General features: G+C 58.1%; 62 protein-coding genes and 3 tRNA genes (1 of these 65 only partly in view). 37 read left to right on the top strand and 28 right to left on the bottom strand.

Annotated elements, in window-relative coordinates; genetic code table 11:
* On the bottom strand, positions 1–149 hold a 149-nt coding region (locus AC1DCP_RS23160), incomplete at its 3' end, for a GTP-binding protein (RefSeq protein ID WP_421387882.1).
* Positions 150–581: 432 nt separating this feature from the next.
* Between AC1DCP_RS23160 and AC1DCP_RS23165 the strand changes: the two genes are divergently transcribed.
* On the top strand, positions 582–1,214 hold the full coding sequence (locus AC1DCP_RS23165) for a TerC family protein (RefSeq protein ID WP_003513029.1): 633 nt from the start codon (positions 582–584) through the stop codon (positions 1,212–1,214).
* Positions 1,215–2,268: 1,054 nt separating this feature from the next.
* Here the strand turns inward: AC1DCP_RS23165 and AC1DCP_RS23170 are convergent.
* A complete protein-coding gene (locus AC1DCP_RS23170) occupies positions 2,269–2,718 on the bottom strand; it encodes a hypothetical protein (RefSeq protein WP_003513030.1) in 450 nt (149 codons plus the stop codon).
* Between the two features lie 324 nt (positions 2,719–3,042).
* On the opposite strand from AC1DCP_RS23170, the gene AC1DCP_RS23175 reads away from it, so the two are divergent.
* Positions 3,043–3,369 (top strand): BA14K family protein, encoded by a 327-nt coding sequence (locus tag AC1DCP_RS23175; RefSeq protein ID WP_065659233.1) that lies wholly within the window; start codon positions 3,043–3,045, stop codon positions 3,367–3,369.
* A 119-nt stretch (positions 3,370–3,488) separates the two neighbouring features.
* A complete protein-coding gene (locus tag AC1DCP_RS23180) occupies positions 3,489–3,683 on the top strand; it encodes a hypothetical protein (RefSeq protein WP_013636443.1) in 195 nt (64 codons plus the stop codon).
* A gap of 70 nt (positions 3,684–3,753) precedes the next feature.
* On the opposite strand, the gene AC1DCP_RS23185 is transcribed toward AC1DCP_RS23180, so the two are convergent.
* Positions 3,754–3,827: transfer RNA gene (locus AC1DCP_RS23185), tRNA-Gly, on the bottom strand.
* 26 nt (positions 3,828–3,853) lie between these two features.
* Positions 3,854–3,938: transfer RNA gene (locus AC1DCP_RS23190), tRNA-Tyr, on the bottom strand.
* A gap of 209 nt (positions 3,939–4,147) precedes the next feature.
* On the opposite strand from AC1DCP_RS23190, the gene rlmB reads away from it, so the two are divergent.
* The 5 genes from rlmB to AC1DCP_RS23215 all read left to right on the top strand — a co-directional run bounded on the left by rlmB (position 4,148) and on the right by AC1DCP_RS23215 (position 8,033).
* Positions 4,148–5,035, top strand: a complete 888-nt coding sequence (rlmB, locus tag AC1DCP_RS23195; protein ID WP_003513033.1) for a 23S rRNA (guanosine(2251)-2'-O)-methyltransferase RlmB — start codon at positions 4,148–4,150, stop codon at positions 5,033–5,035.
* A gap of 76 nt (positions 5,036–5,111) precedes the next feature.
* Positions 5,112–5,504 carry an acyl-CoA thioesterase gene (locus AC1DCP_RS23200; protein WP_003513034.1) on the top strand — a complete coding sequence of 131 codons (393 nt, stop codon included), beginning with the start codon at positions 5,112–5,114 and terminating at the stop codon, positions 5,502–5,504.
* Between the two features lie 6 nt (positions 5,505–5,510).
* Positions 5,511–6,104: a hypothetical protein gene (locus AC1DCP_RS23205; protein WP_025593967.1), complete on the top strand. Its 594-nt coding sequence runs from the start codon at positions 5,511–5,513 to the stop codon at positions 6,102–6,104.
* A gap of 99 nt (positions 6,105–6,203) precedes the next feature.
* Positions 6,204–6,620 carry a DUF2946 family protein gene (locus tag AC1DCP_RS23210; protein WP_065659232.1) on the top strand — a complete coding sequence of 139 codons (417 nt, stop codon included), beginning with the start codon at positions 6,204–6,206 and terminating at the stop codon, positions 6,618–6,620.
* Between the two features lie 48 nt (positions 6,621–6,668).
* The gene (locus AC1DCP_RS23215) at positions 6,669–8,033 is read left to right on the top strand and encodes a PepSY-associated TM helix domain-containing protein (protein ID WP_476774662.1); all 1,365 of its coding nucleotides are present in this window, start codon (positions 6,669–6,671) and stop codon (positions 8,031–8,033) included.
* Positions 8,034–8,209: 176 nt separating this feature from the next.
* On the opposite strand, the gene AC1DCP_RS23220 is transcribed toward AC1DCP_RS23215, so the two are convergent.
* Entirely contained in the window at positions 8,210–8,686 is a 477-nt protein-coding gene (locus AC1DCP_RS23220; protein ID WP_065659230.1) for a nuclear transport factor 2 family protein, read from the bottom strand.
* A 12-nt stretch (positions 8,687–8,698) separates the two neighbouring features.
* Positions 8,699–9,310 carry an NAD(P)-dependent oxidoreductase gene (locus AC1DCP_RS23225; protein ID WP_013636447.1) on the bottom strand — a complete coding sequence of 204 codons (612 nt, stop codon included), beginning with the start codon at positions 9,308–9,310 and terminating at the stop codon, positions 8,699–8,701.
* Positions 9,311–9,464: 154 nt separating this feature from the next.
* On the opposite strand from AC1DCP_RS23225, the gene AC1DCP_RS23230 reads away from it, so the two are divergent.
* Positions 9,465–9,848 (top strand): winged helix-turn-helix transcriptional regulator, encoded by a 384-nt coding sequence (locus tag AC1DCP_RS23230; RefSeq protein WP_003513040.1) that lies wholly within the window; start codon positions 9,465–9,467, stop codon positions 9,846–9,848.
* A 61-nt stretch (positions 9,849–9,909) separates the two neighbouring features.
* Here AC1DCP_RS23230 and AC1DCP_RS23235 read toward each other — a convergent pair whose 3' ends face one another.
* Positions 9,910–10,263, bottom strand: coding sequence for a DMT family protein (locus tag AC1DCP_RS23235; RefSeq protein WP_112153636.1), 354 nt, complete (start codon positions 10,261–10,263; stop codon positions 9,910–9,912).
* A gap of 241 nt (positions 10,264–10,504) precedes the next feature.
* On the opposite strand from AC1DCP_RS23235, the gene uvrB reads away from it, so the two are divergent.
* Positions 10,505–13,486 (top strand): excinuclease ABC subunit UvrB, encoded by a 2,982-nt coding sequence (gene uvrB / locus AC1DCP_RS23240; RefSeq protein WP_065687394.1) that lies wholly within the window; start codon positions 10,505–10,507, stop codon positions 13,484–13,486.
* A gap of 31 nt (positions 13,487–13,517) precedes the next feature.
* Positions 13,518–14,486 carry an alpha/beta hydrolase gene (locus AC1DCP_RS23245; protein ID WP_065687214.1) on the top strand — a complete coding sequence of 323 codons (969 nt, stop codon included), beginning with the start codon at positions 13,518–13,520 and terminating at the stop codon, positions 14,484–14,486.
* 12 nt (positions 14,487–14,498) lie between these two features.
* On the opposite strand, the gene AC1DCP_RS23250 is transcribed toward AC1DCP_RS23245, so the two are convergent.
* Positions 14,499–14,933: a DUF1801 domain-containing protein gene (locus AC1DCP_RS23250; protein WP_065660774.1), complete on the bottom strand. Its 435-nt coding sequence runs from the start codon at positions 14,931–14,933 to the stop codon at positions 14,499–14,501.
* Positions 14,934–15,073: 140 nt separating this feature from the next.
* On the opposite strand from AC1DCP_RS23250, the gene AC1DCP_RS23255 reads away from it, so the two are divergent.
* A complete protein-coding gene (locus AC1DCP_RS23255; protein WP_003513045.1) occupies positions 15,074–15,529 on the top strand; it encodes a PRC-barrel domain-containing protein in 456 nt (151 codons plus the stop codon).
* Between the two features lie 157 nt (positions 15,530–15,686).
* Entirely contained in the window at positions 15,687–16,298 is a 612-nt protein-coding gene (locus AC1DCP_RS23260; protein ID WP_065687213.1) for a DUF922 domain-containing Zn-dependent protease, read from the top strand.
* 19 nt (positions 16,299–16,317) lie between these two features.
* Here the strand turns inward: AC1DCP_RS23260 and AC1DCP_RS23265 are convergent, their stop codons facing one another.
* Positions 16,318–16,920, bottom strand: coding sequence for a J domain-containing protein (locus tag AC1DCP_RS23265; protein WP_003513049.1), 603 nt, complete (start codon positions 16,918–16,920; stop codon positions 16,318–16,320).
* 317 nt (positions 16,921–17,237) lie between these two features.
* On the opposite strand from AC1DCP_RS23265, the gene AC1DCP_RS23270 reads away from it, so the two are divergent.
* From AC1DCP_RS23270 to AC1DCP_RS23290, 5 genes are all read left to right on the top strand, one after another.
* Entirely contained in the window at positions 17,238–17,591 is a 354-nt protein-coding gene (locus tag AC1DCP_RS23270; protein ID WP_476774663.1) for a nuclear transport factor 2 family protein, read from the top strand.
* A 303-nt stretch (positions 17,592–17,894) separates the two neighbouring features.
* Positions 17,895–19,262: a tyrosine-type recombinase/integrase gene (locus AC1DCP_RS23275; protein WP_476774664.1), complete on the top strand. Its 1,368-nt coding sequence runs from the start codon at positions 17,895–17,897 to the stop codon at positions 19,260–19,262.
* 163 nt (positions 19,263–19,425) lie between these two features.
* Complete coding sequence (locus AC1DCP_RS23280) at positions 19,426–19,626, top strand: helix-turn-helix transcriptional regulator (RefSeq protein ID WP_476774665.1); 201 nt, start codon at positions 19,426–19,428, stop codon at positions 19,624–19,626.
* Complete coding sequence (locus AC1DCP_RS23285; RefSeq protein ID WP_476774666.1) at positions 19,623–20,483, top strand: helix-turn-helix domain-containing protein; 861 nt, start codon at positions 19,623–19,625, stop codon at positions 20,481–20,483. The genes AC1DCP_RS23280 and AC1DCP_RS23285 overlap by 4 nt, the downstream gene beginning before the upstream one ends.
* The gene (locus AC1DCP_RS23290) at positions 20,480–20,662 is read left to right on the top strand and encodes a hypothetical protein (RefSeq protein WP_476774667.1); all 183 of its coding nucleotides are present in this window, start codon (positions 20,480–20,482) and stop codon (positions 20,660–20,662) included. Before AC1DCP_RS23285 ends, AC1DCP_RS23290 begins: the two co-directional genes overlap by 4 nt.
* 443 nt (positions 20,663–21,105) lie before the next feature.
* Here AC1DCP_RS23290 and AC1DCP_RS23295 read toward each other — a convergent pair whose 3' ends face one another.
* Positions 21,106–21,591: a hypothetical protein gene (locus tag AC1DCP_RS23295; RefSeq protein WP_476774668.1), complete on the bottom strand. Its 486-nt coding sequence runs from the start codon at positions 21,589–21,591 to the stop codon at positions 21,106–21,108.
* An 80-nt stretch (positions 21,592–21,671) separates the two neighbouring features.
* Between AC1DCP_RS23295 and AC1DCP_RS23300 the strand changes: the two genes are divergently transcribed.
* The 14 genes from AC1DCP_RS23300 (at position 21,672) to AC1DCP_RS23365 (ending at position 32,322) form a co-directional block, all read left to right on the top strand.
* Positions 21,672–22,919 carry a phage portal protein gene (locus AC1DCP_RS23300; RefSeq protein WP_476774669.1) on the top strand — a complete coding sequence of 416 codons (1,248 nt, stop codon included), beginning with the start codon at positions 21,672–21,674 and terminating at the stop codon, positions 22,917–22,919.
* Complete coding sequence (locus tag AC1DCP_RS23305; protein WP_476774670.1) at positions 22,906–23,295, top strand: hypothetical protein; 390 nt, start codon at positions 22,906–22,908, stop codon at positions 23,293–23,295. The genes AC1DCP_RS23300 and AC1DCP_RS23305 overlap by 14 nt, the downstream gene beginning before the upstream one ends.
* A 76-nt stretch (positions 23,296–23,371) precedes the next feature.
* A complete protein-coding gene (locus tag AC1DCP_RS23310; RefSeq protein ID WP_476774671.1) occupies positions 23,372–23,914 on the top strand; it encodes an HK97 family phage prohead protease in 543 nt (180 codons plus the stop codon).
* Between the two features lie 2 nt (positions 23,915–23,916).
* Complete coding sequence (locus tag AC1DCP_RS23315; RefSeq protein WP_476774672.1) at positions 23,917–25,071, top strand: phage major capsid protein; 1,155 nt, start codon at positions 23,917–23,919, stop codon at positions 25,069–25,071.
* Positions 25,072–25,097: 26 nt separating this feature from the next.
* Positions 25,098–25,478: a hypothetical protein gene (locus tag AC1DCP_RS23320; RefSeq protein ID WP_476774673.1), complete on the top strand. Its 381-nt coding sequence runs from the start codon at positions 25,098–25,100 to the stop codon at positions 25,476–25,478.
* A gap of 355 nt (positions 25,479–25,833) precedes the next feature.
* Positions 25,834–26,319, top strand: coding sequence for a hypothetical protein (locus AC1DCP_RS23325; RefSeq protein ID WP_476774674.1), 486 nt, complete (start codon positions 25,834–25,836; stop codon positions 26,317–26,319).
* A 118-nt stretch (positions 26,320–26,437) separates the two neighbouring features.
* Positions 26,438–26,755: a head-tail connector protein gene (locus tag AC1DCP_RS23330; RefSeq protein WP_476774675.1), complete on the top strand. Its 318-nt coding sequence runs from the start codon at positions 26,438–26,440 to the stop codon at positions 26,753–26,755.
* Complete coding sequence (locus AC1DCP_RS23335) at positions 26,748–27,167, top strand: HK97-gp10 family putative phage morphogenesis protein (RefSeq protein WP_476774676.1); 420 nt, start codon at positions 26,748–26,750, stop codon at positions 27,165–27,167. Before AC1DCP_RS23330 ends, AC1DCP_RS23335 begins: the two co-directional genes overlap by 8 nt.
* Entirely contained in the window at positions 27,164–27,577 is a 414-nt protein-coding gene (locus AC1DCP_RS23340) for a DUF3168 domain-containing protein (RefSeq protein WP_476774677.1), read from the top strand. The genes AC1DCP_RS23335 and AC1DCP_RS23340 overlap by 4 nt, the downstream gene beginning before the upstream one ends.
* Positions 27,577–27,894, top strand: a complete 318-nt coding sequence (locus tag AC1DCP_RS23345; protein ID WP_476774678.1) for a phage head closure protein — start codon at positions 27,577–27,579, stop codon at positions 27,892–27,894. The genes AC1DCP_RS23340 and AC1DCP_RS23345 overlap by 1 nt, the downstream gene beginning before the upstream one ends.
* Complete coding sequence (locus AC1DCP_RS23350) at positions 27,891–28,307, top strand: phage terminase small subunit P27 family (protein ID WP_476774679.1); 417 nt, start codon at positions 27,891–27,893, stop codon at positions 28,305–28,307. The genes AC1DCP_RS23345 and AC1DCP_RS23350 overlap by 4 nt, the downstream gene beginning before the upstream one ends.
* On the top strand, positions 28,291–29,919 hold the full coding sequence (locus tag AC1DCP_RS23355) for a terminase large subunit (protein ID WP_476774680.1): 1,629 nt from the start codon (positions 28,291–28,293) through the stop codon (positions 29,917–29,919). Before AC1DCP_RS23350 ends, AC1DCP_RS23355 begins: the two co-directional genes overlap by 17 nt.
* A gap of 10 nt (positions 29,920–29,929) precedes the next feature.
* Positions 29,930–31,960 (top strand): hypothetical protein, encoded by a 2,031-nt coding sequence (locus AC1DCP_RS23360; RefSeq protein WP_476774681.1) that lies wholly within the window; start codon positions 29,930–29,932, stop codon positions 31,958–31,960.
* Positions 31,957–32,322, top strand: a complete 366-nt coding sequence (locus tag AC1DCP_RS23365) for a phage tail assembly chaperone (protein ID WP_476774682.1) — start codon at positions 31,957–31,959, stop codon at positions 32,320–32,322. Before AC1DCP_RS23360 ends, AC1DCP_RS23365 begins: the two co-directional genes overlap by 4 nt.
* Positions 32,323–33,233: 911 nt before the next feature.
* Here the strand turns inward: AC1DCP_RS23365 and AC1DCP_RS23370 are convergent.
* The 7 genes from AC1DCP_RS23370 to AC1DCP_RS23400 all read right to left on the bottom strand — a co-directional run bounded on the left by AC1DCP_RS23370 (position 33,234) and on the right by AC1DCP_RS23400 (position 36,048).
* Positions 33,234–33,980, bottom strand: a complete 747-nt coding sequence (locus tag AC1DCP_RS23370) for a DUF4145 domain-containing protein (protein ID WP_476774683.1) — start codon at positions 33,978–33,980, stop codon at positions 33,234–33,236.
* A gap of 19 nt (positions 33,981–33,999) precedes the next feature.
* The gene (locus AC1DCP_RS23375) at positions 34,000–34,314 is read right to left on the bottom strand and encodes a hypothetical protein (RefSeq protein ID WP_065687941.1); all 315 of its coding nucleotides are present in this window, start codon (positions 34,312–34,314) and stop codon (positions 34,000–34,002) included.
* Positions 34,315–34,316: 2 nt separating this feature from the next.
* Complete coding sequence (locus tag AC1DCP_RS23380; protein ID WP_065687940.1) at positions 34,317–34,577, bottom strand: hypothetical protein; 261 nt, start codon at positions 34,575–34,577, stop codon at positions 34,317–34,319.
* Positions 34,578–34,772: 195 nt separating this feature from the next.
* On the bottom strand, positions 34,773–35,276 hold the full coding sequence (locus AC1DCP_RS23385) for a hypothetical protein (RefSeq protein WP_476774684.1): 504 nt from the start codon (positions 35,274–35,276) through the stop codon (positions 34,773–34,775).
* 18 nt (positions 35,277–35,294) lie between these two features.
* Positions 35,295–35,492, bottom strand: a complete 198-nt coding sequence (locus AC1DCP_RS23390) for a hypothetical protein (protein WP_139104348.1) — start codon at positions 35,490–35,492, stop codon at positions 35,295–35,297.
* A 17-nt stretch (positions 35,493–35,509) separates the two neighbouring features.
* Positions 35,510–35,776, bottom strand: coding sequence for a hypothetical protein (locus AC1DCP_RS23395; RefSeq protein ID WP_476774685.1), 267 nt, complete (start codon positions 35,774–35,776; stop codon positions 35,510–35,512).
* Positions 35,777–35,972: 196 nt separating this feature from the next.
* A tRNA-Thr gene (locus tag AC1DCP_RS23400) sits at positions 35,973–36,048 on the bottom strand.
* 207 nt (positions 36,049–36,255) lie between these two features.
* On the opposite strand from AC1DCP_RS23400, the gene AC1DCP_RS23405 reads away from it, so the two are divergent.
* Positions 36,256–37,995, top strand: coding sequence for a GGDEF domain-containing protein (locus AC1DCP_RS23405; protein WP_065687211.1), 1,740 nt, complete (start codon positions 36,256–36,258; stop codon positions 37,993–37,995).
* Positions 37,996–38,013: 18 nt separating this feature from the next.
* Here AC1DCP_RS23405 and AC1DCP_RS23410 read toward each other — a convergent pair whose 3' ends face one another.
* The 5 genes from AC1DCP_RS23410 to AC1DCP_RS23430 all read right to left on the bottom strand — a co-directional run bounded on the left by AC1DCP_RS23410 (position 38,014) and on the right by AC1DCP_RS23430 (position 44,546).
* Positions 38,014–39,123: an endonuclease/exonuclease/phosphatase family protein gene (locus AC1DCP_RS23410; RefSeq protein WP_013636456.1), complete on the bottom strand. Its 1,110-nt coding sequence runs from the start codon at positions 39,121–39,123 to the stop codon at positions 38,014–38,016.
* Between the two features lie 167 nt (positions 39,124–39,290).
* Positions 39,291–40,319 carry an ABC transporter ATP-binding protein gene (locus AC1DCP_RS23415; RefSeq protein WP_013636457.1) on the bottom strand — a complete coding sequence of 343 codons (1,029 nt, stop codon included), beginning with the start codon at positions 40,317–40,319 and terminating at the stop codon, positions 39,291–39,293.
* Positions 40,307–42,001 (bottom strand): ABC transporter permease, encoded by a 1,695-nt coding sequence (locus AC1DCP_RS23420; protein WP_476774686.1) that lies wholly within the window; start codon positions 41,999–42,001, stop codon positions 40,307–40,309. Before AC1DCP_RS23420 ends, AC1DCP_RS23415 begins: the two co-directional genes overlap by 13 nt.
* 9 nt (positions 42,002–42,010) lie before the next feature.
* Positions 42,011–42,994: an ABC transporter substrate-binding protein gene (locus tag AC1DCP_RS23425; protein WP_013636459.1), complete on the bottom strand. Its 984-nt coding sequence runs from the start codon at positions 42,992–42,994 to the stop codon at positions 42,011–42,013.
* Positions 42,995–43,301: 307 nt separating this feature from the next.
* Positions 43,302–44,546 carry an aminotransferase-like domain-containing protein gene (locus tag AC1DCP_RS23430; RefSeq protein ID WP_013636460.1) on the bottom strand — a complete coding sequence of 415 codons (1,245 nt, stop codon included), beginning with the start codon at positions 44,544–44,546 and terminating at the stop codon, positions 43,302–43,304.
* Positions 44,547–44,811: 265 nt separating this feature from the next.
* Between AC1DCP_RS23430 and AC1DCP_RS23435 the strand changes: the two genes are divergently transcribed.
* Both AC1DCP_RS23435 and AC1DCP_RS23440 read left to right on the top strand, forming a co-directional pair.
* Positions 44,812–45,264: an RbsD/FucU family protein gene (locus AC1DCP_RS23435; protein ID WP_003513061.1), complete on the top strand. Its 453-nt coding sequence runs from the start codon at positions 44,812–44,814 to the stop codon at positions 45,262–45,264.
* 109 nt (positions 45,265–45,373) lie between these two features.
* Complete coding sequence (locus AC1DCP_RS23440) at positions 45,374–46,405, top strand: endonuclease/exonuclease/phosphatase family protein (RefSeq protein WP_019565331.1); 1,032 nt, start codon at positions 45,374–45,376, stop codon at positions 46,403–46,405.
* A gap of 73 nt (positions 46,406–46,478) precedes the next feature.
* Here the strand turns inward: AC1DCP_RS23440 and ilvC are convergent, their stop codons facing one another.
* The 3 genes from ilvC to AC1DCP_RS23455 all read right to left on the bottom strand — a co-directional run bounded on the left by ilvC (position 46,479) and on the right by AC1DCP_RS23455 (position 49,257).
* Positions 46,479–47,498 (bottom strand): ketol-acid reductoisomerase, encoded by a 1,020-nt coding sequence (ilvC, locus tag AC1DCP_RS23445; protein ID WP_003507583.1) that lies wholly within the window; start codon positions 47,496–47,498, stop codon positions 46,479–46,481.
* A gap of 44 nt (positions 47,499–47,542) precedes the next feature.
* A complete protein-coding gene (locus tag AC1DCP_RS23450) occupies positions 47,543–48,196 on the bottom strand; it encodes a TetR/AcrR family transcriptional regulator (protein ID WP_003513063.1) in 654 nt (217 codons plus the stop codon).
* A 152-nt stretch (positions 48,197–48,348) separates the two neighbouring features.
* Positions 48,349–49,257 carry an AraC family transcriptional regulator gene (locus tag AC1DCP_RS23455; RefSeq protein ID WP_019565330.1) on the bottom strand — a complete coding sequence of 303 codons (909 nt, stop codon included), beginning with the start codon at positions 49,255–49,257 and terminating at the stop codon, positions 48,349–48,351.
* Positions 49,258–49,444: 187 nt separating this feature from the next.
* Between AC1DCP_RS23455 and AC1DCP_RS23460 the strand changes: the two genes are divergently transcribed.
* Positions 49,445–50,491 (top strand): NAD(P)-dependent alcohol dehydrogenase, encoded by a 1,047-nt coding sequence (locus AC1DCP_RS23460; protein ID WP_003513067.1) that lies wholly within the window; start codon positions 49,445–49,447, stop codon positions 50,489–50,491.
* A gap of 146 nt (positions 50,492–50,637) precedes the next feature.
* Here the strand turns inward: AC1DCP_RS23460 and AC1DCP_RS23465 are convergent, their stop codons facing one another.
* The gene (locus AC1DCP_RS23465; protein WP_003513069.1) at positions 50,638–51,903 is read right to left on the bottom strand and encodes an NAD(P)/FAD-dependent oxidoreductase; all 1,266 of its coding nucleotides are present in this window, start codon (positions 51,901–51,903) and stop codon (positions 50,638–50,640) included.
* A gap of 71 nt (positions 51,904–51,974) precedes the next feature.
* A complete protein-coding gene (locus AC1DCP_RS23470) occupies positions 51,975–52,730 on the bottom strand; it encodes a pyridoxine 5'-phosphate synthase (protein ID WP_003513071.1) in 756 nt (251 codons plus the stop codon).
* A 233-nt stretch (positions 52,731–52,963) separates the two neighbouring features.
* Here AC1DCP_RS23470 and AC1DCP_RS23475 point away from each other — a divergent pair, with 233 nt between their 5' ends.
* Positions 52,964–53,659 carry a MerR family transcriptional regulator gene (locus tag AC1DCP_RS23475; RefSeq protein ID WP_026330785.1) on the top strand — a complete coding sequence of 232 codons (696 nt, stop codon included), beginning with the start codon at positions 52,964–52,966 and terminating at the stop codon, positions 53,657–53,659.
* 107 nt (positions 53,660–53,766) lie between these two features.
* On the opposite strand, the gene AC1DCP_RS23480 is transcribed toward AC1DCP_RS23475, so the two are convergent.
* Positions 53,767–53,799, bottom strand: partial view of an ATP-dependent DNA helicase gene (locus AC1DCP_RS23480; RefSeq protein ID WP_003513075.1) — the 3' end only. Its footprint extends 1,095 nt past the window's final position; the window shows 33 of its 1,128 coding nt (coding positions 1,096–1,128); its start codon lies beyond the right edge, outside the window — the gene reads right to left on this strand; the stop codon is at positions 53,767–53,769.

The following is a 53,799-nucleotide window of genomic DNA, read 5'->3' on the forward strand; positions in this document are numbered from 1 at the left end:
TCAGGAGCAGCGTCGATCTGGTCGTACGCCTTGAACTCGCCGAAATACTTCGTGATCGCAGCAGTCAACGACGTCTTGCCGTGGTCGACGTGACCGATCGTGCCAATGTTGACGTGCGGCTTATTGCGCTCAAACTTGCTCTTTGCCATGTGAATTGCTTCCTGTGAACGTGAAGTAGTTTTCCCGGCGAACCGGTTTGGTGTCGCCGTTTAAGGCTTTGTAAGCGAATGCGCAAGACTTAATTGTCAAAGCACGGTCGCGCACGCCTAAGGCGCGCCTCAAGGTGCATATATGGTGCGTTCCGCGCGATATTCAAAGCTGGCTCAGCCTTCCCACGCGACGGGCAGACGGGACGCACGGACGGGACCCTGCCTGTACCCCTCTTCGCACAATCGGATCGTTAAATAAGCTTTTTCTTTATCACAACTTCTTTACCTGGACCCTCATCATGGCTTAAGGAAATTTCATCTCCGGGGGGAGACGGGCGAGCGGGACGATGCGCCCAGGCGCAAAACCTCTATGCCACATATTGATCAGCCGCGCTCTCCGGCGCGAAATTACATCCGTTTCAGGACCGCTCAATGGAAATCTTCACAGCCGCCGGCTTCACGGCATTCATGCAAGTAATTGCGATCGATCTCGTTCTCGCAGGCGACAATGCCATCGTCATCGGCCTTGCCGCCGCCGGTCTTCCCGCCCATCTTCGCCGCAAGGCGATCCTGGTCGGCATCATCGCCGCCACCGTATTGCGCATCGGCTTTGCCGCCGTCACCGTGCAGCTTCTCTCCATTGTCGGGCTTCAACTCTTCGGCGGGCTTCTGCTTGCCTGGGTTTGCTGGAAGATGTGGTCCGAACTGCGCGAAGCCGCAGGCTCCATCGAAGACGAGGTGACGGACGAAGAGGCTGACCTGACCAAAGGTCACAAGACCTTCTTTCAGGCCGCAACCCAGATCGTCATCGCCGATGTGTCCATGTCGCTGGACAACGTGCTTGCCGTCGCCGGTGCCGCGCAGGACCATGTCACGGTGCTGATCATCGGTCTCGTCGTCTCGATCGCCCTCATGGGACTGGCCGCCAATTTCGTCGCCAAGTTGCTGCACCGCTACCGCTGGATTTCGTATCTTGGCCTGATGGTCATCATCTATGTGGCGCTCAACATGCTGTATCACGGCGTGATCGAAGTCCTGCCCTATATCAAGCCTTATTTCGGCTGAGACTGGCAGTCACATATTCGTCCCGAAAGGCCTGGAAACGAGAGTTTCCGGGCCTTTTCTTTTCATGCTCACACAAATGCACCCTTGCCTGCACAGCATTGCAAGCGCACGCGCAGGTGAAATCGGCGCACAGGGGAATCGGTCTCAGCGTCCGCTGCAACATTCGGATAAGACAGGGAAATCGTGATTTTTTGCCTATGGATTTTGGCAATTGAGGTCAGCCACGGGCAAGCCTAGTGAGCTAGTTAATAAGTCATAAAAATAAAAAGAAAGGTAAAGCTGCCAATGGCTTATGACTGGACCGGCGGTCGCACCCGCCGCCTTCGCAGGATGAAGCTGGGCGCTGTTGCAAGCTCACTAATCCTGCTGGCGCTCTTAACAGCGCTCGTTCTAGGCTGAACGCGCTGCGCGCAATTCAACGCTGACCGGCGGCATGGCAAGGTTTCCCAAAACCGCCCTGCCGCCGCTCCTTCGGGGGCAACGTCCAATCTTTGTTGGCAAGATTTGCCGAATATCAGCCGCGAAGGCATGTCATGGCTATGCCGCCAAACATATGCATTGAAGCGGGTTCATTCGGCGCTGAAGCTGCGGCAAGAGCTATCGAAACAGCCAGTAAATGACGCCAAGCACCAACGTCCACATCAGTAATGATATGGCGAGTACGGCGAGGTAGTTTCGAAATCGTCTGGTCATCCGCCCACATTGCCGGCCAGCCGCCACGGGACAGCCGTAACCGTTTGATTGCTGGATGCGGATCAAGCCGCAAGATCAACTCTTTCTATCAAGATGCTGAATCGCAAACCATTCGCAGATTTTACCCGCCCGAAACCGGGGTTGCCTGACCATGTGAATATCAACCCGCCGGTAAGCGTGAAAACGCTGGGCCACGCTTGCCGCAGGATTTGCAGGGCACAGGAAAAACCGCACGTCGTTCTGGACGTGGCTCAGACACGCTCCGGTCAACCGAATCGACAAATTAAGTCCTTCGGTATGATGTCTGATGACTCGTCATTGCTGGGGCAACGGCGATCAGCCGCCGCCCCAAAAAAGCGCATCAGCTCTTCAAAGCCGTATTGCACAGGCTCCAGTAACCGCCACCCTTCTGAATCCACTTGAGATCGCCGAGCGTGCCGTCATCCTTGTTCTTACGATAAGAATCGACGCAGGTCTTCAGGCGGGCTTTGCCAGGAGTCTCGCTTGAATATTTCTTATCGACAGCACTCGGAAATACGACGCTCTTAGGAGCCTTTATCGTCGCCTTTTCGGGTTCTTTGTCGGTGGTAGCCGCAACTTGCTTGTCGTCGGCCGCGCTTTCGGCAGCAGCATCGCTACCGCAGAACTTGGCGCGATAGTCGTTCCACTTGACGTCCTTCGCGGACCCGTCGGCTTTCGCCGCCTGGTATTTCACGCTGCACTCTTTCATGGTGAGCGCCGCTGCGGGGGAGACAAACGCCGCCGATGCGAGCAGCGCTAAGGATGAGAGAATTACAACCCTGTTGATCATCGAAGACTCCCGTGTGCATGATTGCCGGCAGACTATCCGACCGGACTTTCCGCTTGTCAACGAGCAGTGCAACAAGCACTGAAAGTCGAATTGGCGGGGAGCAAAATGTGCTCATCGGGCGTGGCGTTTTCGCGGTGAGGACGGCATCACACAGTGACCATGGATATCCACAATCAGCCCGCCGCCGGGGGCATCTCCGCCTTGCAACGCGAACGACGGCAAGCACCGCACAACGAATCACGTATTCGTGTGACGTCAACCCTGCATCGGAACGAAATTCCTTAATTTTCGTTAGCATCTCGAACGAATAACGAGGATTTATCGATGTTGAGGATGCCGAAGACTATCTCCGCGCTCGCTCTTGGCGTCGCAATATCTACCGCTTTTACCTTGCCCGCCAGTGCGCTGAGCCTCATACAGCCGGCCTACGAACAGCAGGAGCAGGCGCAGAATTCCGACGGTCGCGGCTATCCCGCATCCGCCTTTGCCGCGGGCAAGGGTGAAGAGGCGTCATCCAATGGTTACGCCCTCTCACAATCGGAAATAAACCACGTAAAATGGTGTGCAGCGCGTTACGCATCATACCATCCAACCGACAACAGCTATATGGCAGCCGCCGGCATACGGACGCAATGTCGTTCACCGGATTGATTCAGCCGTGCCCCAGCGCACCGCGTCCCAGCCAATAAGATAAAATTTACTTTAAATTCTATTGACCTGAACCTTTATCCGGGTTGGCCGTTTGAAGCGCGTGCCAGCGAGGAAACGCGATGATGTGGAATCTTGAAAAACTTGAGCAAGAGCGACTTGATCTGATCGAGGTCATTACTGCCCTGCGCCACACTGAACGCCTGTCGACAGCGGATCGCACCTCGATCTTTGAGAAAATTACGGCGCATATGGTGAGGTTAAGCGAGCTCGACGCAGAGAAAATGCGGATTCAGTCGGCCTTGGAGGCGAGCTGAAAACAGCCAGCGCTGATTGGAGGCTGCACATCGGCGCGAGGCAAAGATTATCGATCTTATTAAGAAGTTTTGGAGCGGGTAGCGGGAATCGAACCCGCGTATTCAGCTTGGAAGGCTGCTGCTCTACCATTGAGCTATACCCGCGGTGGTGATTTTGATCCTGCGCAGAATGGTGGAGGGAGTTGGATTTGAACCAACGTAGGCGTAGCCAACGGATTTACAGTCCGTCCCCTTTAACCACTCGGGCATCCCTCCAGCTATCTGCTAGGATCGAGCAACCAAGCTCTTCAGATTTCTCTCCGGCGAAGCGCCGTTGCGTCGTCTGTGGCGCGTATATGACGGCCTCGTTCGCTTCTGTCAACACGCCGTTTCACGAATTTTCGGGAAAAAATTCAAACCTCTTTGCAGGCCTGTGGATTATCGCGGGGGCTGGTGTGCGTCGCGTCCCGGAGATATAAGGCGCCATGAGCAAAGACGATCCAAACGACAAATCCACCCGCGACACGCACTACGCCACCCTGCGCCGTGCCGTGCGCGATGCCAAACGCGAGAGGGGCGAAATTCCGACCCCGCAGCAGCCGAAGCGCCGGAATCGTGGCGCGGAAGACTGGAAGCCGCCGCAGCTTGCGCCGGATCAGGTCCACCTTTACGGCCTGCATACCGTGCGTGCGGCGCTTTCCAATCCCGAACGGCAACTCATCAAGCTGTCGGTTACCCTGAATGCCTTTGCGCGTCTGGATATCGGCGAAGCGGATGCGCAGCCCTTCCCGGTAGAGATTGTCTCGCCACAGGATATCGACAAGGTGCTTGGCCCCGAGGCGATCCATCAAGGCGTGATGCTGGAAACCAGGCCGCTTCCGGTCAAGAAACTCGACGCGCTGAAGAAAAGCCCGCTGATCCTCGTGCTCGATCAGGTCACCGACCCGCACAATGTCGGCGCCATCATGCGCTCGGCGGTCGCCTTCAACGCCGGTGCCGTCATCACCACCATTCGCCATAGCCCGACGGAGTCAGGCGTGCTTGCGAAGTCTGCGTCCGGCGCACTGGAACTCATTCCCTATATCCAGATCACCAACCTTGCCGATACATTGGGCGAGCTGCACAAGCTCGGCTTCTTCTCGGTCGGTCTGGATTCGGAAGGCCCCGCCCCCATCGAGCAAACCTTCACCGGCGCAAAGATCGCCCTGGTGCTGGGAGCCGAAGGCAAGGGTCTGCGCCAGAAGACCCGCGAAACCGTTTCGGCGCTCGCCCGTCTCGATATGCCGGGCGAGATCAAATCGCTCAACGTATCGAATGCGGCAGCCATCGCCCTTTATGCAACGCAGCAATTTCTGGGCAAAGCGTCGTCCTGACGCTTACCCTTCCTTGCGAAATCACAAAGCGCAACGCATGCTGCGCCTTTGACATTCGCAAGGAGCAAATCTCGACATGACCGACCTGCCCATCAAACCGACCGGCGAGCTGACGCTGCGGACGCTCGCAATGCCGGCCGACGCCAATCCGGCCGGTGATATTTTCGGCGGCTGGGTCATGTCCCAGATGGACTTGGCCAGCGGCATCCGCGCGGCGGAGCGGTCCCGCTGTCGCGTGGTCACTGCGGCGGTCAAGGAAATGGCTTTCGAGTTGCCGGTGAAGATCGGCGACACGCTGTCCATCTACACCGATATCGCCCGGCTCGGCCGCACCTCCATCACGCTGACGGTCGAGGCCTGGGCGCAGCGCTCCCGTTACGACAAGCTGGAAAAAGTCACCGCCGGAACCTTTATCATGGTGGCGATGGACGAAAACGGGCAGCCGACGCCCATCCCTCCGACGGAGTAGGGTGCGATGGAGGCCGCCGTCAACGCCGCGGAAGCCTATGCGCATATCCGCGCCGTCATGGGCATGGTGGTCGGCCTCAGCCTCGCCCGCTTGCTGACCGGCCTTGCCGGTTTCGTGCAGCATCCCAAGAAGGAGCGCATCTATCCCCTGCATATCGGCTGGGTGGCGTTCCTGTTTCTGATGCTCGTGCATTTCTGGTGGTGGGAACACCGGCTTTCCGCCACCAGCCACGTCCTCGGCTTCGGCGCGTTCCTGTTCCTGATCCTGTTCTGCTCGCTGTTCTATTTCCTGTGCGTGTTGCTGTTCCCCTCAGACATGAAGGAATACAAGGGATACGAGGACTATTTCTTTTCCCGTAAAAGCTGGTTCTTTGCGTTTCTAGCCGCACTTTTCGTCACGGATATCGGCGATACGCTGCTGAAGGGACAGGACTACCTCTCCTCGCTGGGCGCTGAATATCTCATCCGCACAGCTATTTACGTTGTTCTGTTCACACTGGCGGCTTTCATCGGCAACCGACGCTTTCACAAGTTTCTCATCATTTTCGCCCTGATTTATCAGGTAGTCTGGATATTCCGGACCTACGACCTGCTGGCCTGAACATTCCCATCCCGACGCCGGGTGATAATTGAAAACAGGCCTCGTCTTTCGCCATCGTGTCGCGGTGACACGGCCCGATAAATATGGCATTTCGCTGCAATGGGATTCATTCGCAGGATAATGCAGGACAGAAGTTCGGCTGGCGCCATCGCCACGCTGGCGGTCCTGCTTTTTCTCCTGCAAGGGCTCGTGAATGGCCTGACCAGCGGCAATATGGCCTCAGCCGCGCTGGCGACCGGTGAGATCATCTGTTCCAGCCACATGCCCGAAGGCGGTTCGGGCAAACCGAACCCGGCCTCCAACCCTGCGGGCAAGCTCACCGACAATTGCTGCGGCACGCTCTGCCGTCTGGCCTCCGTTACCATCGCCGCTCTTCCCGTTACTCCCGTGGAGCGTGCGGACGGCATCGTCCGGGTCGTCGAAGTCGACTTTCTCGACCGCGACACGGCATTGCCGCCGCCGCCACCCAATCTGGAATCGCGCCCACGCGCACCGCCTCCCTCTCTGCAAATGTGAAGAGCGATCCGGCCCTGCCGGAAAATCAACTTTTCTGCGGAGACATCCATGTCCGTTACGACCTCTTTCGAGGACGAGCGCGCGCCTGCGCAATCCTCGTCCGTCAACCTGTACCGCGCCGTATGGCGCTGGCACTTCTACGCTGGCCTTTTCGTACTGCCCTTTCTGATATCGCTGGCCGTCACCGGTGCGCTCTATCTGTTCCGGGACGAATTCGACAATCTCATTCATTCGGACCTGAAGCGCATCGAAGTGGCGCAGAATGTGCCCAAAGCACTCCCCTCCGATATTCTCGCCGCAGCCGTTGCGGCCGTTCCCGGCACTGCGGTGAAATACACAACGCCAGGCGATCCGGGTGCCTCGACGGAAATTACCGTCAGTACGGCCGAAGGCAAACGCGCCGTCTACGTCAACACCTATACCGGGCAGGTTGCCGGTTCACTGCCGGATCGTGGCACCATCATGTGGACGATCCGCTACATCCACAGCCTGAAATATTTCGGCACCTATACCCGCTATCTCATCGAGATCGCCGCCGGCTGGTCCATCCTGCTCGTCGCCACCGGCATCTATCTGTGGTGGCCTAGGAAGCAGAGCGGCGGTGTCTTGACCGTGCGCGGCACGCCGAAAAAACGCGTCTTCTGGCGCGATACCCATGCCGTCACCGGCATTTTCGTCGGCTTTTTCATCGTATTTCTAGCAGTCACCGGAATGCCCTGGTCGGGCGTGTGGGGCGCCAAGGTCAACGAATGGGCAAACGGCAGCAATTTCGGATATCCGGCAGGCGTGCGGACCGATGTTCCAATGTCCGGCGAACATCTCGATCACATGGCCAAGACCAGCTGGTCGCTGGAGCAGGCGAAAGTCCCGGAATCCACCGCATCCGCAACCGGGCAACCAATCGGCATAGATGCGGCCATCGCGCGTTTCGACGGGCTCGGTCTTGCCCCTGGTTATACCGTCGTGCTGCCGACCAAACCGACAGGCGTCTATAGCGGCTCCGTCTATCCCGATGACCTTTCAAAGCAGCGCGTCGTCCATCTCGATCAATATAGCGGCAAACCGCTGATCGACATGAGCTATGCCGACTACGGTCCGCTTGGAAAGGCGCTGGAATGGGGGATCACCGTGCATATGGGCCAGCAATTCGGCGTCGCCAACCAGATCGTGTTGCTGGCAGCCTGTGTCGGCATCGTCCTGCTTGCCGTTTCCGCCGGCATCATGTGGTGGAAACGACGCCCCAGAGGTTCGCTCGGCGTGCCACCATTGCCGCAGGATAAACGCGTCTTGCGCGGCCTGCTGGCGCTGCTCGCCATCGGTGGCATCCTGTTCCCGCTGGTTGGCGCAAGCCTGCTGGTGATGCTTGTTCTGGATCTGATCGTGCAATCCCGCGAAAAGCAACGCGCTGCCTGACAAAAAACACGGCCGGGAGATATCCCCCGGCCGTGTCCTTCTGAATTCCGCGCGGTTGGCAGAAGCTTGGCCTTAGAGCACGTCCTGTTGAAACAGAATTGTTTAACGTGCTCTAACTGTTTGTTTCTACGAATTTTCCGGACGTAAAACCGCTACGCACTTCTACTGGAAATGCTCTAGAACATCGTATTATTGTTTGCAGCCTTTTCCGGAACCGGCTGGATCACGTCCCAATGTTCGGTGATCTTGCCGTCGGTGACCCTGAAAATATCGACGATGGCGGCTCCGCGAGCACCCTCTTTATCCGTGGAATGGATGTGCAGATAAACCAGATCTCCATCCGTGGCGCTGCGCACGATCCGGGATTTCGCCTGCGGGTTTTCCTTGAAGAAGCCGGTGAAATAGTCGACGAATGGCTTCTTGCCATCAGGCACCATCGGATTGTGCTGTTTGTAGCTGTCGACGATAACGGCAGCGCCCTTCGCCACCTCGTGCTTGTTGAAGACGGTGTCGTAAAAATCGATCACCAGCTTGCGGTTGGCTTCTTCCTGAACCAGATCGCGCTTGGCGGTTTCCGCCAGAACGGGCGCGGCCATCAGCGCGGGCGCGAGGGCAAGAGCAGCGATGGCAAGACGACGTGTCATGAAATTCATGGATGAGACCTCTCAGTAACCGACGGTGAAACGCTGGCGGGAATGCTGCGGCTTTTCGATTTCGTCGACAAGCGCGATGGCGTAGTCTTCAAAGGAAATGCGGCTGCCAGCTTCGTTGCTCAAAAGGCTGTCCTTGCCGATACGGAATTTGCCCGTTCTTTCCCCCGGCACAAATTCGGCCGATGGCGACAGGAAGGTCCAGTCGAGCTGCTTTTCCCCTTTCAGACGGTCTAGAAACTCCGCTCCCTTGGTCGCCTCTGCCTTGTAGGCGGCCGGGAAGTCCGGCAGGTCAACCACGCGCTGGCCCGGCGCAATTTCAAGGCTGCCGGCGCCACCCACGACGAGATAACGGGAAACGCCCGAGGCACGGACGGCCTCGATCAGCGTCACCGGATCGCTCGCAGTGAAGTGCACGGCGCTGATCACGGCATCGTGACCCTTAAGCAGTTCCGAAAGCCCTGCCTGATCGAAGACATCGCCCTTTTTTGCCACTACGTTCGGCAGGCTGGCGATCTTTTCAGGGTTGCGGGCGATCGCCGTCACCTGGTGCCCCCGGTCGGAAAGTTCCTTCAGAATACGGGATCCGGCATTGCCGGAGGCTCCGATGAGCGCGATTTTAGCCATGGCTTTTTCCTTCATAGGCATCGTTGTAGGTCTAGATAATAGACCGCTAGGGAAAGCTATGGTATCGCAGCCCCGGCTGCAAGAAGTCAGCCGACGCTGATCAGGTCACACGGCGATGACCTGAAAGGGCACGAAAATGGAAAGAGCAGGGAAAATGCCGGATACGCAAACCAAGGAAATCTTCGCCTTCGACCAGCCCTGCCCCATCCGCGACGTGCTGGATCGCATCGGTGATCAATGGAGCCTGCTGGTTCTGGAAGCGCTTCAGGGCGGGGTTCTGCGTTTCAACGAACTGAACCGCAAGATCGACGATATTTCCAAGCAGATGTTGTCACGCACGCTGAAACGGCTGGAGGAAGACGGTTTCATTCGCCGCACGCTCTATGCGCAGGTGCCGCCGCGCGTGGAATACGAACTGACCAATCTCGGCCGTTCGTTTCTGGTGCCGATGCAATTGCTGGTGCAGTGGGCGGACGAGAACCACGTCCGCATTTGTACGGCGCGGTTGGACTATGCCAATGGTGGAACGGGATCGTAACACCGTTCCTCGTGCCGTGGCGAAACCTGTCCGCCACGGCAATAGAAAGGCCCTGTGGCGATCAGGAGCGGAAGATGAAGGAAGCGCCGAAAGCGATGAGCGCAAAACCGATCACGTGGTTGATCGTGATGCTTTCCTTCAGCCAGAAGACCGAGAAAAGCGCAAAGACCGCAAGCGTGATAACTTCCTGAATGGTCTTGAGCTGCGCGGTGGAATATACCTCCGATCCCATGCGGTTCGCGGGGACTGCGAGCATGTATTCGAAGAAAGCGATGCCCCAGCTTGCGACAATCGCAATGAAGAGTGCGCTGCCCTTGTGCTTGAGATGCCCATACCAGGCGAAAGTCATGAAAACATTGGAGACGATGAGCATCAGGACAGGCCAGATGTGGGCAGGGCTGATCGAGAACGGCATGATTGTTCCTGAATGAAGAAGGGAGGGATGTCACGAAAGGCAGTTTGAAAACGCAACCTTCATTTTTGTCTTTGCTTTAACTTACCGCCGTATGAAACGGAACCGGTTTCTATCAAAGCGTATTCGGCCGCTATGCAACGTATCCGGCCAAATTTTGTTCCCCGCGCTTCGTTTCCTTTTTGTACTCATTTTTTCTTGGCATCCCCTTCCCTTTGCGCGTGACTCCCTCCATATTTCGCGCATGGCCAGATCACCCAAAAATTCCAAACCCTCGAATTCCGGCTTCGAGGAAGCTCCGCAATCGTCGTTCGAAGGCGTGCCGCTCAGCGGCAGCGTTGCCGATTGGGTAAAGCAGCTCGAGGCGGAAGCCGAAGCCGGCTCGGTGGAAACCCAGCGCGAAGTCGCCTCGAAAGCTGGCAAGCACCGCAAGAAGATCGAGATCGAAGCGCGCAAGGAAGCGGAAAAAGCGGCCAACAAAACGGCTAAAAACACCACGGCTTCCAAGACAGCGCGCGGCGTTTCCATCGGTGCGTCGAGCGATCCAAAAACCCGCGCCGCAGCCGGTCTCAATCCCGTGGCTGGCATGGACGTTTCCCTGGAGGAGGCGGCCAATCTCGCACCGGGTGCCGTCACCGCCACCGTCGAGGCACTATCGGCGCTTATCGAGAGCGGCAATCCGCTGTTCAAGGACGGCAAGATGTGGACGCCGCACCGGCCGGCCCGTCCGCCGAAATCCGAAGGCGGCGTTACAATCCGCATGGACTCGGAGTATCAACCGGCAGGCGACCAGCCGACGGCGATTGCCGATCTCGTGGAAGGCATCAATTCCGGCGAGCGCAGCCAGGTCCTGCTCGGTGTCACCGGCTCCGGCAAAACCTTCACCATGGCCAAGGTGATCGAGGCAACCCAGCGCCCGGCCGTCATCCTTGCGCCCAACAAGACGCTGGCCGCGCAGCTCTATTCCGAGTTCAAGAACTTCTTCCCCGACAATGCGGTAGAGTACTTCGTCTCATATTACGATTATTATCAGCCGGAAGCCTATGTGCCGCGCTCCGACACCTTCATCGAGAAGGAATCCTCGATCAACGAACAGATCGACCGGATGCGTCACTCCGCGACCCGCTCGCTGCTGGAACGCGACGACTGCATCATCGTCGCTTCGGTTTCCTGCATCTATGGTATTGGCTCGGTGGAAACCTATACAGCCATGACCTTCCAGATGCAGGTCGGCGACCGGCTGGACCAGCGCCAGCTTCTGGCCGACCTTGTGGCCCAGCAATACAAGCGCCGCGACATGGATTTCCAGCGCGGCTCCTTCCGCGTGCGCGGCGATACCATCGAAATCTTCCCTGCCCACCTTGAGGATGCCGCCTGGCGCATCTCGATGTTCGGCGACGAAATCGATTCCATCACCGAATTCGACCCGCTGACCGGCCAGAAAACCGGAGATCTGCAATCCGTCAAGATCTACGCCAATTCGCACTATGTCACCCCGCGCCCGACGCTGAACGGCGCGATCAAGTCGATCAAGGAAGAGCTGAGGGTCCGCCTCGCCGAGCTGGAAAAGGCGGGACGTCTGCTGGAAGCCCAGCGGCTGGAACAGCGCACGCGTTACGACATCGAAATGCTGGAGGCGACCGGCTCCTGCGCCGGTATCGAAAACTATTCGCGTTATCTCACGGGCCGCAATCCCGGTGAACCGCCGCCGACGCTGTTCGAATATATCCCTGATAATGCGCTGCTTTTTATCGACGAAAGCCACGTCTCGGTTAGCCAGATCGGTGGCATGTATCGCGGCGACTTCAGGCGCAAGGCGACGCTGGCCGAATATGGCTTCCGCCTTCCCTCCTGCATGGATAACCGCCCGTTGCGCTTTGAGGAATGGGATGCGATGCGGCCGCTGACGGTCGCAGTTTCGGCCACCCCTGGCTCGTGGGAAATGGAACAGGCCGGCGGCGTCTTCGCCGAACAGGTCATCCGCCCGACAGGACTCATCGATCCGCCGGTCGAGGTGCGCTCCGCCCGCAGCCAGGTGGACGATGTTCTCGGCGAAATTCGCGAGACCGCCGCTAAGGGTTACCGCACGCTCTGCACCGTGCTGACCAAGCGCATGGCTGAAGACCTGACCGAATATTTGCACGAACAGGGCGTTCGCGTGCGTTACATGCACTCGGATATCGACACGCTGGAACGCATCGAGATCATCCGCGACCTGCGCCTTGGTGCCTTCGACGTGCTTGTCGGTATCAACCTTCTGCGCGAAGGCCTCGATATTCCCGAATGCGGTTTCGTCGCGATCCTCGATGCCGACAAGGAAGGCTTCCTGCGTTCGGAAACTTCGCTTATCCAGACCATCGGCCGCGCCGCCCGTAACGTCGACGGCAAGGTAATCCTCTATGCCGACAATATCACTGGCTCGATGAAGCGGGCGATGGAGGAAACCTCCCGCCGCCGCGAAAAGCAGATGGCCTATAACGCCGAACACGGCATCACGCCAGAATCGGTCAAGGCGAAGATCTCCGATATTCTTGATTCAGTTTATGAGCGTGATCACGTAAGGGCCGATATTTCAGGCGTTTCCGGCAAAGGCTTCGCCGATGGCGGCCATCTGGTTGGCAACAATCTGCAGTCCCATCTCAACGCGCTGGAAAAATCCATGCGCGATGCCGCAGCCGATCTGGACTTTGAAAAAGCCGCCCGCCTGCGTGACGAAATCAAGCGCCTCAAGGCCACCGAACTCGCCGTCATGGACGACCCGATGGCGAAGGAAGAGGCGAAATCGCTTGAGGGTGGCGGCAGAAGCAAGAAAAAAGAAACGAGCGCCCGCAACGGGTCGATCTCCCCTCTTGCAGGAGACATATCGGGCGTGACAGAGGACGGTGCCGCTTCCGCAAACGAAAGTGGAAAATCTCTCTTCGCCAAACCTTCGCTGGACGAAATGGGTCCCGGCTCGGACACGGGCAAGCCGCTGTTCCGCAGGAACACGCTGGACGAGATGACCGTTGGCCGCACCGAGAAGCCGGTGCGTGGCGAAGTTCCCGGCAAACCCGAGACGGAAACCGGCAAACGTTTCTCACCGCTCATGGAAGGCCAGCCTGAGCGAACCAAGGACGATCCCCGCCCCCTCGTGCGCGGCAAGATCGGAGCGGGTTCCTATGAGGATGCCGGCGAACAGAAGCGCAAAAGCCGGACGAAGGGGAAGACCGGCCGTCCCGGTCGCTGACGCGCAACGGCGCAATCTGGATAGACACCGCATGCATCGAAAAAATCTGGCGGCCTTATGCCTCGTCTTTTTCTCAAGCCCAGTCCTTGCCGGGCAGATTGAGGACGCCACCTTCCACAGCGCCACCCTGAACGCACCGCTGCCCGTCAACATCTACCGACCGGATGGCACGCCGCCGGAAAACGGCTGGCCGGTGCTTTATCTCCTGCACGGCCATGATGGTGACCAGAACAGCTGGCGAGACCTCGGCAATATCGAAAAGACGCTGGACACGCTGATTGCGGCTGGCGCCATCCGCCCGCTGGTTGTCGTCATGCCAGGCGTTAAAAACAGTTGGTATGTGGATTCGGCCGCTGTCGGTGGTCCCGGCGATTACGAGACGGCCCTGACTGGCGATCTGCGCCATCAAGTGGAAAAAACGCTGCCGGTGCGAAAAGATCGCGAAGGGCGCGCCATCGCCGGGCTGTCCATGGGCGGTTTCGGCGCATTGCATCTGGCTTATGGCCACGAAGACCTCTATGGCGCAGTCGCCAGCCTGTCCGGCGCGATCTGGCAGAACGTGCCCGCCTCCGATCTCGACAAAACGCCCGCGGAACTCAAGCTCATTCAGGACAGCGCCTTCTTCCACCGCGTCGACCGCACTACCGTCACCAGCGGCATCGTGCTGCCCTCCACCGGCGATCACTTCTCCGGCGCCTTCGGCACGCCCTTCGATGCCAGACTTTTCAATGAGAAGAACGTCTTCACCCTTGTTGCACAGCACGTCGCCGAAAGCCAAGAATTGCCCGCCACCTATCTGACAGTTGGCGACGACGACGGCTTCTTCCTCTGGCGCGGCGCGATCGCCCTGCACGAAACGCTTCAGGCCGACAATCGCAAATCCGAATTACGAGTGACCGACGGTGATCATGTCTGGTCGGTGTGGAAAGTGTCAATTATCGACGCGCTGAAGTTCATCGATGGGGAATGGGACAAGGCAACGGACGTTGCGAAAGATTGACTGCCTACTCGATTACCCAGCCTTATTCCCCGTGCGTTTCTTTCCAGCCTTCCCCGCCACATTTAACGCCACCGCCGCGCGGATCAGCGCCACCAGTGCCTCCTCGTCGATCTCATCTCGCTCGTGAAAGTCGATGGCGCGCCGCGTATTGCCCTCAAGGCTCGAATTGAACAGGCCGGCCGGGTCTTCAAGCGATGCGCCCTTCGCAAACGTCATCTTCACGGCTGTCTTGTAGGTTTCGCCCGTGCAGATGATACCGGCATGTTCCCAGACGGGCACGCCGCGCCATTTAACCTCCTCCGTCACATCCGGATCGGCCTTCCTGATCAGCGTCCGGATGCGAGCAAGAGTCTCGCCACGCCAGTCGCCAAGCTCCGCAATCTTTCGATCGATGAGAACCGACGGTGCATTCTCCTCCGCTTCCTTGCTGTCAGTGTTTTTTGCCATAACGTCCTCCCGATTTGGCGTGCCAGTGCTCCCGCTACCAGCATAAACCAAAATTTCCTGCGCTCCCACGCGGAACCAAATCCGGCCTTCACCGTTTCTTCCCCGAACGAAACGTTCAGCATACAAAGGGAAGAAACATCATGAAAATCAACGTCATCGCTCTCGCTGCCGCAGCAGCCCTCTCCTCTTCCGTGGCTTTTGCCCAGACGGCTGCGACTGCGCCTGCTGTTGGCGCCGATGCGACTTTGTCCGGTCCCGGCATCACCATGGGCACCAAGGCTAACGGCCCGCTGAAGTTCGTCAATGTCCAGAAAACCGACCTCACCGCCTCCCAGCTCGACGGTCTGGATATCTATAACGCCCAGAACGAAAACATCGGCGAAATCGAGGATGTCGTCATCGGCGATGGCAAATCGGTGATCGGCCTTGTTGCCAGCGTCGGCGGTTTCCTCGGCATCGACAAGAGCTATGTGGTGCTCGACCCGGCCTCGGTTGCAGTCCACAACGACAACGGCACCTGGAAGGCCTATGTCGATACCACCAAGGAAGCGCTGCAGAACGCACCGAAGCTCGACTACGACAAGCTGGACGACTGATTCCCCTGCAGTCGCAAGCTTGACCCCCGCGATCCGTCGCGGGGGTTTTTCGTGTGTGGAATTTCGGCGCAGTATCCGACAATCCCTCTCTCACGGCGCTTGCCTAGCAGCCCGGCTCTCGCCTATCTTCGGCGCGCAAGACACCAAGGATCGATGCGTGCCCGCCAAAACTCTCTCTTCCCTCACCATCAGCGCTATGACGATATTGCTGAGCACCCTTCCGCTATCAGCAGAGTCAGCCGGCTGGAAACCAGCCGAGCAGATAAAAACCTATGCGATCAGCGGTGATACGGGTGGAGCGCTTTACCAGTCCATAGGCGAGCGCGGCCCGACCGCCGGTGTGCAGGCCATCGCCCACACCACCTTCAAGCTGACATGGCGGCGCGATTATCGTCCGCAACCGGACGGTGCCTGCGTACTGGCCACCGCCAAGCCCAATCTCACAATCATCTATACCTGGCCGAAAGCGCCGGCCAGATTGCCGCCCGCGGTCGCCGCCAGCTGGAAAACCTTCATTTCCGGTGTGGAAACCCACGAGCGCGTTCATGGCGAGCACATTCTCGACATGGTGCAGAAGATCGAGACATTCAGCACCGGTCTGAGAGCGGAAAACGATCCGAAATGCCAGAAAGTGCGCGTTGTCCTTCAACAGCGGCTTGGTGAGCTATCCAACGAGCAGCGCCAGCGCGGACGCGATTTCGACCGGGACGAGCTTTCGCCCGGTGGCCGCGTGCATCAGCTCATCCTGGCGCTCGTCAACGGTCCCTAAAAACTCCAGGGGGAAACGGCTATTCCGCCGCCTCGCCTTTCAGCAGCGGTTCGGAGAGCGATATGCTTTCCAGCTCGTAGGAATAGCCTTCCAGCATCGTATAGGCCTGCTCGATCGCCTCTATCTGCGCTTCCGCATTGCGGATGGCTTCGGCGATGGACTGGCTGCGCGCACGCAACATGGAACTCAAAACATCGGTCTCCGGCTTTCTGCCCAGCCGGTCCATATGTTTGCGCACCCGCGTGCGGTGACGCTCCAGTTCCAGAATGTGAAAGCGGCTTTTCAGGATATCGTCGGTCAGCTTGCGGCGCATGGCGGCCACTGGGTCGAAGCTGCCTGGCTCACGCTCGTCCAGAATGAATTCGTTGACCAGAGTTTCCAGCATCAGCAGGCCTTTGAGGTCCTTGGCATCGGCAAGCTGCGGATCGTAACCGGTATCGTCGAACACCTTGCGGCGCACCGGATCCTTCAAAAGCTCGTAAGCGGTTTGCAGGCGTGCGAATTGGTCGGTATCACCCCCGCTGTCGGGATGGGCGGCTTTCGCCACCTTCCGGTAAGCGGACTTGATCGCCGCCTCGTCGGCATCACGCTCCACGCCAAGCAAAACATAGGGATCGATCACTAAAACACCTTCAAACGCAAACTGTTACCGCATGCCATACGCCACCCCCGTGCGGCTCGCGCACAGATCATAAGCGAATTCCGCCCGCGCGGCACCCCCGCGCCGGCGCAAAAGCCCTTGATCCTCAAATTTGTCGGACCCATGGCGACTATAATCACGGGCGGGACAAAATTGTGGAAAGTCATGGCAAAACATGCCGGGCCAAGCTGTCTACCCATGCGGAAAACCGTGCAACCCGCAGGTTTTACGGTGCTTATGGTGGAACGGCTCCAACGGGTGTAAGCTTGACTTTTGGATCTGAAGGGAGGGACGATCCGATGCCGCAAACCATTACCCAGACAGTGACGGATTATGTGCACGCCATGGCCTATGCGGATGAGGGCCTGATGCGTGATGTTTTCGATCCGCGCGCCAGCATCGTCGGGACGTTTCAGGGTGAAACGGAATGGCTTTCACTAGAGGACTTCGCCGAGCAGATACGGAAAAGCGAACGCGGCCTGCCCGATCACGACCCCGTCTTCGAAATCCTCGGCATCGACAAGGAAGGCGACAGCGCGTCCGTGAAGCTGACGACCCGTTTCGACGGCACGGATTTTAGCGAATACCTCTCCTTGCTGCAGCGCGACGGCAACTGGGCAATAGTGCACAAGCTATATCACATCAAGCCATAGGCGTTGTGCGAATGCAGGAATAATAGCGGGGAAATGGCCAAGCCATTGAAAATACTGGTGCCCCCGACAAGGTTCGAACTCGTGACCCCCTGATTACAAAAAACAGGTCGGGCATAAATTAGCGCCTCAGGTCCTAACATCCAGAACAGCGGAAACCGTTGCTCGGCAAGGAATGTAGACGTATGTTATCTGATGTGACGAAACACACAATAACATTCACTGACACGCCTTATTTGTTACCCGGGGTAACGCTTTAGGAGCACCTGACACATGAATTCGAGGTCGGCAAAGACACTCACTCTGATGACTTTGAAGTCCATCAATGCCGGCTCAGTGCGCCAAGAAATACCTGACGGTTTGGTTCCAGGGCTTTACCTGGTCATACAGCCGAGCGGCACGAAGTCGTGGGCACTTCGATACCGGTTCGGAGGAAAGCCAAAGAAGCTGACCATCGGGCCGTTCCTGTTTGAACGCACCGAACCTACTGAGAGGCCGCCTGAGGCTGGCGAGGCTATGACGCTTCCAGAAGCGCGCACCGCGGCCCGACAGGCGCTTCAGTTGTTGGCTGAGGGTAAAGACCCGTCGGAAGCTCGCAAGCGTGCTGTTGAGGCAGCGGTGACGGAAGCAGCCGTGTCGAAAATTCGGGATGCGTCTTTCCTCGCAGAAAATCTGGCAGTCGACTTCATCACAAAATACGCGATGCCGAAAAATAGAACATGGAAAGAGACGCAGCGCCAGTTCAGGAAGTCGATCACCGGCTGGCGTGACCCCGAAACAGGTGAGGTCAAGTTCAAGGGGCCGTGGTTTGGCCGGGACGTGCGAGATATCAGCAAGCGTGACATCGTCAAACTGTTGGATGATATCAATGACGGCGGATCGCCGATCGCAGCTAACCGCATATTTGCGACACTCTCAGTGTGGTTTTCTTGGATGGTCGGCCGCGACAAGCTGAGTTCCTCACCCATGGTCGGCCTGAAGAAGAATGCTATTGAGAGTGCGCGAGATCGGGTCCTGACCGACAGCGAGATACGGATACTGTGGAAGGCAGCATCAGGAGACGGATACCCATTCGGTCATATGTGGCAGTTACTGTTGTTGACCGGACAGCGTCGCGGAGAGGTCGCCGAGATGGAATGGTCAGAGCTGCATTTGCAGGGTGAGGAGCCGCACTGGATTATTCCGAAGACACGCAGCAAAAACGGCAGACCGAACCACGTTCCCCTCACCTCTGAAGCGGTGAGAATTTTGAACGGCATCACCCGCGACAAAGGTGCTCACTATGTCTTCAGCACAAATGGTTCGACAGCGGTTTCAGGATTCAGCAGATCCAAGAAGCGGCTGGAGGAAAAAATGCTTGAGATTATGCAAAGTGAAACGGCGAGTGCCGGCAACGTCTTGGATGTCGCGTCAATACCGCAGTTCGGGCTACACGACCTGCGAAGGACCTGCGCCACTAACATGGCGCGTCTGGGTATCCCCATTCATATTGGTGAGGCGATCTTGAACCATGTATCAGGTTCCGTATCCGGCGTTGCCGCCGTCTACAACCGTTTCGATTACATCGCCGAAAAGAGGGCGGCACTGGAAAAGTGGGAGGAGTTTCTACTCGTTCTGACCGGTCACCGAGAATCGAACGTGGTGCCGATGTCCACATTCCAAAACCGGGCTTGACAGTTCGACAAGGCGTAACAATATACGACTAGCCGCTGTTAAAGTGGCTTTGCCGATTGTGGCAGAATCAGGAGACCTTCATAGATCCTCGCACGGGATCGCCAGGTTTTTCTGAGGCTGCCACGTGCGGAGGTCGCCTCGTTATTAACGAACGAGGTAGAAAATGGCTGAAGCAGAAAAGAAATACTTAAGCGCCGCCGCAGTCTGCGCGCGGTATGACGGCAAAACGAGGATGACTTTGCATCGATGGTGCAAAGATCCTGACCTGAATTTCCCCAAACCTGTGAAAATCCGCGGCCAGAATTACTGGGTTGCCGCTGAGCTTGATGCCTACGATTCTTCCATGGAAGGAGCGCGGGCATGACACAAGAAATGAAAAAACCCGAAGGCGGGTTCAGCGCTCTTCGGGTCCGTATAGATCGTATGCTCACGAGAACAAATGTAGACCAGGCGACCGCTAAGCGCAATGCTGAGCATTTCAAAGTGGCCTCCGAGAAGCATACGTGGCTGCAAGCGATCTCCGTCGCAAACTTGCCGTCTAGTGCTTTCCGGGTCGCGATTGTTCTGCTTCAGAAGCATCTAAATTCGAAAACTGGCCTTTGCTTCCCCAGCCTCGAAACTATCGCGGAAGGCTGCAAACTGCCGATCCGCACCGCGCGCGACGGACTGGACGCGTTGCGCCGACAGGGCTTCATCGTCACACAGAAAATCGGGACGCATGATCCGCTGTTTTTCTTCTTCGCCGTTCCCTCCAGAGTGGCGGAAATCCGTCACTCTGAAGACAGTGTTCCGCGTGTCGAAAATTCGCATTCCCGCGTGTCGAATCTTCGACGCGCTACGAGTGGCGAATTTTCGACAAGTAACCATGGAATGGAACCGCAGAAGGTAACCATGGAAGAGACCGTCGTGCCAAATGGCCCGCCGTCCGCAGTCGTCGCTTTCGCTCCTCCGGTCGACATTCCGGCTTCGCCTACATGTCTCCCGCGAACGGCTAACGTATCAGGCGGCCGCGAGCCTTCATATTTCCTCCCGGAAAAAGAAGAAGCCATCCGGTGCCCGTCTTCCCTCGTGGACCAGATCAGAAGATTGCACGAGATCGTTGGAAGCGATGCAGACAAAGACGTGATCGGCGATCTTGCTTCTACCTGGGCGGCACTCGGTGCGATGACATTGTCGGACATCAAAGGTCGCGCAGAGCGAAAGTTGAGGAGAGCGTCATGAAGCAGCTCGACCTGCTAGAGTGGGCGGAGTCCCGCCCGACGGCCATCATCCTCGACGCGCGGCCTGCACTCAACCGCCGCTTAAACGCCTATCGTAGGTTCCTGTTGGACAATTGGCCGCCAAAGGAAATCGAGGCCGAGATACTGGCTTTTCGCAAGCCGGAAAGGGGCGCGGCATGAGGGGGAAACTTTACGTCGAGCATATCCACATAACAACGATGCGTTCGTGCGCGTTTCTGCTTAGTAATCCCGAAGTCAGGGGTCCAGACCGGATGTTCGTCAAATCGCTTGATGATCGAGCTCGAGCTGACCTCAACAGGTTTAAGTTGAAGGCAGCGGAGCGAGCGCTCCTCGAAGAAATAAAGGTCAAATATGAGGGAGGGGACTTTTGAAGCCGCCATTGACAGCCTCTCGCTTCGACAAACTCGCAGAGGGGCAGACTCGCCCCTCTGGAAATCCGTCGAGGATCATTTGGACTTTGGGTGGCATAGCTCACAGAATCGGGACGGGCCCTGATTTTGTGCGAGACACCCTAGCCAAAGCAGAAAACTCGCCTGTGCGACAACTCGGTGGGCGGTTCTATGTTTTCGAAGACGAATTGTTGGCCTTTTTGAAACGATAATCTACGGGGCGATGTTTAGGTCGGACCTTCCGCTCTCAATGAGCTTTCGGCGCAGTTTGTCTAAGACCGCCCACTCAGCTCCGATGGCCTCCATCCAACTGCCTGCTTTATATCGAGCGTTTCTGAGATCCGTGTTTAAGGAGCTTAGCATTTTGGCGATATCAGGAGACAAGATCAGCTCGGCGACTCCGACTGCCTCCTCAATTTTCTGTCTCGCCGAATTGTATCTCTTACGATTCTCGTCTTCCACTTCGGGCTTCGGTTCCCGATGTTGAATCTCATCTATTTCCCATTCCCCAAGGACTTGATTCATAGTTCCTAGTGCGGCCAGCAATTCCGAATAGGCGTGGAGCTTCCTCTCCCAATGTTTTTCCTGCTTATATCGTCCAAGCGCCCATTGAACGGCTTTACGAGCAATGAATAGTGCTCCCGCAAACTGAGCCGACAATTTCAACACCTCGAAGCCGATGTTCCACCACCAATCCATCCATTGCGCCCCTTTAAACCCCTAGAATCCCTTCTCAAACCATTACGCGATTCGAGGCTTCATGCGCCATAAACTGGTCCATGAACATTTGGCCGTTTTCCAGATTCGAAAAAGTGGAAACCCGCGACGCCAACGTGGCGGACGTGGATGGCGTCCTGTCCGCTCTGTGGTCCGGTGCAGCGAGTGGTGCAGTCGGCATTTCCGGCGCGGCGGCTCTTCGGGTTCCGGCAGTGGCAAACGCGGTCCGTGTCATTTCCGAAGCAGCGGCCACGCTCGATGTCCGGATTATGGAGCGTGACGAAAACGGTGTCGAAACCGAGGATAAAAATCACCCGGTCGGGCTGCTGTTGCGCGGCGACGTGAACGGATGGACATCCGGTTTCGAACTTATCCGCGACCTGACAGCCGGCGCGCTGACCAACGACGCGGGCGGTCTGGCTTACGTCAACCGCGTCGGCGATGAAGTCCGCGAGATTATCCGCTACCAGCCTTCGGCGATCACGGTCCAGTACGACCCTCAGACTGGTGAACCGGCTTATCGAGTAAACGGCAACGTTGTCCCGGCCCGCAACGTCGTCCACCTTCGCGGCCCTTTCGACAAATCACCATTGACGTTGGCGGCCGAAGCGATCGGCGCGGCGAAGGTGATGGAAGCCCACGCGGGCAACCTGTTCAAGAACGGTGCGAAACCCGGCGGCATTATCGAAAGCCCGAAATCGCTTGGCGACGAGGGCGTGAAAAAGATGATCAAGGCCTGGCGCCTTGCACATGACGGTGCGTCCAATACCGGGAAGACCGGGATTTTGTGGGATGGCGCAACGTTCAAACAGATGATGCTGAACTCGGTCGACGCTCAGTTTATCGAGCTCCGTCGCTTCCAGATTCTTGAAATTTGCCGCGCCTTCCGTATCCCGCCATCGATGCTCTACGAGCTTGAGCGTGCGACCTGGTCGAATAGCGAGCAGATGGGCAGAGAGTTCTTGACGTACACGTTGGAGCCGTGGCTTCGGGCGTTGGAAGCGGCGCTGGGCCGGGCACTATTCTCCCGCGCTGATCGCTCGCGCTTCCGCATCCTGCTCGACCGCGACGATCTCACCAGGGCCGATCTGACAGCCCGCGCCACCGCGATTTCCAGCCTAATCAGCGCCAAGGTTCTCAATCCGAACGAAGGCCGCGCGTGGCTCGACCTCGCGCCGTACACCGGCGGCGAGGAGTATGGAAACCCGCACATCAATCCGAACTCACCCGGACCAGGTCATAACGGCGGCCCACCACTCGATGACGCCACAGGCGGAGATAACAAGGAGCCGACCGATGAATCTCGATGAAATTCACGGCAATCTCGCCGACCAAGAACGTGGACGCTGGTTGGATGTAGCGGAGCCGTGGGAGGGAAATCCGACAGGTCTCCGTTTCCTCATCGCTGGCCCCGACAGCCAGACGCAGCACAAAGCGCGCGTTGCCATGATGGATGACCTCGCCGCCGCCGCTGACATCGATGGGAAAGTCTCGTTTCAGGCGCGCGAGAAAGCCCGCTTGGCTTGCCTCGCCCGTTGCGTGTTGAACTGGGACGTCGCTGCTGATTTCGGCCTTGATGCCCGGTTTGGACATGCCGCTGTCCTGAAGTTGCTGGCTATCAGCTGGATTGAACAGCAGGCAGATTCCTTCGCCGGCGACCGAGCCAATTTCAGGAGCGACCAATGATCCCTGAAAAGCTCGACGCGATTTTGCTGGCCATCTGTTTTTTCGGAATTCTCGCTCTGCTTCGGAGGTGCCGTTGATGGATCACCTTGATCTCAATATCCGCTTCGACGCTTCTGGCGATGAAGGTCAATTCACCGGTCATGCCGTCATTTTCGATGAACGGAACGCCCACAACGAAATGGTCCAGCGGGGCGCTTTTAAGCGATCGCTCGCTGAACATAAAGCTGCCGGCACACGCCCGCTCATGCTGTGGAGTCATAATCAGTCCGAAATCATCGGCGTCTGGACTTCCATTTCGGAGGATGCCACCGGCTTGGCCGTATCGGGCAAGATCGTCACCAGCACGACGCGTGGCCGGGAGGCATACGACCTCCTGCGGGCCGGCGCCCTCAACGGACTGTCTATTGGTTTCCGATCGCGCGGCGATAAGCGCGCAGCTAACGGCGTACGCGTACTCACCGATATCGATCTCGCCGAGATTTCGATTGTTGGCATGCCGTCAGCTGGACGTGCCCGCATCACCTCCGTTCGCAGTTCTGGCCGCGCTGTCGAGGGCGCTGCGGCCTTCGTTGACGCATGCCGGAAGGCAAAAAGCGCCCTCACAGCAAAAGGAAACTGATCATGCAGCACGTAAAACTTCCTCTCGAAACCCGCTCGACGCCCGATGATGATCCGTTGGCCGCCGCCACACAGGCAGTCGAAGAATTGCGTACCGGCTTTACCGACTTCCGCACCGGTACCGAAGCGCAGCTAGCCGGCATTGCAGAGCTTCGGACACAGATGGCCGACATCGAAACCAGGATGAATCGACCCGGTGGCCAAGGCGGCAACAGTAACGGCGAGATTTCGCTAGAGCGCCGCGCTTTCGCGAACTTTTTGCGCCTCGGTGATAATCGTATGGACGTCGAAGAAACCCGCGCTCTAATCGTCGGCGACGACACCAAAGGTGGCTACCTTGCACCGAGCGAGTTCCAGGCGGAAGTCATCAAAGGCATCGTGGAAATCTCTCCGATCCGCCAGGCCGTGCGCGTCGGCTCCACCTCTGCCGGTTCCGTCATCCTGCCGAAGCTCACCGGCCGCCCAACCGCCTCGTGGGTGGGTGAGGACGAAGAGCGCGACGAAACCACGATGACTTACGGCCAGCTTGAAATCCCGATCCACGAGATTGCGTGTTTCATCGATGTGTCGCTTCGCCTTCTCGAGGACTCGGCCATCAACGTCGAATCCGAAATCGCCTCCGAGCTGTCGCAGGAGTTCGCCCTCAAGGAGAACGCGGCATTCTCGAATGGCAACGGCGCCAAGAAGCCACTCGGCATCCAGCAGGTTGCGGGCATTGCCGAAATCATCAACGGTCACGCCGTCAATATCAGCGCCGACCAGCTTATCGGCCTGATGTACTCGCTGCCGGCCGCATACCGGAACAACGGCTCCTGGCTGATGAATGGCACGACGCTCGGCAAGGTTCGAACCATCAAGGATGGCCAGGGCAATTACCTCTGGCAGCCATCCTATCAGGCAGGCCAGCCATCCACGCTGTTGGGCCGTCCTGTCATCGAAGATAACACGATGCCCGATGTCGCAAACGGCACGTTCCCGATCTTCTACGGCGATTTCAGCAAGGCATACCGGGTCTATGACAGAGTCGGCCTGTCGGTGCTGCGCGACCCGTACACGCAAGCGACAAAGGGCATGGTTCGCTTCCACGCCCGCCGTCGCGTCGGTGGTGGTCCGACCCTCACCGAAGCGCTGCGCAAGCTGAAGATGGCCACGGCTTAATAGCTGGAAAGAGAAAGGAATTTCAAATGCGTGATTTGGTTCACAATATTGGTGTTGTTCAGAGCATTGCTCCGGCCGACATCGTCGCCAGCACCGACGGTGCATCCATCGATTTGCTGGGCTTCGACAGTGTCGCGTTCGTCGCCACAACCGGCGTTCGCACGGCGTCTGGTGCGTTCACCATGAAGCTTCAGGAAAGCGATGACAACACCACGTTCACGGACGTGGATGCTGATCACTACCAGGCTCCCGTCTCCGGCAACCTGGCGGCCAACTCCACCGCCAAGGTGGGGTATCGCGGCTTCAAGAGGTATGTGCGCCCTGTCCTGACCAAGGGCAGCGGAACATCGATCTTCGCAAGCGTCATCGCCATCAAGGGGAATGCCGCAGAGCGACCGGTCGCCTGACGATGCCAGTCCGCGCGCCGCGAGTTTGCAAGTGCGGCAAGGTGGTCCCTTCTGGGGTCACCTGCCCATGCGTGGCGCGCGACAATCGGGACCGGAAAGCTCGCCATGACGCCAAGCGGCCGACGGCTTCGGCACGCGGCTACGACAAGGAGTGGGCCAAGCGGTCGAAAGAGTATCTCGCCAGACCCGGCAATGACCTTTGTCAGTGTGGCGCGCCAGCGGTTCTGGTTCGCCACGTCAAGTCCATCCGCTTCCGTCCCGATCTGAGGATGGTTGAAACGAACTGGCGGCCTGGCTGCCAACGCTGCAACGCGATCGACGCCGCAGACGAGCGGCGCACCGAAAGGAACAGAACATGACTATTTTCGCGACGGCCGGTGCAAAACTGTTCATCGGCGTGACCAAGGAACAGAAGAACACCGATTTCGTGCTCGCCGACTTCAGCGCCGCCAATGCGGTGACGTGGAAGGAGATCAAGGAGCTTGAAGCTCTCGGTTCGCTTGGCGACACGTCCGAGGCCGTGAACTTCACGTCGATCGATGCAGCTCGCACGCGCACTCTCAAAGGTCCGCGCAGTGCCGGCACGATGGAGCTCGTCATGGGCATCGATTACGCCGATCCGGGTCAGCAGGCTCTCATCGCGGCCGAGAAGACCATCCATGATTATGAATTCAAGTTGGTGTTGAACGACGCGCCAGCGGGCGGCACGCCGTCGCAGCGGTTGTTCATCGCCAAGGTGATGAGCCAGGCCGAACAGTATGATGCGGCCAACAGTGTCATGAAGCTCAACGCATCGCTCGGTGTGAACAGCAACATTGTCCGCGTCGACGCTGAAGCGTGATCCCATACCCGGGGGTGGTTCTGAACTTCCTACCGCTCCTGGGGACCGTCGCGGGGAGCCATCTGCGAAAACGCGGCAAATTAGCTCTAGTTTTTTAAAACCGAAAAAGGTGGCCGTTATGATCGTCAGTTTGATGGAGCTGAAACAGCAGCTGAACCTGACGCCGGATCTCGGAATGGACGACGATGCGCTGCTCGAACGCAAGATTGCAGCCGCACAGAACCATGTCGAACGCCTTTTAGGATTTAAGATCGAAGAGCGCTACGGCAGCACGGGACAGGAGGAAATTCCGCCGGCGCTGGTTGAGGCTGTCTGTCAATTGGCGGCGCATTGGTACGAAAACCGGGAAGCAACCCTTGTCGGTGTGAACGGCCAGGAACTGCCCTTCGGCGTCTGGCAGATCGTCAACGAATACAGGGAGTATTCCTTTGGCTGACGATGGTGGAATCGGTCGGATCAAACAGCGGCTGGCAATGATCCCGAAGAACGTCCGCGCCGCAATGGTGCCGGAACTGGTGAAGTCGGGCAACGACCTGGCGGTGACAGCGCGCATCCTCGCACCACGGGACACAGGCGCATTGCAGGAGAGCATCACGGTGACGCCGGGTGGATCGAACACGCCGCCATACTCCACGCCTGGTGGCCGCGTCACGGTGCCTGAGCTGGCCGTCGCGGTAACGGCCGGAAACAAGGATGTTCGGTACGCTCACCTCGTGGAATACGGAACCCAGGAAGCAGCCGCACAGCCGTTCTTCTGGCCAGCCTTCCGACTGCTTCGCAAGAAGATAACCGGTCGCATCAAGCGCGCTGCTTCGCAGGCGGTGAAGAAAAATTGGGGTGGCCAATGAGCGCTGAACTCTCGCTACAAAAAGCCTTGCGCGCTCGACTGTCTGCGTCCGGTGACGTCGTCGCCTTGGTGCCAGCGGCTTCTATCTTGGACCGTAACGAGAGGCCAAATCCGAGGCCTTCCATCGTCATCGGAGAGGCTCAGAGCGTTGACGAAAATGACAGCATCGCCCGCACGGTGACACGGGTCTACATGGATCTGCACATATGGGTCGAAGAGCCATCGACAGAGATCAGCAAACGCATCGCTGGCGCTGTACGCAGAGCGATCCATGGTGTCAATCTGCAGCTTGATCCCGGCTTTCATTGCGCCGATTGCCGGGTGCGCGGTTCCCGTTTCCTACGCGATCCAGATGGCCAGACCAGCCACGCCGTCGTCACCGTCGACGCGCTCGTTCAGGAGGTGGTGTGATGCGTGCAGGAAAACTCGACAGGATCATTACCATCCAGAGCTTCACCAACACCGTGAACGAGTACGGCACGCCGATCGAGACATGGACAGACGTGGCCACCTTGCGCGCCCAGATCATCCAGAGCAGCACGGAAGAGTTTCTAACGGGCGGCGCTAGCGATGAGACCGTCGTCATCTTTCGTACACGCTTCCTACCAGGTGTCACCGGCGCGTCGCGTGTCCTGTACCAGGGTGGCGAGTTCAATATCCGCGAAGTGAAGGAGATCGGCCGCCGCGTCGGTCTGGAGCTGCGCTGTGAACGCAAGGTGACATCATGAGCACTCGGGGCCGCAAGGCGGATCTCAAAGCTATCGACGGCGGTCTTAGCGGCGTTCCCAAACCGCCCGCAACTCTTCCCCCGGACATGGTCGCAGAATGGACCGTCATCGCTACCGATATGGTGCAGCGGAAGATCCTGACCGCTCCCGCACTCGGTGTGTTGGAAACCTACGTCGTCGCGCGCTGGATGGTTCAGGAATGTCAGAAGTCGCTTCAGGAGCACAGCCCTACCGTGAAGACTGCGCACGGCATGTTAAAACCGAATCCCGCCGCCGGCATGCTCTCGAAGGCAATGGAGACCGTTGCCCGATTGTCGGCAGAACTCGGCCTGACACCCGCCGCCCGCTCGAAGCAGGGTTTCACGCCGAAGGATAGGCCGAACGGAGGCGCGCCCGATGGCCTCGAAGTTTAAGGCAACCCGTCCGGAGTGGATTTTCGACGGCAGCGAAATTGAGGACACATTCGGTTTCGGTGAGCGCGCCGTCGATTTTCTGCGTCGGCTGAAGCATCCAAAGAGCGAAAGCGGCGATTTCGAGCTCCCGCTTTTCTGGGAGCGCATCGTCCGCCGCATCTATGGACCTTGCTACCCGAACAAACGCCGACAGGTGAAGACGGTCTTCATCCTCCTGCCGCGTGGCGCACGTAAGACTACGATGGGCGCAGGCCTCGCACTGCTTCACACTGTCGGATGGGAGCGAGTGCCCGGCGGCCAGGCCATGGTTGCTGCTTCCGCTGAAGAAGACGCCCGCATCGCCTACGACGAGGCAGTCGGCATTGTTGATGAAACCGAATGGTTGCAGCCAGCGATGAAGCCGACCGAGTCGCTCTTCTATCTCGAGCATATCAAGAGCAAAGCGACATTCCGCGCACTGGCGTCTGGAGGTCGCGGCAAGCTCGGCAAGACACCGAATTTCGTCCTGGCTGACGAACTCATAAATTGGGAAGGCGAAAACGCTCGGCGCAACTGGTCTGCCATCCGGACGGGCCTGAACAAGGTCGCCAATACTCTTTTGGTCGTCATCACGCAGAGCGGCAGAGGCCAAGAAAACCTCGCGTATGAGCTGCTCACCTATGCCCGCAAGGTGCAATCTGGTGCCGTGGAGGATCCAAGCTTTCTGCCAGTCCTCTTTGAAACCAGCCCCGACGACGACTGGGAAGACGAAGACCTGTGGCACGCGGTCAATCCGGGATTGGCTGATGGCTATCCCGACATTGACGGGCTCCGCACGATGGCCCGGGAAGCCAAGGAACGGCCGTCCGACCGAGATAACTTCCGGCAGTTCCATCTGAACTGCTGGCTGGATTACAGTGCGTCTCCGTTTGTCTCCATGCCAGTCTATGACGAGGGCAAGGGCCATGTTGACCTTGACCGTTTCGAGGCCGAGCAAACCCCATGTTATCTCGGCGTCGACCTTTCCAGCACCAGCGACCTAACCGCCGTCGTCGCCGCCTGGGGAGACCGCGAGCGCGGTTATGCCGTCCATCCGTGGTTCTTCCTCCCGAAAGACAACATTCTCCGCAAGGCAGGCCAGGACGGCGTGAATTATGCCGTGTGGGAAGAGCAACGCCTCATAACTCTCACAGATGGCAACGTCGTGGATTTCCACGCGGTCGAAGCCGAGATCGAGGAAATCTGCGCACGGTTCAACGTCCGCGAAGTCGCCTTTGACCCGCATCTCGCCCGCAACTCACTGAACAACCTTCAGGACAAGGGTTTGCCCGTGGTCGAGTTCCGGCAGGGCTGGGTTTCCATGTCGCCGGCAATCAACGAATTGGAGCGCGCCATACTCGCCCGGCAATTCCAGCACGGTGGCAATCCGATTCTGCGTTGGCACTTCGATAACATCGCGATCCGCACCGACACCGCGGGGAACCGGTCTTTCCACAAAGGCAAAAGCAAAGATCGCATCGACGGCGCCGTGGCCACCGCCATGGCCGTCGCGCGCTGCGCTGCCGGTGATAGCGGAATTTCATCTTACGAGACGGCCGATATGGATGATCTCGAAAACTGGGCCTACGCCTGAGGAGAACGTCATGGACGATGAAGAACGCCTGGTCATCCTGCTAGAGGCACGGATTAAAGACCTCGAACGGAACATGGCCAAGGCCTCGGGCACGACGGAGCGAGAATTCCGCCGAATGTCCCAGTCTTCGAAGCGCGCGACGTCGGAAATGGAGGAGCACGCCAAGCGTTCATCCACCCGGATCAACCAAGCGATGGCCACGGTCGGCACGTCGATCGGCGGCGTCGGCAAAGCTTTTGCCGGCGGACTGATCGGCACCGTCATCGGTGCCGGCATAGCCGGTGTCCTGAGTTCCGTGAAGCAGGTGACCGCGTCGGTTGCCGAACTGGGCGATCAGGCGCGCATGGCTGGCCTGTCGTCCAAGGCTTTTCAAGAATGGAAATATGTTGCCGAGCAGGCGCGAATCCCCGTCGATGCGATCACGGATGGCCTCAAGGAATTGCAGTTGCGCGCCGATGAGTTTGCCGTTACCGGCAAGGGCAGCGCGGCCGAAGCGTTCCAGCGTCTCGGACTGACCCCTGAAGAGGTCAAGACGAAGCTCAAAGACCCCACGGAACTGATGTTGCTTCTGATCGAGCGGACCCGGATGCTGAAGGACACGGCCGCCGGTATCCGCATCTTCGATGAGCTCTTCGGCGGTACCGGCGGCGAGCGCATGGTTTCCCTACTCCAGCAAGGGGAAGCCGGCATCCGCGCCCAGATCAAGGCGGCTAACGATTTCGGTCACGTTCTGTCCGACGATGTCATCGTGAAGGCGCAGGAGATTGACCGCCAGTTCAATGCAATCTCCAGCACCGTGGGCAACACCCTCAAATCGGCCATCGTCAGCGTTGTTGATTCCATGGTGGATTTTTTGGAGTCCCTGCGCGCCGTCGACAAACGACGCTCCTCCACAATCCAAAGCAACATCAATGACATAATGTCTCAGAAACAGGCGGTTGCGAAAGCGATCGCGGATATCGACTCCGCAGACAGCCGCCTGAATGACCGCCAGCGCGCCAAGGCTAAGGGGACGCACGAAATCAGAATGCGGCAGCTCGATGAGCAGGAGAACGTCCTGATCAAAGAGTTGGAGAACCGGCCGGAGGTGATGAACTTCGTTCCGAAATCCTCAGGTGGATGGACACCGCCAGCGTACAAGGCGCCGCCCGAAACGCCCGCGAAGAAGTCGCGATCCGCGTCGGTCACGCAGGCTGAGCGCGAGCGGAAAGCCGTTGAGGAATTGATCGCCGAGCTCGAGGAAGAGCTCCGCGTCGTAAACCTGTCGGATGCAGCCAAACGCGCCTCGGCGGCCTCCAGGAAGGCAGGCGCGGCCGCTACAGACGAAGAGCGGAACAAGATCATTTCGCTGAATGAGGCCATCTACCAAGAGCAAGAAGCACGGCGAAATGCCGACGAGCAGATGCTCCTCTACCGCGATCTAACCAAAGCCGGACTGGACGACTTGTTCGGTGCTATCGAAAGAGGAAAGAGCTTCTGGGAAGCGCTTGGCGACGTCGCCGTCAACAGCTTGAAACGCATTGCCGATACCTTGATTGACGACGTATTGGACGCGCTTTTCAAGGTGAACGGTGCTGCCGGCGGTAGCGGCGGTGGGTTGCTTTCCTCGATCTTCAGCGGGCTGCTCGGCGGTGGCAACGGTGGCTTTGCTGCCCTGCCGAAAGTCGCACCGGTTCCAGCAACACGACCCTTTGCCAAGGGCGGTGCATTCGCCACTGGCATCAACGGTTTCTCGAACCAGATCGTCAACCAGCCAACGACATTCGCCTTCGCCAAGGGCGCTGGATTGATGGGCGAGGCTGGCCCTGAAGCCATCATGCCGCTAGCCCGTGACTCCAGCGGCCGCCTCGGTGTCTCGGTCAGCGACAGTGGCGGCACCAGCGGTCAGTCAACGCCCGGAGGCACGAGCGAGATCACGATCAGTCTCTCGCCGGAGCTCATTGGCCAGATCCTTCAGCAGGCGCAAAGTCAGAGCATAAAGCTGGTGCAGAAAAACAATGCTCACAAGAACGAGCTTTACATGAACGGTAGCCCGAGATGAGCAACCTGCGTGAGCTGCTGTGCGGCGATCTGAAACGGCAACTGGAAGCGAAGGCACCGACCCTGCCGCGCATTCCTGCCGGCGGCGATCTGCTCTTTCGCTGGTTCATCGACCTGCACCAGGCGCGCACATACCACGCGGCCGGTCCCAATCCGATCAGCCACTCCGAGATTCTCGCTTATGCGCAGTTGACGCGCTGGCCGATCGAGCCGCGCCATGTTGCAATTCTGCGGGCATTGGATCGCACATATCTGGAGTGCCAGTCCCGCCCTAAGAACGAAGCGCCTGAGGGCGTGAAAACGCTGCCATCAATCTCCTCCGCGCCGATAACTGCGGGGTTGGTAGATTCAATGTTCGGGTGATGCAAATGGTCTATTTGTCGCAATATGTCGATGCCAGAAACTCCCGTCTTCGAGACAAGCACAAGCCTCGACAGATAGTCAAAGGCGAGCGCCGAAAGCACGTCATTCTGCAGGTCATGGAGATTCTCGATGACTTTCGCTTCAGCGCGTGGGAGAACGAGGGCTCGACACGTGCCGGCCTGCGATCAGCTCTGTGCATTGCAGGCCATGATTGGACTGCATCTGACGTTGAGTCTGCTGCGTTGATCACGGCGGCTTTTCAGAAACTGGCGAAGGGCGCGCGGCCGTCATGGGCGGAAGGACAGCCGGAATATACGGCTCCGATCGAAGCGTGCAACTTTTGCAAAGGGCCCCTTGCGCAGTTCCAGATCGACAGGCGAGAGCGGTTTTGCGGAGTCGCATGCGCTACTGCGGCGCTGAAGTATCGCAGCTATGGGACGCAGCCCTTTAAAGACAGTGTGGGCCGAGCAGCTTATCGCATACTCTACCAAGCGAAGACGAAGCCACGGGAGTGCATACAGTGCCAAGCGTCCTACCAACCTATCAGGGAGGGTTCCGATCAGATGTTTTGCACTCGCCGGTGTCGGAACATATCCATGACCACGCTTCCCGTTAAGCCATGTCTCCACTGCGGAACAGAATTCAAGCCGCATAAACCCACCAACCAACACTGTTCCATGAGATGCGGAGCAGCGCACCGCTATCAGACCGCTCGGATTGAAAAGCAGTGCGTCTGCTGCGGAATGCCCTTCGTGGCCAAAATCAGCAAGGCGATGTATTGCTCCGTAGACTGCAAGAAACATGCCTTGAAGGTGAGGAGGAAAACTGCAGCTGTCATAGCGCTCCCGCAGCCTCTCACCGTCGCTGTTTTCGACGGTTGGTTTCGACGTGCTGCCTAACAGCTCAGAGATTCAATTTTCGGTTTTTTGATCCTTGGTAGACTTGGGTGCTTTCGGGGGTCTAGCGGGAACATTTTTCTTAACTTTATCCACTTTCTTCGCGTGAGCCGCCTGCTTCGCAGGTAAAACGAAAGAAGAGTAGAGGAAATTTTCTAGAGTGCTCATCAACACATCGAGGTCGGACGGGCTGGGCCTAAAGCCACGGTGAGCGGCAGCGCTCCCAGCTTCAATGAGAACCTCGAGGTGCTCCTTGTCGCCCTCTGTGATGTGATTTCCTTCGGCTAGTTTCTCGAGCTTTTTCACGAAGGGAAGGCTACTTGCTACCCCCAAAAGCTCGGAAGCGATATCGAACACAGTTCTGACGCCGATAGCCGACAAAACACTTAGGTCGTTATCAAGAGCGCCGTATAGCTCTCGCAACGCAGAATTGAGCTCATATGAGTCTGTTGTAGATGGGTTGATACCGTAGTTGAACCACTCGGGGGATTGTCGCTTCGATTTCGCAGGCCAGCGTTCGACAGTCGGAATGGAGTAAATATCTCCGTATTCGTCATGCTCGTATGTTTCAGAATCCGTGAAAGTGGTTTGCACAAAGCTATCATCACACCCACAACACTGCAGAATGTGCCACCGCCTGTACCACTGATATTGTCCGTCCGCGTCATCTCCACTTTCATCGTGAAGGCCTTTGACATAGCAGTTGCGATCTCCTCGACAGTTCGAGCAGAACGCTTTTGTGATTTCGGGTACTTCACTCATCGCCTAGTCTGTCTCTAAGTTAGTAATCTGGAGCGCCTGAAAGGTGGTAAAGGATTTTGCTGTACGGAAGCCGCAAAAGGATCTTTCCTTCTTTTGCGACCCGGCCAATTGCCATTCCCCTGCAAAGGAGATTGGGGCTTCCATTTCTTGAACAGAAAGCGTCGGGACTATCGATGAAATTAAGCCCGCGAATGTTGATAACGACAGCGGTCACCCCTTTGGGCAGTGCTCCGATGGGCTGGACGACGAAGATGCGGACGCCAGCGATCCAAATAAAAAGGACCATGAGCACAGCGCAGGAAATCAGGGCCGGCAGCCAATATTTACGCGTCATGCTCACACCGCCTGATGGCAGTAACGGCAGATCTTAGCTTCCGCCTTGATCATCTCCGCGCAGTGACCGCACTTCTTCATGCCGCTTTTCACCGCATTTGCTTCGACGCTGCTCTTGTCCTCACGGATCAGAAGTGAGTGTGGCAAGGCTACGATGAAAAGCGCGGCTCCATAGAGCCACCAGCCCAAAAATGAATAGCCTTTCGATCTCGCGATCGACGCTGGTATCAAGCCGATCAGAACGGCAATGATCAAAATTTCCATTTGATGTCCCCACACCCGAATTTCTCAAGAGTGGCAGACTACATCTTACGTTGCAATGATTCTTGCGGGAATTCCACTTAATGATGTGTGCGGCGCCGTCACATTTGCAGCGGGTCGAGTTGATGACGCGTGGACGGCTGGAGGGTACGGTATGTGAAATGAGATCCGGTTGAGGTCCTACTTTGAGGTGGAGGGTTAAGAGACGCCGCGAGCTATAGACTCAACCACTTGCTTCATGGCTCTCTTGTACTCTTTTTTGGTACACCAGTGCGTCCTGCCGAAACCGTCGGTAACGCCAAGCTGAACGAATCCCTCTTTTACAAAATCACCATCGAGAGGAAAGACGAATGTTGCGGTATCGCCAACATCTACTTTCTGCGAGTTCGCTGAATGGGCCAAGTGGCTATGATCGGACATCACAAAGGCGGATAACTTTTTTCCGAACCGCCTGGCGATCCACCCGTGCCGCAGAAAAACTAATCCGATCCGATTTGGTATCGGACCCATGTTCAATGCTTCGACATAGAAGTCAGGGCCGATTTTCGGCTGCTTGTGTCGCACAATGCTTTTGACTGCCATTGTGACCTTAAATCGAGGCTTTTGAACAACGTCTCTATAAACTGTCCAACCCGCCACGAATACGGATACTGCCAGCGATGCAAATGCTGCTACTGTTGTAAGGAGTTCTGTTGTGCCCATGTGGTTGCGCTTTTAACCTCACATTAGAAGCAGCCCGACTATCGCAATTACAGTCGCAATGACCCATTGCCAGTGCTTGAGGTAGAACTCCACAATCGTGTGCAGCAGTTCAGCGGTCCAATGGCGCTTGTGATAGCCAAGCATGAATATTCCGGGGTGTTCATCTGGAGGTACATAAGCACCCCGGTACCAGCGCCGTACGGTTTCTAGCGCCATGTCGAGCTTCCGCTCCTTCATTCGTAATCAGGTTCGGGCTGATCGTTAAAATTGAGCGACAGCTCGCGGGAATATTGGCCAGCGGGCACTGCCAGGGCGTCAAGCAATTCGCGCTCAACCTCTCGGTCAAACTGGACATAATAGGCAACAACCATGCCGTCGCTGGTCGTCGTCTCGTGTATCTCCCATTGCCCCTCGAGCTCCTCGAGCAGCTCGGCGTCTACGCCCCATTCCTGTGCAATAGCGGCAATGTTGCCGTCATCCTGAAATTCGCTGATGTCCATGCCGATTCCTCCTGCTCGTCTTTGACGAGTAGGCCACGGAATTATTCGCGTGTGAAGCGGCTCTAAAGGAGGGGTCTAATACATTGTGGATAAAGTTAGGGTGACACGCAGAGCGGACTGTTACCCGTGACGTTACCCGGAGTTTCCAAACACCAGATAAGCTACACTCTTTTGTCGCCTAATGTATTGAAAATACTGGTGCCCCCGACAAGGTTCGAACTCGTGACCCCCTGATTACAAATCAGGTGCTCTACCAACTGAGCTACAAGGGCAATCCAGTGCCTTGCCAACTATCAGATTCTCACTTCGTGTAAAGCAAAAATTGATTGCGCGCCGTTGGGAGACCTCTTTTCCACACCGTACCTGTGGGTTTCAATCACCAGGTCGCGGCAAAAGGCCTGCAAAATAAGCGAAGTATTTACGCGATGTAGCTAAAATGGCGATAATTCATAACCATCCCACCGGGAATAACGCATCGCATGCGCGCAAGCATACAGAAAATCCAACTAACCGGTACGATCGTCATAGCGGTAAGTTCCATCTTGTTGGCAACCCTTGCCGCCCTGCCGAGCGTTTCCAGTTACTTACGCTTCCGGACCAATGCGCAGCAACTCAGCCGCTTCGAAACGGCCCTCCAGTCCGCATGGCTGGTATCGGCCGAGCGTGGTCCTGCCAATAATTTGATGGGCGCGTCTTCCCCTGATGCAAAACTGGTCCAGGAGCTTGCCGCAGCGCGCAAGGCGACGGACGACAAGCTGGTGGAACTCGAAAACTCTTTTGCCGCGGAAATCAGGGCGCAGCCAGAATTGGCAAAATCGCTGGTCGATACACGCCGAAAACTGGCGCAATCCCGAGAAGCGGTCGATCAGGTTGCTGCACTTCCGGAATCCGCGCGCAGCTACACGGCAATCTCCAACGCAATTTTTGCGATGTTCAAGGCGGCGGACAGCGTCAACATGCTGCGTGGCAAGACCGCCCGCGCGATCATCAAGGTAACGCCCAATGTAGCGATCGACATCGCCATGACCGGCACTGCCGGAGTGATGCGGGACCGGATCGGTCGCCTCGGTTCCTACGTGGTCATGAGCCTGCGGGCGAACAGGCAGGACAAGCTTAGCCTCCGCGCCAAATTCGACACGGAAATACAGAGCCTCACACTGCTGAAATCGTCGCTGACGAACTACACCGCCGCTTACCTGTCCACACCACGCGTCGATGCAGCGTTTCGCGATATTGAAATCTTCTATTTCGGCCAGGCACTTCCCTATGCGCAGAATACGATTGCGATGGTGGTGCCGTCCGCGCAGCCAAGCATTCGCGAATTCTCCGAAAACTACATCAAGGGCATGCGGTCCTCGAGCACGTTGCGCGACCTTATTCTCGCCGAAACACGGGCAAGGATAGAAAGGAACAAGGAACAGGCGTTGATCTATGGTGGAACGTCTCTCCTCCTCGCTCTCATCGCGGTTCTGGTATTGCTGCGGCTTGCATCGGTTTACAGAACGGCACTGTTCCGCCCCATGCAATCCGTCCAGACGCAGATCGCCGCAATCGCCGCTGGCGATCTTTCAGGAGCCCTGTATCAGGACAAGGCTGCTCCGGAAGTGAAGAAAATGTTCGAGGAACTGGATTTCCTGCGCGAGCAGCTTCGCCAGAAGGAAGAAATGGAAAAGCAGCAGTCTGCGCTGGCCGAACAATTACGCACGCTTTCAGAAACAGATGCCTTGACCGGTGTGTCCAATCGCCGTGCGCTGGAAAAGACCGTTCGTGCCATATTGAGCGGCGAGGAGCAGTTGCAGGCGCTTGGCGTGATGATTGTCGACATCGACCACTTCAAATCCATCAACGACCGTTATGGCCATGCCATGGGCGACCTCGCGCTACAGAAGACAGCGACTCTTTTAAGAGGCGCCCTCCGTAAAAACGATATTCTGGCGCGCTATGGCGGCGAGGAATTCGTGGTCGTGTTGCAGGATGTCAGCCACGCGACGGCGACCGCCACCGCCGACCGCCTGCGCCGGCTGATTGAAGCCCAGATCATTGATGAACAAAGCGGGCTGTCACTGACGGCAAGTTTCGGCGTGGTCTGGCAGGAGGCACGGGCGATCAACAGCTGGGACGAGCTGATCGCAATTGCCGACGACCGGCTTTATGAGGCCAAGCGTGCGGGCCGCAACCGGGTATGGGCGACCTACTTCCCCAAGGTTGCCAACGGCTAGGCGGCCCGGAGCGGCAGATCAGATCAGATCGAGCGTCATAACGACAGGGCAATGGTCGGAAGCCTTGGGGCGGTCCCAGCCGGTGCGCGGATAACGATCCACCTCCTGCCCCGGCGGAAAGACCGTCCTGTAAGGCTGGCCAGCGCGGATGATTTCGGGAACCCTTGTCGCATTGATGTGCGCAAGATGTGGGGAAAGCCAGATATAATCGAGCTGGCAGAGATGCTGTTCCTGTGGCCCGCGCGAATGATAGAGCGTCCAGCGATCCATGACGTCACGGCGCGACATCGGATTGGTCACAAAATCATCCGCCGTGAAGATATCGAGCGCGCTCCGCTCCTCTTCCACCGGCGTAAAGCTGTAGCCGCTGCGCCGGTCGCCGGAAATCGAAATGCGTTCCTGATAATCATTCATGTCGCCGCAGATGGCAAAATTCTTGTTGCGGGTATTGTTTGCGCCCCAGCGGTTTTCGATGATGCGGCGAACGGCCATGGCTTCCGCCTCGCGAATCGGCATGGTCGCGAGCCGGGCATCTATGGCGTCACGGGCATTGGTCATGGATTTGAAATGCGTGACGTAAAGCGTCAGCGGTTTGCCGCCGACCCTCAGATCGATTTCCAGACAATCGCGTTTGAAAATCTTGTCGTCTATCTGGTTGGTCGCGGCAAGTGCGGGATTGAAGAGATCGAGATTGCGGTAGGTTAGCGCAGCGTGGCTCTTGATGTCGATGACCTCGATCTTGTCGCCGTCTCGGGTCTGCTCGCGCATGACGACCGCGACATCGATGCCGCGGCTGTCATTGCCCTCGACCAGATATTTCTGCAGATAGCCGTTGCCGACCATGCGGTAGAGATAGCCATATTCGAAAGCCTGCAGGGCCGCCATGTTGTCGACTTCCTGCAGGCAGAGAATATCGGCATCCGCATCCGCAATGGCCAGCGCCGAAAGTTGCCGCGTATCGTCTGTGGAAGAGACTGCCCGCGCACTTTCCAGCGCCTGGTAGGTCGCCTCGTCCCTGATATCGAAAAGCTGGATCGCCCTGTCGCGCCGCGTCTGGTTGCGAAAACCGGTAAAGTCGAAACGGGTGAGAAGATTTTCGATATTGAAGGTGGCGAGCCGAAGCGACATGTTTCATTCCTGTTGCTGGAATGGGAGCTTAGCCGCTCCCGTTCGGTCTCGCCAGTGGCCTGTCGCGTCGATCAGATTTCCCTATTCACGATGTCGGATTTTATGTGCCGGGATATTCCCCACCCTCATTCCTGTGCCCGTCACAGGGATGAGGGTGCAAGCAAATGCTAAAGACGCCACGCCGCACGAATCGCAACCGGCAACCGGTCACCGACCGCAACCGATTCTCGAGAATAAGCCCGAAGCGCCTGCCCGTCCGGCAGGTCGAGACGCAAGGCATAACGCTCGCCCTCGTAGAGAACCGAGGTCACGGTGCAGGTGATTCCATCCGCATCCCGCACCACGTCCTGCGGCCGCACGAGAATATCCGCCCGTGGTAATTGCCCACCGTTATCCATCGCTGTGCGGAGCGCGTCCCAGTCAATATCCCGCGAAGAACCTTCCGGCATCGGCACGGAGAGAATGGCGCCCTGCCCCACCAGCGAGCCGACAAGACGCCCCTCGGGTCGTGCATAAAGCTCGGCGGGCGGCGCGACCTGAAGCAGCTTGCCCTGAGACATCACGGCGACATCGGTTGCCAGCGCCATGGCTTCCGCCTGATCGTGGGTAACATAGATCATCGTCGCGCCGGAGCGGATGTGGAACTCGCGAAAGGTCTCCTCCATCTCCTGCCGCAAATGTCTGTCGAGATTGGCGAGCGGCTCGTCGAGCAGCACGACATCGGGTTCGGTGACGAGGCAGCGAGCCAGCGCCACGCGCTGCCGCTGGCCACCGGAAAGCTCGGCGGGACGGCGGTCCGCAAAGCCTTCAAGGCGTACGGCTGCCAGCGCTTGGGCCACCTTCTCGCGATATTTTTCACCGGAAATGCCGCGAACTTTCAGGGGATAGCCGGCATTGTCGGCAACCGACATGTGCGGCCAGAGCGCATAGGACTGGAACACCATCGCCATGTTGCGCCGCTCCGGCGGCACCATGCTGCCTGCATCGGCCAGCACCCGCTCGCCGAGCAGGATGGAGCCATCGGTCGGTTGCTCGAAACCGGCGATCATGCGCAACACCGTCGTCTTGCCGCAGCCGGACGGCCCGAGCAGCGCGAGGAAACCTCCCTCACGCACCGTGAGCGAGACGTCGTCAACGGCGGGTTTCGACCCGGCTCCAAAGCTTTTCGTCAGACGATTGAGGATCAGTTTCGCCAAGGTACCACTCCTTTCGGCAGATAGCGCCCCAGAATTTCGAGCAGCAGCATGAGGAAAATCACCATGATGACGACAAGCACCGAAAGTGCGGAGGCAAGATCGAAGCTGCCGCTGTCATCGAGGTTATAGATGAGCACACCGAGCGTCTGCGTGCCGGCGGACCAAAGGAGCGCCGAAACCGTCAGTTCATTGCAGGCGATCAGGAAAACGAGGATGACGGAAGCGCCAGCCGCAGGCCCGACCAGCGGCAGGATGATGTCCTTCAACCGCCGCCAGAAACCGGCGCCCGAAAGCCTTGCCGCCTCTTCCAGCGACGGATCGAATTGCAGGAAGGCGCTGACCATCGGTTTGAGGCTGACGGCGAAAAAGGAGGAAAAATAGGCGAGCAGAATGATCCAGATCGTGCCGTAAAGCGTGATGCCGAGCAGCGGAATGGGGGCCGCGAACAACAGGACGAAGGATACGGAAATCACCACACCCGGCAGCGCATAGGGAATATCCACCAGCGCCGACAGCAGGAACATGAAGCGGCTTTTGCCGCGCACCAGGAAATAGGCGGTCAACACCGTCACCGCAAGCAGGCAAAGGGATGTGACCGTCGCCAGAAACAGCGAGTTGCGGAAGGCTGTGCGGGTCACGCTCTGCCGGTAGAGCAGCTCCTCATAGGCGTGCATCGTCACGGTCTTGAGACTGAGCGGCACGCCATAGGCGGGGGCAAGCGAGCTTGCCACCAGCGCAGCAAGTGGTGCGACCAGCATGAAGAATAGCACGAGCCAAAGGACAAGCTCAGCAACTACACGCCAGCGCGACAGCTTGAAAGTCGCGGCCTTGCCGGAAAGACCGATGATGCGATAGTCCCTGCCCTTCATTGCCCGCTCTTGCAGCGCAAGACCGGCCACGGAGATGATGGCGACCATGGTCGAGAGAATGGCGATATCGCCGAAGGTGCTCGCACCAAAACTGGCGAAGCGGCTGTAGATCAGCGTCGGCAGGGTGAAGATCGAGGCCGGAATACCGAGGATCGCCGGAATACCGAAATTGCCGACATTGGACACAAACGAGATCGCCGCCCCGGCGATCAATCCCGGCGTCGAAAGCGGCAGGATGATATCGAACAGCACGCGGCGAGGCGAGGCACCGGAAAGCTTGGCCGCCTCGATGCCATCCTGCGGCAAAGCGAGCAGGCCGGCGCGCAGCGACAGATAGACAAGCGGCGCATGCTGCACGCCGAGCAAAAGCGCGATACCGGCAATGGAATAGAGCGGCTGCGGCGAGCCCATGGGCGGCGCAAGGCCGATGGCCTTTAAAAGCGTGCTCGACGGGCCGGTCATGCCGATCCACGACAGCGCCGTCACCTGCGGCGGGATCATCATCGGCAGCATGAAGAGGAAGCTTAAGATCGACTTGCCGCGTATGTCGCAAAGCGTCAGCGCCAGCGCGAAGCCCCCGCCGATCATGAGTGAAATCAGCATGCCGAAAAAAGAGGTGGACAGCGTGTTCAGCGCCGCATCCCAAAGGGCGGGATCAGCCAGCAATCGCCATATGTCACCGTTGAGTGACGAAACAATGCCGGTATAGGCGAGCCGCCCGAGCGGCAGGGCGCTGAGCGCAAAAACGACGCTCACCACAAAAGGAAACAGCCAGCGCGGCTGGCTGTTTCCATAGGCACTTGATCGGGACATGCCGCTATATCAGCCCTTGGAGCCGAAAATATCGGAGAAGGTCTTCAGATCCTGCTCTGAGTTCTTCAGCGCGTCCGCGGCGTTTAGCGGCAGGACCTTGAGCTTGTCGCGGGCGGGGAAACCTTCCGGCATGCCAGCGTCAGCGCGCGCGGGGATGTAGCCGAGCTTGACGAAGCCCTGCTGGCCCTTTTCGGAAAGCACGTAGTCGACGAACTTCTTAGCGGCTTCCTCATGCTTGGTACCCTTGAGGATCGCGACCGGTTCGGTCACGGCCGAAACGCCCTCTTCGGGGAAGACGAACTCCACCGGGGCGCCCTTGGCCTTTTCGCGGATCGGCATGTAGTCGACGACAACGCCGTAAGCCTTCTCACCTGATGCAACCGACTTCAGCACCGCGCCGTTACCGCCGCCGGAAATGGCTTCATTGGCCTTCAGCTGCTTGTAATAGTCCCAGCCGAGGCCGTTGGCAGCGGCCAGCGTCTGCGCGTGGATCAACGCTGCACCAGAGGTCAGCGGGCTCGGCATGGTCACGAGACCCTTGGCTTCCGCCTTGGCAAGATCCTTCCAGCTCGTCGGCTTCATCGCAGCGGCAGTGTTATACATGATGCCGGTGGTGATGAGCTTGGTGGAATAATAATAGCCGTCCGCATCGTAGAGCGAGGCGTCGATGTTCTTAGCTTCCGGGGACTTGTGGGCCATAAGCTGGCCAGCCTGCTTCATGCGCTCGAGTGTGACGGTGTCGGCGATCAAGAGCACGTCGGCAACCGGATTGCCGGCGCTGATCTCAGCCATCAGCTTGGCCATGATCTTCGGCGTTCCATCACGCACCCATTCGACTTCGATACCGGGATTGGCGGCCTTGAAACCATCAACGGTCGCCTGCGCGTCCTCGTTCGGCTGGCTGGTATAAAGCACCAGATCGGCAGCATTGGCAGCGGTGGCGATGAAGCCGAGCGATACGATGGCGGTAAAAGCGGAAAGCAGCGTTTTCATAGGTCCAGTCCCTGTTGTTTCGTGGGACCGCTAAAACATGATTGCATAACATGTATGTGACAGGCAGGATTTTAGGGGGGGGTGATCTCGGTGGCCAAGGTGGAGACCGGGGCCTACCCCCCTCTGCCCTGCCGGGCATCTCCCCCCAAGGGGGGAGATCGATCCGTGGCGAGGTCTCGCCCATCTCAACGTTCGAGAATGAAGTGACGAAAGAGCGCCTTGCCGATCTCCCCACCTGTGGGGGAGATGTCCGGCAGGACAGAGGGGGTAAGCCGCCCCGCCCTCACTGCCGAAAACCTCGCAACCCTCAAATCGCCGGAACCACTTCGGTCGTCTCCGCCTGCGCCGTCGCGATCAACCGGCCAAGCCGCTTCATGCCTTCCTCGATCATCGCCTCATTGGCGCAGGAGAAGCTAATGCGCAGCGTGTTCGTGCCCGAGCCATCAGCAAAGAAGGCGCGACCCGGAACGAAGGCGACCTTCTCCGTTGCGATGGATTTTGCCAGCAGTGCGGCACCATCCATGCCTTCCGGCAGGGTGACCCAGATGAACATGCCGCCTTCCGGCTTGGTCCAGCGCGTGCCCTTCGGCATGTATTTGTCGAGCGCAGCCAGCATCGCATCGCGGCGGGCGCTGTAGGCAGCCTTGATCTTGGCGACCTGCTTGTCGAAGCCGCGCGAAGCGACACGTTCGATGGCGATCTGGTTGATCGTCGAGGAATGCAGGTCTGCGGCCTGCTTCATCAGCACCAGCTTGCGGATAACAGGCGCAGACGCAACGATGTAACCGACGCGAAGGCCGGGTGCGAGCGTCTTGGAGAAGCTGCCGCAATAGATGGTGCGGGTGTTCTCGATGCCGCCCGAGCGGGCAATATCCAGCGCCATGATCGGCGGAACCGCTTCACCATCATAACGCAGTGACTGATAGGCGGCGTCTTCGATGACGGCGATATCCAGCTCGTCGGCCAGCGCCAGAACCTTTTCGCGACCGGCAAGATCAACGGTTTCCCCGGTCGGATTGGAGAAATCGGCAGAGAGATAAGCGAACTTCACCGCGCCGCCGAGCTTTGCCGCGGTTTCGCGGTAAGCTTCGGGCGTGCGGTTACCGCCGGGATTGAGCTGGTCGTAATTCGGCTCATAGGCATTGAAGGCGGAAAGTGCGCCGAGATAGGTCGGCCAGGTTACCAGCGCGGTATCCTTCGGCGACAGGAACAGCTTGCCGAGGTAGTCGAGACCCTGCTGCGAACCGGAAACGATGAAGACGTTGTCGGCAGTGCATTCAATGCCGATCTCGGCCATTTCGCCCGCCAGCCATTCGCGCAGCGGCTTGTAACCTTCGCTCACCGAATATTGCAGCGCCGAGTTAACCTGCGAACCCGAAAAAATTTCCGCATAAGCCTGCTGAAACTCCTCTGCGGGGAAAAGAGCCGGGTCCGGGATGCCACCGGCAAAGGAAATGATATCGGGCTGCTCGAGCAGCTTCAGCAGCTCGCGGATTTCAGACGCTTTCATGCGCGAAGAGCGCGTGGCGAAAATTTGTTCCCAATCAAGCATGGGTACGTTTCCTCTTGTGTCGTTTTTATGCGTGCATCTTTACAGAAATGTCGATACGTCAGCAATACTGACTTATCAGTTTTTCGAATTATTTCTGCCTCCCTGCATGTTACCCGCATTTGGGCCCGCCTTTGGCGGACAAAGCCAAATACACCCTTGCGCAAAGCTTCACAATCTTCCGTTTGCGATTGACGCGGCAAGGTTTTCCGGCTGGATTGCGGCCACGCGCCGCGACACGGCGAAAGCATCATGGGAGTTTGACGACATGCTGAAAAATATCGACCCGGCGCTGAATGCCGATGTTCTTCACGCCCTACGCGCCATGGGTCACGGCGATACGCTGGTGATTTCCGACACCAACTTCCCTTCCGATTCGGTGGCTCGCCAGACAACGGTCGGCAAGGTGCTGCGCATGGACAACATTTCCGCCGCCCGCGCCATGCAGGCGATCCTCTCGGTGCTGCCACTCGACACGCCGCTGCAGCCTTCGGTCGGACGCATGGAAGTGATGGGCGCGCCGGACCAGCTGGAACCCGTACAGGTCGAAGTGCAGAAGGAAATAGACGCGGCGGAGGGAAAATCCGCCCCCATGTATGGTATCGAACGCTTCGCCTTCTATGAACAGGCCAAAAAAGCATATTGCGTCATCACAACAGGCGAGACCCGTTTTTACGGTTGCTTCCTGCTGACGAAGGGCGTCATCCCGCCGGGCAAATAAGATCGAACGGCAAATTGGGTCGCGTGCTAAACCCGTCATGACAATTTCAAGTTGTTGTGGCAAAAACTTCCACTAGGTTTTGTAAAACCAACCGGAGGTGTGAGGTATCATGACCCAATATGTCCTGGCGTTCTGGAATGTCGAAAACCTGTTTGCGCCGGAAGGGTATCCGGCGCGCGAACCTTGGATTGCCGAGCGGCTGAAGAACGATCTGAAAGGCTGGACCGAAGATTTGTTCAAGACCAAGCTCAGGCAACTCGGTTTGATCATAAGGCAGATCGGCGGCGCCGGGCCGGATCTGCTCGGCGTGTGCGAAGTCGAGAACCGTTTCGTTCTGGAGACGCTCGCGGAACATCTGAACGACCTCATGCCTGAGCGCGCCTACCGTGTGGTGCATGCAGATTCCAGCAAGGACCAGCGCGGCATCGATACGGCCTTCATCTATGACAGCAAGAAGCTACTGATCAACGAAACCGAGATTTTCAGCCATTTCGTGATGCGCCGCACCGGTACCCGCGACATTACCCAATGCACCTTCATCACCAAGGGCGGACGCCAGCTTATCGCCCTTTCCAATCACTGGCCGTCGCGCTCCGGCGGCGCGGTGGAAAGCGCCGGTTTTCGCATGACCGCCGGTGAGACGCTTGGCTACTGGCACCAGCGGATCAGGGAAGAAAAAGGAAACGACATCGCCGTCGTCGCCTTCGGCGATTTCAACGACGACCCTTCCGATGCATCGCTGCGCTATCACGCCAATTCCACCCGCGAGCGCGACGATGTCGAAAGCTCGCAATCGGCAATGTTCTACAATCTCACCTGGAACTACCTGCGCCAGCAGGTAGTGGATTCAGTCGGTACGGCAAGAACGATCTATGGCACGCTCTATTTCAACGGCGACGCCAATATCTTCGACCAGATCCTCGTCTCAAGATCGCTTCTAACCGGGAGCAGCGGCTTCGCGGTGCGCGAGGAAACCGCGAAAATTGAAGCCATTGCCGCCATGGTCAGCCACAGCAAGAATGAGGGGCCGATCCGCTTCGGCCTGTCGAAAGGCGATGCAGTCAAAAACGTCAATCTCGGTGGTTTCTCCGATCACTTTCCCGTATCGGTCATTATCGAGGAAGCCGACGCCATCGTGTGATCCTAGCCAGGCCCAATGCAGAAAGGCCGGAGCTCTCGCCCCGGCCTTCCAATATTCTGTCAAGCAATGAAGCTTAGTTGACGGCCTTGTCGACCAGCTTGTTCTTGCCGATCCAAGGCATCATGCCGCGCAGCTTTGCGCCGACTTCTTCGATCTGGTGGGCGTCGTTGTTGCGACGGATGCCCTTGAAGCGTGCGCCGCCGGCCTTCCATTCCTGCATCCACTCGGTCGTGAACTTGCCGGTCTGGATGTCGTGAAGAACGCGCTTCATTTCAGCCTTGGTGTCAGCGGTGATGATGCGAGGACCGGTGACGTATTCGCCCCACTCGGCCGTGTTGGAGATCGAGTAGTTCATGTTGGCGATGCCGCCTTCATAGATCAGGTCAACGATCAGCTTCACTTCGTGCAGGCACTCGAAATAGGCCATTTCCGGTGCGTAACCGGCTTCGACCAGGGTTTCGAAGCCGGCGCGGATGAGTTCTACGAGACCGCCGCACAGAACGACCTGTTCGCCGAAGAGGTCGGTTTCGCACTCTTCCTTGAAGTTGGTTTCGATGATGCCAGAGCGGCCGCCGCCAACGCCGCAGGCGTAGGAGAGAGCGAGTTCAAGTGCGTTGCCGGAAGCGTTCTGGTGAACGGCAACGAGGCAGGGCACGCCGCCGCCCTTCTGGTATTCGCCGCGAACCGTGTGGCCGGGGCCCTTCGGTGCGATCATGACGACGTCGAGCGAAGCCTTCGGCTCGATGAGGCCGAAGTGAACGTTGAGGCCGTGTGCGAAAGCAATCGCCGCACCGTCACGGATGTTGCCGGCAATGTCGGCCTTGTAGATGTCGGCCTGCAATTCGTCAGGCGTCGCCATCATCAAAAGGTCGCCCCACTTGGCGGCTTCGGCAACGGTCATGACCTTGAAGCCGTCGGCTTCCGCCTTCTTGACGGTCGGCGAACCGGCCTTCAGAGCAATGACGACATTCTTGGCGCCGGAATCCTTGAGGTTCAGCGCATGGGCGCGACCCTGGGAACCGTAGCCGACGATGACGACATTCTTGGACTTGATGAGATTGAGATCCGCATCACGATCATAATAAACGCGCATTTTATGGTCCTTCCCTAATGCTTGTCTCTGTGTGAACCGGAACCTCAGGCGACCTTGCCGCCCAGTTCCGAATGTACCTTTTCCGTGCCGTAGAGTGTTAGAAAGGCGACCACCGCCTTCTTTGCCCGGGCGGAAAAATCCTTGTCAGGCGCCTCGCCCAGCAGCATGCGCACATGCAGATCCGAAACGATGAGGCCGTAAAAACTGCGATACGCCTCTTCGGCGTCATCGAAACGCAGGTAACCCGAACGGCGACCCGCCTCGATCAACCCGCGGGCGCGGCGGTCGATCTGGCGACGGCCACGTTCCAGAAGAAGATCGCCAAGCTTGGAACCATCACGGCTCGCCTGCCCTATCGCCAGACGGTTGAGCGCCAGCGACACATCGCCCGCCAGCACATCAAGCAGATCATGTGCGAAAACCTCGAGATGATCGGCAAGCTGCGGCGCAGACACGCGATCGCCCGCCTTCTCGAAGGTGCGAACCTTGCTCTGCTGGAAGGTGATCATCGCAGCCAGCAGGCCGTCCCGGTCGCCAAACCATTTGTAGAGGCTTTCCTTGGAACAGTTGGCCGCACGCGCAAGACCAGAGGTAGTCAGCGCTTTCTCGCCACCCTCGACCAGAAGACGCAATGCCTGATCCAGAACGGCGTTCTGGCGCGGCGAAAATTCCTGCGCTGTGATCGGGTCGGAGGCCACTTATTTCCACTCCAGAGGCTCGATTAATGTACCGTACGGTACGGTTCGAGCGCCATTTAAGCGGAGGCAGCTTGCCCGTCAAGCGCTTTCTTCACGGTGATGTACGAATTGACGCGATGCGGCAGCAGGATACGCCGCACCATAATGCCGCTTTATCCGGCCGCGCTTATCTCACGCGAGGCGTCGACGTCGCGTGAGGGCGACATCCCGTAAAAGCGGCTGTATTCCCGGCTGAACTGCGAAGGGCTCTGGTAACCGACGCGATGGCCGGCCGTGCCTGCATCCAGGCGCTCCAGCAGCATCAGCCGGCGCGCCTCATGCAGCCGCAACTGCTTCTGGTACTGAATGGGGGTCATGGCCGTGATCGTCTTGAAATGGTGATGGAAAGACGACACACTCATGCCGATATGCTCCGCAAGTTCCTCGATACGCAGCTGGCGCGCGAAATTCTCGCGCAGCCAGGCGATGGCGCGGGCGATCCGATTGCCGTGGCTTCCGGCAGCGACGATGTTCATCAGCTGCCCACCCGCTGGTCCGGTCAGGATTCGATAGAGGATTTCCTGCTCGATCAGCGGCGCCATGGCCGCAATGTCCGCCGGGCGGTCAAGCAGGCGCATCAGCCGGATGGCCGCATCAAGCAGCTCCGGTGTGGCGGCGTTCACCACGATGCCGCGCTGGCCGCTCACCGGCTCCTGAGGCCGCTCGATCGGCATGCGGCTCATAAGGTCGAGCAGCTTTTCGCTGTCGATCGCAAGCCCGATGCAAAAATGCGGTACTTCCTCGCTCGCTTCCACCACACGCCAGGCAACCGGCAGGTCGAGCGAGGTCAGAAGATAGTCGCCGGCCCCGTAATTGATGGTGTCCGTTCCCAGCTGAACGCTTTTCGACCCCTGGATCACCATTGCCAAACAGGGACGATAGCTGCCGTGGCACGGCGCGCTGGGTGTGGACCGGCGGCTGATGCCGAGGGTTTCGATTGCCGTCTGGACCTCGCCATCGCGGGTGGCATGCCGTGCGGCGATGGAGGCGATCTCCTGATAGAGATTGAACGGCATGGTCATCTGGGAAACCCTTTAGGGAAGGAAGCAGCGTGTCTGTGTGCATTATCTAGAAAGCCGGGCCAGTTTCCGCAAATAGCCCACCGCAATTTTTTGCAGGATCGTGCAAAAAGCTCGGAGGATCGCTCTAACGCCCCGGCACCCTTCCATTGCATATTCCGCCGTCCCCAACTCCCGAAAGGATATTCAGATGGCCATTGCAAGAGGTTATGCTGCGACCGATGCGTCGAAGCCGCTTACCCCGTTCACCTTCGAACGCCGCGAGCCTAACGATGACGACGTTGTCATCGATATCAAATATGCCGGCATCTGCCACTCGGACATCCACACCGTCCGCAACGAATGGAAGAATGCCGTCTTCCCGATCGTTCCCGGCCATGAGATTGCCGGTGTCGTGAAAGCCGTTGGCTCCAAGGTCACGAAATTCAAGGTCGGCGATCATGTCGGCGTTGGCTGCTTCGTCGATTCCTGCGTCGGTTGCGCCACCCGCGACCTCGACAACGAACACTACATGCCCGGCCTCGTCCAGACCTACAACGATGTCGATCCAAATACGAAGACAGCCACCCATGGCGGTTATTCCGACTCGATCGTCGTCAAGGAAGGTTATGTCCTGTCGATCCCTGACAACCTGCCGCTCGACGCTTCCGCGCCGCTTCTATGCGCAGGCATCACGCTCTACTCGCCGCTGCGCCGCTGGAACGCCGGTCCCGGTCAGAAGGTCGCAATCGTCGGCATGGGTGGTCTTGGCCACATGGGCGTCAAGCTCGGCGCTGCCATGGGCGCGGATGTCACAGTTCTTTCCCAGACCCTGTCTAAGAAGGAAGACGGACTGAAGCTCGGCGCGAAGGAATATTACGCCACCAGCGACGCCTCGACCTTCGAAAAGCTGGCCGGCACCTTCGACCTGATCATCTGCACAGCAGGTGTCGCAATCGACTGGAACGCCTATCTCGGCCTCCTGAAGCCCAAGGGCAGCATGGTCGTGGTCGGTGCACCGGAACATGCGATCCCGGTCCACGCCTTCTCGCTCATCATCGGTGCGAAGAGCCTCTCCGGCTCCATGATCGGCTCGATCAAGGAAACCCAGGAAATGCTGGATTTCTGCGGCGAGCATGACATCGTCTCGGAGATCGAAACGATCAACATCCAGGATGTCAACGAAGCCTATGAGCGCGTGCTGAAGAGCGACGTTCGCTACCGCTTCGTCATCGACATGGCATCGCTCGACGCTTGAGCCTTGGATTGGCACAAGCTCGCCACATCCGCACTCCGTCACCCCGGACTTAATACGGCGTGACGGAGGAGTGGTTTGGCGCACCGACCGTAAATGCGAGCGCGGGAAGCCAATGCTTCCCGCGCTTTCCTTTACCCGCCTTGCCCTCAGGCCTCGTCCTTCAACGTCTCTTTCTGGGTGATCAGCCGCGCGCTGTGCTGGCCGCTGAGGTAAATCCACAGCCAGCTCCACGCCACGGCCAGCCGCGAGCGCGTTCCGATCAGGAAATAGATATGGGCAAGCCCCCAGATCCACCATGCAAGCACGCCCTTGAGCTTGAACCTGCCGAAATCGATCACCGCCGCGCGTTTGCCGATTGTCGCCAGATTACCCTGATGGCTGTAGCGGAACGGCGCGGGCTCCGGCTCTCCGGATAGCCGCGCCTTGATGACCTTTGCCACATGGGCGCCCTGCTGCTTGGCTGCAGGCGCAATGCCCGGCACCGGTTTGCCGTTTTCCTGATTGACGGCGGCCGTATCGCCGATGACGAAAATATTGGGGTCGTCTTCCAGATTGAGATGCGGCCCGACGATAGCGCGTCCCGCCCTGTCGGCAGCAGCATTCAGCCACTTTGCAGCGGGAGACGCCTGCACGCCGGCGGCCCAGACCACCGTGCGGCACGGATAAAAGGTCTCACCCACCGTCACGCCCTCATCGGTGCAGGCCGTAACCGGTGTGCCGAGCAGAACCTCGACGCCGAGCTTTTCAAGCGCCTGCTTGGCATAGGCCGAAAGATCGTCCGTAAAAACCGGCAGAACGCGCGGACCTGCCTCGACAAGCAGCACGCGGCTCTTTCTGGTATCCACGTTGCGGAATTCCGGCGGCAGCGCCTTGTGGGCAAGCTCGGCGATCATGCCCGCCATTTCCACGCCCGTCGGGCCTGCCCCGATGATGACGAAGGTCAGCTGCGCCTGCCGTTCCTCTTCGCTGGTGGCAAGTTCCGCGCGCTCGAAAGCCAGAAGCAGGCGGCGGCGGATCGTCGTTGCATCCTCGAGCGTCTTGAGGCCGGGAGCGGCACGCTCCCATTCATCACGGCCGAAATAGGCATGACGGGCGCCGGTGGCCAGCACCAGCGTATCGAAGCCGATGACCTGACCGGAACTCAGATGCACGGTGCGGGCGTCACGGTCTACGCCGTTCACTTCCGCAAGCAGCGTCGTCACTTCCTTGCGGTCGCGGTAAAGATGGCGGATCGGCCAGGCGATTTCGGATGTCGCAAGAGCCGTCGTCGCAACCTGATAAAGCAATGGCTGAAATAGATGATGGTTGCGGCGGTCAATCAATGTGATGCGGACAGGGGCCCCCTCCAGCCCGTGTACCATTTGTAAGCCGCCGAAGCCTCCACCCACGACGACAACGTGATGTTCTTGCATGTGTCTCTGCCTTTAAAAGCTCGCGCACGGAGCATGCGCAAGCAGATTATAGGCAAAAAAATTGACTTTGGTTATGAAATAGCCTGACCGCAGGCGCGACAAAAACGCCGGACTGTTTCAGCCATGCCATATTCCAGCGCATCCGCCGTCAACCCGTGACCGATGGATACCTCTGCAAGATAAGGTATGCGTTTCATAAGCTTGGGCAGGTTTGCTACAGTCAGGTCGTGCCCGGCATTGACGGCAAGCCCGAGCGCTGCGGCGTAGTCCGCCGTCTGTCCGAGTTTTTCCAGAAGCGCGTCACCTTTTTGCGGATCGTCAAAACAACCTCCATAGGGACCGGTATAGAGCTCAATGCGGGCAGCACCCGTCTCAGCCGCCAGCTCCACCGCTTCGCGCTCGCCGTCACCATCGGCAAAAAGCGAAACCCGCATACCGCCGGCCTTCAGGCGCCCAACGGCTTCTCTCAGGAAAACCGCGTGCTTGCGGAAATCCCAGCCATGGTCTGATGTCGCCTGCGACGGATCGTCGGGCACCAGCGTCACCTGCTCAGGCTGGGTTTGTTCGCACAGAACGAGAAAATCCTCGGTCGGATAACCTTCGATGTTGAATTCCGCGCTTGGGAAACTGTCATCGATGAGCGCACGCAGCACCGGCAGGTCCGAAAAGCGGATATGGCGCTGGTCCGGCCGAGGGTGTACAGTCAGCCCGCTAGCACCCGCAGCGAGTGCAATATGCCCGAAATGCGCGACATCCGGCCATGGGAGATCGCGACGGTTGCGCAGCATGGCAATTGCGTTCAGATTGACGGAAAGTTTTGCGGGCATGACATCGAGGCTCCGGTTCGGAATTGACATCCTGTTTCACGCAGGTTGACGCCGACCGCAAGGAGGCCGATAAAATTTTTTAAGGATACGGGAACGAAAGCAGGCAATACAGGTTACGGTTCTCATGCAGCATCGGCAAAATGTCTTGATCAGAAGACAGATCTGCGGTGGGGAACAAGTAACGAATGCCATAAAAAGCAGGCACACTGTCAAAACGCGCGAAGGGGGAAACGATGCAGAATGGCAGGATGCCGTTTGAACACGGCGACGAGGACAAACCCAATCTAAGGATCAGCAGCTTTTTACCGGATATAAGCCTGCCCTCCTCCCTGCCCGCCGAACCGGTTCCCATCGCCGACATGGCCAACATTTTCGGCGTAACGCACCGGACCCTGCATTTTTACGAAGAAAAGGCGCTGCTGACCTCAAAACGCATCGGCCAGATGCGGGTTTATTCCCACCGCAACGTGCAACGCATGGCGGTGATAAATGTCTGTCGCGAAGTTGGCATTTCCGTCGCAGCCATTACAGACATCATGGAAAAACTTGCCCGCTCTCTCTCGCAGGAAGAAGCGGACGAGATATTCCACTCCGCGCTGCGGCAGCGAAAAAGAGAACTGACCGCGGAACGCTCCACGCTTCAGCGCCAGGCCCAGCAGATCGAGGAACTGCTCGCCACCGATAACGATGCTGATGGCCTCGACGCCGCTGAGCGGGGACCGGGCAAGGATATCGCGCTGACAGACAACGAGCGAAAATGCCTGGAACTGATGGCGGAGGGGTACGCCCCGGTAAGGCTCGCGCGCGCTCTCGGCCTTTCAGGTAACGACCTCAACGAACTGGAGGCGAAGATCATCGGCAAGTTCAGTGCCAGCAACCGCTTTCAGGCGGTTGCCAAAGCGGTTCTGCTTGGTGTCATCCGCGCCTGACAGAGCATTTCCACGAAAACTGCACAGCGGTTTTCCGTCCGGACAATGCACAGACAAAAGAATTGGAGCATTGAAGGTGTCCCGCTATTCACCGGAAATGCTCTATCTCAGCGAACGATTGTGAGTGTTTCTGCGGCGCG

The sequence above is a fragment of the Agrobacterium sp. 10T429 genome, from assembly GCF_056393925.1.

What these genes read in the sequence shown, in the direction of transcription:
- AC1DCP_RS23165 (WP_003513029.1), top strand. Translation starts at nt 582, where the DNA reads ATGGAAATCTTCACAGCCGCCGGCTTCACGGCATTCATGCAAGTAATT.
- AC1DCP_RS23170 (WP_003513030.1), bottom strand. Translation starts at nt 2,718, where the DNA reads ATGATCAACAGGGTTGTAATTCTCTCATCCTTAGCGCTGCTCGCATCG.
- AC1DCP_RS23175 (WP_065659233.1), top strand. Translation starts at nt 3,043, where the DNA reads ATGTTGAGGATGCCGAAGACTATCTCCGCGCTCGCTCTTGGCGTCGCA.
- AC1DCP_RS23180 (WP_013636443.1), top strand. Translation starts at nt 3,489, where the DNA reads ATGATGTGGAATCTTGAAAAACTTGAGCAAGAGCGACTTGATCTGATC.
- rlmB (WP_003513033.1), top strand. Translation starts at nt 4,148, where the DNA reads ATGAGCAAAGACGATCCAAACGACAAATCCACCCGCGACACGCACTAC.
- AC1DCP_RS23200 (WP_003513034.1), top strand. Translation starts at nt 5,112, where the DNA reads ATGACCGACCTGCCCATCAAACCGACCGGCGAGCTGACGCTGCGGACG.
- AC1DCP_RS23205 (WP_025593967.1), top strand. Translation starts at nt 5,511, where the DNA reads ATGGAGGCCGCCGTCAACGCCGCGGAAGCCTATGCGCATATCCGCGCC.
- AC1DCP_RS23210 (WP_065659232.1), top strand. Translation starts at nt 6,204, where the DNA reads ATGGGATTCATTCGCAGGATAATGCAGGACAGAAGTTCGGCTGGCGCC.
- AC1DCP_RS23215 (WP_476774662.1), top strand. Translation starts at nt 6,669, where the DNA reads ATGTCCGTTACGACCTCTTTCGAGGACGAGCGCGCGCCTGCGCAATCC.
- AC1DCP_RS23220 (WP_065659230.1), bottom strand. Translation starts at nt 8,686, where the DNA reads ATGAATTTCATGACACGTCGTCTTGCCATCGCTGCTCTTGCCCTCGCG.
- AC1DCP_RS23225 (WP_013636447.1), bottom strand. Translation starts at nt 9,310, where the DNA reads ATGGCTAAAATCGCGCTCATCGGAGCCTCCGGCAATGCCGGATCCCGT.
- AC1DCP_RS23230 (WP_003513040.1), top strand. Translation starts at nt 9,465, where the DNA reads ATGCCGGATACGCAAACCAAGGAAATCTTCGCCTTCGACCAGCCCTGC.
- AC1DCP_RS23235 (WP_112153636.1), bottom strand. Translation starts at nt 10,263, where the DNA reads ATGCCGTTCTCGATCAGCCCTGCCCACATCTGGCCTGTCCTGATGCTC.
- uvrB (WP_065687394.1), top strand. Translation starts at nt 10,505, where the DNA reads ATGGCCAGATCACCCAAAAATTCCAAACCCTCGAATTCCGGCTTCGAG.
- AC1DCP_RS23245 (WP_065687214.1), top strand. Translation starts at nt 13,518, where the DNA reads ATGCATCGAAAAAATCTGGCGGCCTTATGCCTCGTCTTTTTCTCAAGC.
- AC1DCP_RS23250 (WP_065660774.1), bottom strand. Translation starts at nt 14,933, where the DNA reads ATGGCAAAAAACACTGACAGCAAGGAAGCGGAGGAGAATGCACCGTCG.
- AC1DCP_RS23255 (WP_003513045.1), top strand. Translation starts at nt 15,074, where the DNA reads ATGAAAATCAACGTCATCGCTCTCGCTGCCGCAGCAGCCCTCTCCTCT.
- AC1DCP_RS23270 (WP_476774663.1), top strand. Translation starts at nt 17,238, where the DNA reads ATGCCGCAAACCATTACCCAGACAGTGACGGATTATGTGCACGCCATG.
- AC1DCP_RS23275 (WP_476774664.1), top strand. Translation starts at nt 17,895, where the DNA reads ATGACTTTGAAGTCCATCAATGCCGGCTCAGTGCGCCAAGAAATACCT.
- AC1DCP_RS23280 (WP_476774665.1), top strand. Translation starts at nt 19,426, where the DNA reads ATGGCTGAAGCAGAAAAGAAATACTTAAGCGCCGCCGCAGTCTGCGCG.
- AC1DCP_RS23285 (WP_476774666.1), top strand. Translation starts at nt 19,623, where the DNA reads ATGACACAAGAAATGAAAAAACCCGAAGGCGGGTTCAGCGCTCTTCGG.
- AC1DCP_RS23290 (WP_476774667.1), top strand. Translation starts at nt 20,480, where the DNA reads ATGAAGCAGCTCGACCTGCTAGAGTGGGCGGAGTCCCGCCCGACGGCC.
- AC1DCP_RS23295 (WP_476774668.1), bottom strand. Translation starts at nt 21,591, where the DNA reads ATGGATTGGTGGTGGAACATCGGCTTCGAGGTGTTGAAATTGTCGGCT.
- AC1DCP_RS23300 (WP_476774669.1), top strand. Translation starts at nt 21,672, where the DNA reads ATGAACATTTGGCCGTTTTCCAGATTCGAAAAAGTGGAAACCCGCGAC.
- AC1DCP_RS23305 (WP_476774670.1), top strand. Translation starts at nt 22,906, where the DNA reads ATGAATCTCGATGAAATTCACGGCAATCTCGCCGACCAAGAACGTGGA.
- AC1DCP_RS23310 (WP_476774671.1), top strand. Translation starts at nt 23,372, where the DNA reads ATGGATCACCTTGATCTCAATATCCGCTTCGACGCTTCTGGCGATGAA.
- AC1DCP_RS23315 (WP_476774672.1), top strand. Translation starts at nt 23,917, where the DNA reads ATGCAGCACGTAAAACTTCCTCTCGAAACCCGCTCGACGCCCGATGAT.
- AC1DCP_RS23320 (WP_476774673.1), top strand. Translation starts at nt 25,098, where the DNA reads ATGCGTGATTTGGTTCACAATATTGGTGTTGTTCAGAGCATTGCTCCG.
- AC1DCP_RS23325 (WP_476774674.1), top strand. Translation starts at nt 25,834, where the DNA reads ATGACTATTTTCGCGACGGCCGGTGCAAAACTGTTCATCGGCGTGACC.
- AC1DCP_RS23330 (WP_476774675.1), top strand. Translation starts at nt 26,438, where the DNA reads ATGATCGTCAGTTTGATGGAGCTGAAACAGCAGCTGAACCTGACGCCG.
- AC1DCP_RS23340 (WP_476774677.1), top strand. Translation starts at nt 27,164, where the DNA reads ATGAGCGCTGAACTCTCGCTACAAAAAGCCTTGCGCGCTCGACTGTCT.
- AC1DCP_RS23345 (WP_476774678.1), top strand. Translation starts at nt 27,577, where the DNA reads ATGCGTGCAGGAAAACTCGACAGGATCATTACCATCCAGAGCTTCACC.
- AC1DCP_RS23350 (WP_476774679.1), top strand. Translation starts at nt 27,891, where the DNA reads ATGAGCACTCGGGGCCGCAAGGCGGATCTCAAAGCTATCGACGGCGGT.
- AC1DCP_RS23355 (WP_476774680.1), top strand. Translation starts at nt 28,291, where the DNA reads ATGGCCTCGAAGTTTAAGGCAACCCGTCCGGAGTGGATTTTCGACGGC.
- AC1DCP_RS23360 (WP_476774681.1), top strand. Translation starts at nt 29,930, where the DNA reads ATGGACGATGAAGAACGCCTGGTCATCCTGCTAGAGGCACGGATTAAA.
- AC1DCP_RS23365 (WP_476774682.1), top strand. Translation starts at nt 31,957, where the DNA reads ATGAGCAACCTGCGTGAGCTGCTGTGCGGCGATCTGAAACGGCAACTG.
- AC1DCP_RS23370 (WP_476774683.1), bottom strand. Translation starts at nt 33,980, where the DNA reads ATGAGTGAAGTACCCGAAATCACAAAAGCGTTCTGCTCGAACTGTCGA.
- AC1DCP_RS23375 (WP_065687941.1), bottom strand. Translation starts at nt 34,314, where the DNA reads ATGACGCGTAAATATTGGCTGCCGGCCCTGATTTCCTGCGCTGTGCTC.
- AC1DCP_RS23380 (WP_065687940.1), bottom strand. Translation starts at nt 34,577, where the DNA reads ATGGAAATTTTGATCATTGCCGTTCTGATCGGCTTGATACCAGCGTCG.
- AC1DCP_RS23385 (WP_476774684.1), bottom strand. Translation starts at nt 35,276, where the DNA reads ATGGGCACAACAGAACTCCTTACAACAGTAGCAGCATTTGCATCGCTG.
- AC1DCP_RS23390 (WP_139104348.1), bottom strand. Translation starts at nt 35,492, where the DNA reads ATGGCGCTAGAAACCGTACGGCGCTGGTACCGGGGTGCTTATGTACCT.
- AC1DCP_RS23395 (WP_476774685.1), bottom strand. Translation starts at nt 35,776, where the DNA reads ATGGACATCAGCGAATTTCAGGATGACGGCAACATTGCCGCTATTGCA.
- AC1DCP_RS23405 (WP_065687211.1), top strand. Translation starts at nt 36,256, where the DNA reads ATGCGCGCAAGCATACAGAAAATCCAACTAACCGGTACGATCGTCATA.
- AC1DCP_RS23410 (WP_013636456.1), bottom strand. Translation starts at nt 39,123, where the DNA reads ATGTCGCTTCGGCTCGCCACCTTCAATATCGAAAATCTTCTCACCCGT.
- AC1DCP_RS23420 (WP_476774686.1), bottom strand. Translation starts at nt 42,001, where the DNA reads ATGTCCCGATCAAGTGCCTATGGAAACAGCCAGCCGCGCTGGCTGTTT.
- AC1DCP_RS23425 (WP_013636459.1), bottom strand. Translation starts at nt 42,994, where the DNA reads ATGAAAACGCTGCTTTCCGCTTTTACCGCCATCGTATCGCTCGGCTTC.
- AC1DCP_RS23430 (WP_013636460.1), bottom strand. Translation starts at nt 44,546, where the DNA reads ATGCTTGATTGGGAACAAATTTTCGCCACGCGCTCTTCGCGCATGAAA.
- AC1DCP_RS23435 (WP_003513061.1), top strand. Translation starts at nt 44,812, where the DNA reads ATGCTGAAAAATATCGACCCGGCGCTGAATGCCGATGTTCTTCACGCC.
- AC1DCP_RS23440 (WP_019565331.1), top strand. Translation starts at nt 45,374, where the DNA reads ATGACCCAATATGTCCTGGCGTTCTGGAATGTCGAAAACCTGTTTGCG.
- ilvC (WP_003507583.1), bottom strand. Translation starts at nt 47,498, where the DNA reads ATGCGCGTTTATTATGATCGTGATGCGGATCTCAATCTCATCAAGTCC.
- AC1DCP_RS23455 (WP_019565330.1), bottom strand. Translation starts at nt 49,257, where the DNA reads ATGACCATGCCGTTCAATCTCTATCAGGAGATCGCCTCCATCGCCGCA.
- AC1DCP_RS23460 (WP_003513067.1), top strand. Translation starts at nt 49,445, where the DNA reads ATGGCCATTGCAAGAGGTTATGCTGCGACCGATGCGTCGAAGCCGCTT.
- AC1DCP_RS23465 (WP_003513069.1), bottom strand. Translation starts at nt 51,903, where the DNA reads ATGCAAGAACATCACGTTGTCGTCGTGGGTGGAGGCTTCGGCGGCTTA.
- AC1DCP_RS23470 (WP_003513071.1), bottom strand. Translation starts at nt 52,730, where the DNA reads ATGCCCGCAAAACTTTCCGTCAATCTGAACGCAATTGCCATGCTGCGC.
- AC1DCP_RS23475 (WP_026330785.1), top strand. Translation starts at nt 52,964, where the DNA reads ATGCAGAATGGCAGGATGCCGTTTGAACACGGCGACGAGGACAAACCC.